Below are 57153 nucleotides of genomic sequence, written 5' to 3'. Positions count from 1 at the left end.
TGAACTGGTCGAGTCGCGCTCAATCAAACATTATGAGCTTGTCGACAGTTAGCTTACGGCGATTTTCCATCTAGTTCGCGATTCCCGATTGACAGCTTTGGCTTTAAGAGCGGGCGCGTTTCAGAGGGGCTTCGGTCGTTTGGGCATCCCGATAGCCTATCGAGAGCGAACATTGACCAGACCTGCAGGATCGCTCAAATTTTCTGAGCCATTTGAAAAGGGCTGGCCTATACCAGCCCCTTTTCTTTGTTTCAGTTAACCAATCTACTCGGCCGCTTTCGCCATTGGATTATTAGGATGCGTCGTCCAGTTGGCATAGCCAGGCTGCACTTCATCTCCGGTACGCGGATCGACCTCACCGGCTGCCATCGGCTCCATCGAGATACACCCGTCCACCGGGCAGACATCCACGCACAGATTACAGGCGACGCATTCGTCATCCATGACCTCAAAAACCCGATCTTCGGACATTGAAATCGCCTGATGGCTGGTGTCTTCACACGCAGCATAGCAGCGACCGCATTTGATGCACTGATCCTGGTCGATCTTGGCCTTGGCAACGTAGTTCAGGTTCAGATACTGCCAGTCGGTCACATTCGGCACAGCAAGACCTACGACTTGCGATACGTCTGTATAGCCCTTTTCATCCATCCACTTGGACAGTCCGGCAGTCAGTTCGTCGATAATCTTGAACCCATAGGTCATTGCGGCGGTACACACCTGCACGGTACCACATCCCAACGCCATGAATTCAGCCGCATCGCGCCACGTGGTCACGCCACCGATACCGGATATCGGCAGGCCTTGCGTGGCTTGGGCACGGGCAATTTCGGACACCATCGACAGGGCAATCGGCTTTACCGCCGGGCCACAATACCCGCCGTGGCTGCCCTTGCCATCAATCGACGGCTCGGGGCTGAATGTGTCCAGATTGACGCTGGTGATCGAGTTGATCGTGTTGATCAACGACACCGCGTCCGCGCCGCCATTTCTAGCCGCCTCAGCTGGCTTGCGGATATCGGTGATGTTCGGCGTCAACTTTACGATAACTGGGCGGTCGTAGTACTGCTTACACCAGCGGGTCACCATTTCGATATATTCCGGCACCTGCCCCACGGCCGAGCCCATACCGCGCTCGCTCATCCCATGCGGGCACCCGAAGTTCAACTCGATCCCGTCTGCGCCAGTTTCTGCCACACGCGGCAAGATGGCTTTCCATGCCTCTTCTTCGCACGGCACCATGATCGAAGCGATCAGCGCACGGTCCGGGTAATCTGCCTTGACCCGCGCCATTTCTTCAAGGTTCACCTCAAGCGGGCGATCGGTGATCAGTTCGATGTTGTTCAGGCCCAAAAGCCGACGATCAGCGCCATAAATCGCGCCGTAGCGCGGCCCGTTGACGTTTACGACCGGAGGTCCCTCGGCCCCGAGCGTTTTCCACACAACTCCGCCCCATCCGGCCTCAAAAGCACGGCGGACGTTATATTCCTTATCCGTCGGTGGCGCCGAGGCCAACCAGTAAGGGTTGGGGCTGGAAATACCCAGAAAGTTTGTTGTCAGATCGGCCATAGCTTCTCCCTTCCCGGCTCAGCCGGATTTCTTGAATATCATTTCGGTCGGGCGAATGCGCCCAGCCTTGAGGTTCATGACGTAGTTTTGAAACTTTTCGGGCGCCGTCTCGCCCATCATAAGGTGGATGCCCAATGGGGGCGGGCCGCTCTCGGCGATGCGCGCGAAAACTTCTTCGAAAAAAGCAAGCGCGAACTCGGTCCGGTCTGTCTCGGCTACCAGCTCAAGACCCGCCGAGGCCGCCGCGTTCTTGTAAACCTCTGGTGAATCTACAAAAGAGGTCTCGGCAACGGTTGACCAGGGCAGAGGAAAGGCCAGCGGTTCGTCCACGTCCCCTCCCATCACATCAAACAGGGCAAAGGAACCATCCCAGGCCAGAGCGCGCGACACTTCTGCAAAAAGACCCGCCTTGTCTTCGATGTTCATCCCAACGTGCATCATAACGGCAAGATCAAAACCCGCATCCGGCACGGGCAAATCCAGTGCGCTACCCACCAGAAAACTTGTTTTGTCGGAATGCCCGACAAGTTCACTCAAAGCAGTGGCCGTTTCGACAAATTCAGGCGTCAGGTCGACCCCGGTCACTGTCGAGTCATAGCGATCCACGATGTAGCGCGACGTCCCGCCGATGCCGCTCCCGACATCCAGCACACGGGTCGCATGGGTCGGCGAAAGCTGGGCAAACAGGTTGTCCGTTGCCAGAACCCCGCCTGTGTGGAACTCATCACCAGCCTTGAGATCTGCAACCGTGGCCGCGTTTGGGTCAATGCCACTTGCCTTTAGTGCCTCACGCATACGCTCCGTGAGGGCACCGGTTGTGTAGTGTTGCGCAACAGCTTTTTCGATCTGGGACATGAGAATACCTCAGCAGCGAATGGGATGGGGTGAATGCCCCATCCTATCACGAAACAAGCGTTGCGTGGATGTCCATCGCCGCATCGCGGCCTTCGGCCACGGCGGTTACGGTCAGGTCTTCGCCACCAGCTGCGCAATCGCCCCCGGCCCAGACGCCATCCATCGAGGTACGCCCAGCGCCCGTCACAGCGATCTTGTTGCCGTCCAGCGTCAATCCATCCGGTGCGCCATCCAGCGTCTGGCCAATCGCCTTGAGGACCTGATCGGCGGGCACGCGGATGATTTCTCCGGTCCCCGACAGCTGGCCGTCATGGCTGGATGTGTACTCCAGCTCGATCTCTGCCGCTGCTCCGTTTCCATGAACGGCAACGGGTTGCACATTGGTCATGATCTTGACGCCGTGGGATGAGGCGAGGTCCTGTTCATATCGGCTGGCCCCCATCGCATCGCGGCCACGCCGATAAGCGATGGTGACATGCTCAGCCCCCAGCAGTTTTGATTTCACTGCGGCGTCAACGGCCGTCATTCCGCCACCGATCACCACGACGTTGCGACCAACGGGCAAATGCGCCAGATCAGAAGCCTGGCGCACATCCGAGATGAAATCGACGGCAAAGCGCACGCCATCCAGATCAGCCCCTTGTGCGAGCAGGGCGTTCACGCCGGCCAAACCGATGGACAAAAAGACAGCGTCGTAATTTTCGACCAGACCGTCCAGCGAGATACCCTCACCCAGAACCGAGCCGGTCTCGATCGTGATACCGCCGATCTTTAGCAGCCAGTCCACCTCGGCCTGTGCAAAGTCATTGGTCGACTTATAGGCAGCGATGCCATATTCGTTCAGACCGCCCGGCTTGGGTTTGCCCTCGTGGATCACCACGTCATGCCCAAACATCGCCAGGCGGTGCGCGCAGGCCAGACCAGCAGGCCCTGCCCCGATCACAGCAACAGTCTTGCCAGTTGACGCGGCGCGTTCAAACGGGTGATCCCCGGAAACCATCACGCTGTCCGTCGCATACCGCTGAAGGCGGCCAATCTCGACCGGGGCACCCTCGGCCGTTTCACGTACGCAGGCCTCTTCGCACAAAGTCTCGGTCGGACAGACACGGGCGCACATGCCGCCCAGAATGTTCTGCGCCAGAATGGTTTCACCCGCCGCCTCAGGTTGCCCTGCCTGAATCTGACGCATGAACAACGGAATATCGATATCCGTCGGACAGGCCGTCACACATGGCGCGTCATAACAGAAATAGCACCGATCTGCGGCCACTGCGGCCTCATGCGTGGCCAATGGCGGGTGCAAGTCCGTGAAATTCGATGTCAGCTCATCGCTGGAAAGCCGCCCGGAGACAATGCCGGGGGCAATCTGGCCCTGTGCCATCGCTCTACTCCCTGTAGATATGTTCGTTATGTTCTCAGCTTGCCACAATCTGATTTTTTATCAATTGGTAAAATTTATAAAATCATAAAAAAATCAAAAAACCGGAATATTCCGCCCGTTTTACTGAGGAAATCGCCTGTTTTATTGGCATTCGATACTCCTGTTGCGCCCAAAGACCGATTGCGCAGGGCACACTGCAGCCACGAATGCCGGTTTTTCCGGCATCTGGTTTTGACGGAGCCAGCTGCGTAATGTAGGTCAAACTCAACCCGAGCAGCGCCGGTCAACGGCCAGATACCTGAAAGTCATTCGATGCAGGCCACCCACCCGAAGTTCAACATCGTCATCATCGGGCAAAACAACCGGCTACAGTATGAGGCACTGCTGTTTGCCGCCTCTCTGCGTCATAGCTCACCGAATTTCGCGGGTCGGCTGTTTGTGGCGGTCCCGCAGCCCGGCCAGCGCTGGCCGCAAGACCCAAGCATCCGGAACGAGGACGTTCTGAAAGCGTTGCGCCAACTGGATGCGGAAATCCTGCCATTCGACAACCATGTCTTCGGCAACAGCTATCCCCACGGCAACAAGATCGAGGCATTGCTGGCGCTGCCAGAAGGCGAGCCTTTTGTGTTCTTTGACAGCGATACGCTGATCACCGGAGATCTGACCTCGGTACCGTTTGATTTTGACCGACCTGGTGCCTCACAAAAGGTCGAAGGGACGTGGCCCAAACCCACCCTGTATGGCCCTGGTATCGATGGTATCTGGAGCGCCCTCTATCACCGGTTCGAACTGGACTTCGAAAGCTCATTGGATACCAGCCAGCCCGAGAATTACTGGCGGCGGTATTTGTACTTCAACGCGGGCTATTTCTATTATTCCTGCCCGCGCAAGTTCGGCGCGCGTTATCTGGACTTTGCCCGCACGATCCGGGATGGGAATATCCCCGAACTGGCCGGGCAGAACCTTGACCCATGGCTGGATCAGGCCGCGCTGCCGTTGGTTGTCCATTCCTTCGGTGGCGGGCGGGATACCCTGCCCCCGGGCCTGCTGGATGGATCGGTCAGCTGCCACTATCGTCTGTTCCCCCTGCTCTATGCCCGCGAAAGCGACCATGTGATTGAGGTGCTTGAAACCGTCGTGGCCCCCAACCGGGTCAAGAAGGTTCTCAAGGGATATGACCCGATCAAAAAGCTGGTTTTGCAGCGTAAGGGCCACAAGATCCGGGACCTGTTCGACCGTGATAACCTGCCCCAGCGCGAACAGGTCATTCGCAATACAATCAAGAACAAGGGCCTGTGGATGCGCTGACAGGATTGTTGTGCGCGCGCGCTCAATCGCCTAGAGATTCAGCAACAAACATTCCAACAGGAGATTTTAGCGATGTCTGACGGCCCTACCTACGGTTTTGACACACTTCAGATTCACGCGGGCGCACGGCCCGATCCGGCAACGGGCGCGCGTCAGACTCCGATTTATCAAACGACAGCTTATGTGTTTCGCGATGCCGATCACGCGGCGGCGCTGTTCAACTTGCAAGAAGTTGGCTTCATCTATTCCCGCCTGACCAACCCTACTGTGGCCGTATTGCAAGAACGTATCGCCACACTGGAAGGCGGAGTGGGCGCGGTCTGCTGTTCTTCTGGTCATGCAGCACAGATCATGGCGCTGTTTCCGCTTATGGGACCGGGCTGCAACGTGGTGTCCTCGACGCGCCTTTATGGCGGCACGGTCACGCAATTCAGCCAGACGATCAAACGCTTTGGCTGGTCGGCCAAGTTTGTCGACACCGATGATCTGGACGCCGTAAAAAATGCCATCGACGAAAACACCCGGGCGATATTCTGTGAATCAATTGCCAATCCGGGTGGGTATGTGACCGACATTCAGGCCATGGCGGATATCGCTGACGCAGCAGGTATCCCCCTGATCGTCGACAACACCTCGGCCACACCTTACCTATGCCGCCCCATCGAACAGGGCGCGACGCTGGTTGTGCATTCGACGACCAAGTACCTGACCGGCAACGGCACGGTCACCGGCGGCTGTATCGTGGATTCGGGCAAGTTCGACTGGTCGGCGAATGACAAGTTCCCCTCACTCAGCGAACCGGAACAAGCCTATCACGGACTGAAGTTCCACGAGACCTTTGGCCCGCTGGCTTTTACCTTTCACGGCATTGCCATCGGTCTGCGCGATCTGGGCATGACCATGAACCCGCAAGCCGCGCATTACACGCTGATGGGGGTTGAAACCCTATCCCTGCGGATGGAGCGCCACGTGGAGAATGCCCAAAAGATCGCTGCCTGGCTCGAAGCTGACGACCGTGTGGATTACGTGACCTATGCGGGCCTGCCCTCCTCGCCCTATCATGACCGGGTGAATGCACACTATAAGAAAGGTGCCGGCGCATTGTTCACCTTTGCGGTCAAGGGCGGCTACGACGCTTGTGTCAAACTGGTGAACGCGCTTGAGATTTTCAGCCATGTCGCCAACCTTGGCGATGCGCGGTCGCTGATCATTCACTCAGCCTCGACCACCCACCGTCAGTTGACGCCTGAACAGCAAGAGGCCGCAGGTGCAGGCCCCGGCGTAGTCCGCGTTTCCATCGGCATCGAAGACGCAGACGACCTGATCGCCGATCTGGATCAGGCGCTGGCCAAGGCAACGGCCTGAGTCATGAGCGGCCACGATACCAACGAACTGGGTCAACCCATCGGTCTGTCGGTTTCGGGCGAATTCCCGCGTCCCACGCCGCCCTATACACCGATGGAAGGTCAGTATTGTTCCGTCGTGCCGCTGGACGTGAACCGGCATGCGCCCGGACTTTACCGGGCGTTTGCCAACGACGCGGATGGGCACAACTGGACCTATCTGCCCTACGGTCCCTTCGACAGGGAGCAGGATTTCGAGGATTGGACCCGCGCCACATGCATGGATGCCGATCCGATGTTCCACACGGTCTTAGGCGAAGACGAAACGCCGATTGGCATGGCTTCATTTTTGCGGATCGAACCCGCGGCAGGTGTGATCGAGGTCGGCCACATTCACTTTTCACCCCTGCTGCAGCGTAGCCCGAAATCGACCGAGACCATGTATCTGATGATGCGCCGCGTCTTCGACGAGTTGGGCTATCGCCGCTATGAGTGGAAATGCGACGCCCTGAACGCCGCTTCCTGCCGTTCAGCTGAACGATTGGGTTTTACATTCGAAGGCATCTTCCGGCAGGCCACCCACTACAAAGGTCGGAACCGGGATACGGCCTGGTATTCGATCCTCGACAGTGAATGGTCGCGGATCAAGGCCGCGTTTGAGGCTTGGCTATCACCTGACAATTTTGACCAGACGGGCCAACAGCGACAACCGCTGCAGGCCCGCAGTCAAGGCAAAGGATCACTCGGCCATCCCGAATTCCATCGACACGTTGACCGAGACTGAAATCTCACCCCCCGCGACAGGCACACCGCCCCCTTCGGCCATGGCCATCGCACGCATCTGCGGTGCGGGGTTGATTCCTCCGACCCGCTCGCTGATCTGCTGAACCTGACCCAGAGTTACATTGGCCGCCTGTGCCAGTTGTTCCGCCTTTGCAGTTGCTTCGGCAACAGCTTTGGCTCGCGCCTGCGCCTGCAGCGGTGCGGGGTCCTGCACACCAAAGCTGAGCCCACCGAAATCATTCGCACCGTCCTGAATGACCCCATCCATGATCGTGCCCAACTGTGTCAGGTCACGGACACGGACCTGCACATTGTTCGATGCCACAAAGCCGGAAATCTCGGGCCGTTCACCACTTTGATTGTTGCGCCCGGACCAAACCGGCGACAACGACAGATCGCGGGTTTGAACGTCGCGGGATTCGACGCCCATATCCTCAAGCCGTTTCAGAATCTGCGCCACCGCATCAGATGTCGCCTGCATCGCATTTGACGCCTGCGGATCCTCGTTGGTGACACCCAATGTGATGGTTGCCATATCCGGTGCAGCCTGAACGGTGCCGGTTGCATCTACCAAGATGCGACGTTCTTCCGCATGGGCCATACCTGCAGCTGTCACGGCCAGCATTGCGGCCAGAAAAGCGATTTTCTTCAAGGTCTTCCCTCCAATATCTTCTGTACTAAGATGGGGCCGCCAGGGTTTATCAGACAAGGGGAAGCGCTGGCTTTTTCTTTCCCTCGGCGAGATCCTGCTTTAATGTCAGCCTGCGGACGAAAAGTCGTTTGCATCGATGCTGACAATTATGGTTCCTCGGGAATATGAAACCCGCCTTTGCGCTGTCTTTTTCTGCAACCGGAATATCTGTGCACCACCAATCCGATGAGGATTGGTTTTGCATTGGTAAGGTTGCATTGGACGCGCCGGACCTGAATGCGCAACTTCACGCCCTGCGGGAAAAAGCATTTGCTTTGGAAAACAACCTACGGTGCAAGGTCATAATCCCGACCGAGCAGGTGCGTTTTTTGTCGGTGGAAACTGACAATCAGCCCTTGGGAGAAGACGCAAAGGAAAAGCTGGCCGAGGCTACGCCATATACGGTCGAGGACTTGGTTTTTGACACCGCGACCGTCGGCCCCACCACCTATGTCGCCGCCGTGACGCAACAAACACTGGATGAGGCACGCGACTTTGCAACCGAACACGGTTTCATACCGGTTCATTTCACTACAGATACCGACGCCAGTTCTTTCCCTTCTGAACCATTGTTTGGGGCTTCAGAAACTGTACCCTTTGCGACCGAGGCCAAAGATGAGGTTCAATCGGACGCAGCAGAACCAAATGTACATCCCATCGCCGCAGAAGCAGCCCCGGATGTATTCCGATCTGCGCCGGCGGCCTCCGCCCCCACCAAAATACCCACTGAGGTATTTACAAAAAAGTACGTTGTACCAGCCACGGCAGCGCTGGGGATAGCGGCAGTGTTGGGCGCATGGGCGCTGATCGGATCAAACGAGACACAAACAGCCGAACCGGAAACGGCACAGGTAGAAGACGCCCTGCCCGCACCCACCCCTCAGGCCAGTGTCGAAACCGAGAACCCGACCACGCCCGGAGTGCCACCTGCCGAAACGGCTGAGCTTGATACGGACGCCACCCTTTCTGAACAGGACGCACCTGCCCAAAACGAGAATATTCAACCCGATCTTTCGCCCACGGACACAGCTATTCTCGAGGCCTTAAACATCGCCCCGACAATCGTGGAAGAGGTTGCCCGCGACCCTGTGATCCAAGCAACGTCAGCCCAACCCGGCCTTGAGATCATCGCGCCCGATCCCCTGTTACCCCCGGCTTTCCCCCCCCAGGATGAGCCGTATCTGGCTTCGGTCGACAACTCCAACCTGTCGACTGACGCCGTTGCCCTGCCCGCGGCACAAAGCTTTGACACAGATGAACCCTTTGAACAGGTTGTACTGCCCAGCACCGCCGGCGCCCAGTTCGAGCTTGATGATCGCGGCCTGGTCACACCCAGCGCCGAGGGGACGCTGAACCCGGACGGTATTGTCGTCTATCTCGGGCGCCCTTCGAAGACACCACCCGAGCCACCTGTCCGGTTCGAAGAAGAACCCATCCTTGAGGAAACTCCTGACAGGTTGGCCGGGCTGCGCCCAAAGCCCCGCCCCAGCGATCTGATCGAACAGTTCGAACGTCAGCAGTTGGGCGGACGAACGCGTGAAGAACTGGCGGGGCGGCGCCCCAAACTGCGCCCTGCCTCACTGCAACAACAGCCGCAGATTGACTATACCCCCACTGCACTGGCGGTGGTGCGCGTGCCGCGACCAAAATCCCGCCCGGCAGGTCTTGCACCACCTACCGGGACGCAAACCGCCAATCTGGGGTCAACGGCGGCCATCGGTCAGGTCGAGGCCGGGTCATTCCAACCCAAAGCCGTTGCCCCCAAGATTCCGTCCGCGGCCTCGGTCGCGCGTCAGGCGACAATCGACAACGCGTTAAACTTGCGCAAACTGAACCTGATCGGGGTTTATGGAACACCCGCCAACCGCCGCGCGCTGGTTCGGCTGCCTAGCGGTCGTTATAAGAAGCTGAAGGTCGGTGACAGGGTGGACGGCGGCAAGGTCATCGCAATTGGTGACAGCGAATTGCGCTATCAGAAAAAAGGCAGGAACCTGACGCTGAAGATGCCGCGCAGCTAACGCGGACGCGAACGCCCGCATTTTGCTTTAACACACGAACTCAAGCCGCTGAAATCTCGCCGCTTTCGATCTGTTCGCGTTCGATAGATTCGAATAGGGCCTGAAAGTTTCCCTCGCCAAACCCATCATCGCCCTTTCGCTGAATGAACTCGAAAAAGATCGGGCCGATCACGGTTTTCGAGAAGATTTGCAGCAAGATTCTGGTCTCGCCGCCATCCAGAACACCTTCGCCGTCAATCAGAATGCCGTGCTTCATCATACGGTCCAACGGCTCGTCATGGTCGGCAACCCGTTCCTTGGACATCTCGTAATAGGATTTGTTCGGGCCAGGCATGAATTTCAAACCCTTCTCGGCAATCGCGTCGGTCGAGGCATAGATATCTTCGCTGCCCACTGCGATATGCTGGATCCCCTCACCTTTATACTTGTTGAGATAGGACACGATCTGCCCGGTTTCGCCCCGATCTTCGTTGATCGGAATGCGAATGCGTCCACAAGGCGACGTCAGGGCGCGGCTGAAAAGGCCGGTAAATTTGCCCTGAATGTCAAAAAATCGGATTTCGCGGAAGTTGAACAGAGTTTCGTAGAATTCGAACCACTTATCCATATTCCCGCGATAGACGTTGTGCGTCAGATGATCGAGGTAATAGAAACCATCGCCACGCGGCTTGGACTGTGTGGTCCAGGTGAACTCTTGGTTATAAGGCGAAGTGTCGTGGTACTGATCGATGAAATAGATCAGCGAGCCACCGATCCCCTTGATCGCCGGAACATTCATGACCTTGTCCGCCGCATCATAGGGTTCTGCACCTTTGGCCACAGCGTGTTCATAAGCTTTTTGCGCGTCCACAACGCGCCAGCCCATCGCAGAAGCACAGGGGCCATGTTCTGCAGCAAAGCGGGCCGCAAAACTTTCAGAGTCAGCGTTGAGGATATAGGTCACGTCACCTTGCTGCCACAGCTCGACCGTAGGCTTGTCCTTGTGGTGGCCAACTTTTTCATAACCCATTCTGGCAAACAGGTCGCGCAACTCCTGCGGATCGGGGTGGGCGAACTCTACAAATTCAAACCCGTCCGTACCGACCGGATTTTCTTTGTTGATCACAGATTTCGGGGCGTTGTGGGGGAAAGGACCCATGGTGCGTCTCCTTAAAACAGGAATTTCTTTGCTGATTCCAAAATATGCCTTAACTGGCGCTGTTTCTGCGCATAGTTTTCGTGTAAACTAGGCAAGAGTGCGCAAATTCCGCATGTTTGCGCAAAATTTTGGAGATTCTCCGCATATGTTGGATTCCACCGATATGCGCTTGTTATCCGCTTTGCAGGTGGATGCCCATCTGACTGCACATCAACTGGGTGAGATGCTGAACCTGTCGCCCAGTCAGGCCGGGCGGCGGCGGCAACGGCTAGAGGCCGAAGGATACATCACCGGATACGCGGCGCGACTGGACCCGCTGAAACTTGGGCTGCATGTTCAGGGATTCATTCAAGTACATCTGGGCACCCACGGCCCCGAACAATCGCAGAGCTTTGCTCGCATGGTGGACACGCGGCCTGAGATCACCAGCGCCTGGACGATGACAGGTGAGGCAGATTACCTGCTGCATGTCTTTTGCGACGATCTTGCCGCGCTCAACCGCTTGCTTCACCAGGTGATCCTGCCGCATCCTGCCGTGGCGCGGGTTCAAAGCCAAATCGTGATGGACCAGCTCAAACGCGACGCCCCGTTGCCCACCTGACCCGACTGAAAGGACCGACATGGACGACTTCCTCTATCAGGCTTCGATCTATCTGGCAGCTGCCGTGATCGCAGTGCCGTTATCGGCGCGTCTGGGATTGGGGTCGGTGTTGGGATATCTGGCCGCCGGGATCGTCATCGGACCCATATTCGGGCTGGTTGGTGCGGAAACAGAAAGCCTGCAGCATGTGGCCGAGTTCGGCGTAGTTATGATGCTGTTCCTGATCGGACTGGAACTTGAGCCGCGCGCGCTTTGGGACATGCGCGACAGGCTTTTGGGGCTGGGTGGCCTGCAGGTCGGTCTGTCAACTGCCGCCATTGCTGCTGTTGCTATTTATGCGAACCACCCATGGTCAGTGGCTTTGGCCGTTGGTCTGACCCTGTCGCTATCCTCAACGGCGATTGTGCTACAGACCCTGTCCGAAAAAGGGTTGATGCAGACGAACGGAGGCCGCGCCACGTTTTCCGTGCTGCTGACGCAGGATATCGCAGTGATCCCCATTCTGGCCTTGCTGCCGCTGTTGGCGCTGCCAGCCATGCCCCATATCGAAAGCGACGGATCGATTGACCGCGGCGCGAAGGACTTGCACGACACGGCGCATCACAGCTTATCTCTGGTCGAGGGCCTGCCCGGTTGGGCCGTCACGCTGGTCACCCTTGGTGCCATCGCGTTTGTGATCCTTGCCGGCGTCTACCTGACGCGCCCCCTGTTCCGTTTCATCCACGCCACCCGCCTGCGCGAGATGTATACTGCGCTGGCCCTGATGATCGTCGTTGGGATATCCTTCCTGATGACCCTTGTTGGTCTGTCCCCCGCCCTGGGCGCTTTCCTGGCAGGCGTTGTTCTGGCCAGCTCGGAATTTCGGCACGAAATGGAAAGCGACCTTGAGCCCTTTAAGGGTTTGTTCCTAGGCCTGTTCTTCATCACCGTTGGTGCCGGAATTGACGTCGCCTATTTCTTCAACGACCCGCTTGAACTGATCGGACTGGCGCTGCTGGTCATTCTGACAAAGGGGGCCATCCTGTATTTGGTCGGGCGCGCCTTCAAGCTGCGCGGGCGCGATCACTGGCTATTCACGCTGGGTCTGGCGCAGGCGGGTGAGTTCGGATTTGTCCTGCTGGCCTTTTCCACGCAGCAGAACGTAATCCCACCTGATTTGTCGCAGAAACTGCTGATGATTATCGCACTGACCATGCTGATCACTCCGCTGTTGTTCATCATCTACGACCTTCTGTCCCGTCGGATCAGGGAGAATACCCCGCAGGTCGAACCTGACGAGATCGACGAAAAAGGCCCGGTGATCATCGCGGGCATTGGACGTTTTGGTCAGATCGTGAACCGGTTGGTGCGGGCCAGTGGGTTCAAGACCATCGTTCTGGATCATGATATCGAGACCATTCAACTTATGCGCCGCTTTGGCGTCAAAGGCTTCTTGGGCGATCCGACACGGCCCGAGTTGTTGCGTGCAGCGGGGCTTGATAAAGCCGCCGTTCTGGTTGCTGCAATGGACGACCGCAAGACTGTGACCCGTCTGGTCAGCTTTGCACGTCGCCAACGCCCGGATCTGCACATCATCGCGCGCGCGCATGACCGCACCCATGTGTATGAACTGTACCAGGCGGGCGCGAATGATATCGTGCGCGAGATGTTTGACAGCTCACTGCGCGCCGGTCGCTATGTGCTCGAGAATATCGGCCTCAGCGAATATGAGGCCGCACAAGCCGAGCAGACCTTTTATCACCACGACCGAGCCTCGATCCGGGATCTGGCCGAGCTTTGGATTCCCGGCATGCCGACGGCGGAAAACAAGAAATACATCGAGCGCGCCCAGCAATTCGAGAAAGACCTGGAAACCGAACTGCTGGAACTGGCTGAGAAACACGCTCAGAAATCGGCCTGATCCTTTTTGGCGGATCAAGCCGTCCGGTTCAGCCGCCGGACACGCCGGCTTCAGCAAAGGTTGCCATACCTGAATGACAGGCAACCGCGCTTTTGAGGATATTGATCGCCAGCGCACCGCCTGACCCTTCGCCCAGGCGCAGCCCAAGGTTCAACAGTGGCTGTTTGCCCAGCTTCTCTAATACCGCACCGTGTGCGCCCTCGGCACTTTGATGGCCAGCTACGGCGTGATCCAAAGCCTCGGCAGACACATCGGCCAGACAGGCCGCCGCAGCCGAGCAGATGAAGCCATCCAAAATGACCGGAATACACAGAACACGGGCTGCTGCGATCGCTCCAGCCATGGCCGCAATCTCACGCCCGCCCAGACGGCGTAGGATCTCCAGCCCGTCACCCGATGCACCGTGCAAGGCAACGCCCTCGGCCACCACGCGGGTTTTGTTCGCCAACCCGGCGTCATCCACACCGGTGCCACGCCCTGTCCAATCCGAGGCTTCTCCCCCGAACAGAGCGCACGCGATTGCAGCAGCCGGGGTTGTGTTGCCGATCCCCATCTCTCCGACGACTAGCAGGTCGGACTTGGGGTCAACAGCTGTCCAACCGGTGCGCAAGGCGTACAACAGGTCTTCCTCGGACATCGCCGGGCCTGCGGTGAAATCCGCCGTTGGCCGGTCCAATTCCAACGCATGCACATCCATGGTGGCCCCTGCGGCCTTGGCCAATTGGTTGATTGCCGCACCGCCATGTTCAAAGTTCATGACCATCTGCACGGTCACATCTGGTGGAAAAGCCGACACACCCTGCGCCGTCACCCCGTGATTTCCTGCAAACACGATAACCTGCGGTGCCAAGATTTGCGGGCGGGCATCGCCACGCCAACCGGCATACCAGATCGCCAATTCCTCAAGCCGCCCCAGCGCGCCGGGCGGTTTGGTCAGCTGTCCGTTCCGGTCAGCCGCGCCCTGCAATGCGGCATCATTCGAACCCGGCGCCTGACTCAGGGCATCGCGGAGTGTTTTCAGGTCATTAAGTTCAGGCAGCATCCAAAGCCTCGTTGCATCAGAGTGGTCCTGTGTGTTTAACCGAAGCGTCCGATCCAACAAGACCCCGAAAGGCGCGGGAGTGCATAAAAACGACACCAAGCTGTTTTCCGTGTGGGATATACCACTGGCGCTGGTCTTGCTGACCCGCCTACCGCTGCCGCGGCTGCCGGAAAACACCTTTGCACGGCAGGCCAGCGCCGCCTGGGCGTTTCCCGTGGTCGGTTTGATTGTAGGGCTGCTGGCTTGCGCGGTTGGTTGGGCCACGATGGCTTTGAATTTACCCGCTATGGTCAGCGCTGTTTTCCTGGTTGCGGTTCTGATCATAACCACCGGTGCGATGCACGAAGATGGTTTGGCCGATACCGTAGACGGACTTTGGGGAGGGTTCACCCCGGAGCGCCGATTAGAAATCATGAAGGACAGCCATATTGGCGCCTATGGTGTTCTGGCTCTGATCTTCACGCAGTTGATACGCGTTGCTTTGATTGCAACCCTGTTAACGGCAAGCGACTATGCCGCGATCCTTGCGGCCTGCATCTTGTCCCGCGCGATTATGCCGGTTCTGATGAATGCCCTGCCAAATGCGCGCAATAGTGGTCTGAGCCACTCGGTCGGAGGGCCGCGAGGTGTGACGGTTGCGGCAGGTTTTGGATTGGCTTTGCTAGGCGCGGTACTTTTGATGGGCGCAGCGGCCATTCCGCCAACTCTCGTCGCTGCGCTGGTTGTTGCGGTGATCGCCGGGGTCGCAAAGGCCAAAATCGGTGGTCAGACCGGTGATATCCTAGGGGCTTCGCAGCAATTGGCAGAACTGACATTCATGACCGCGGTCGTTGCCGCGCTTTAGGCCGTACCACCGGTTTCGATACGCAGCGTTTCGCCGCAGTGCTTGCAATGTACCGCGTCAGGATCATGCCGATAAAGGCCACAGCTGGGGCACTTGTGGCGCACTTTCTGCGGCATGAAAACAGCTTGCGCCAGACGTACGAACAGCGCCACACCCACAACCATTATGAAGACTGAGAACAACTTGCCCGCCGGTGTCGCCAAGGTGATGTCGCCAAACCCCGTCGTCGTCAGCGTGGCCATGGTGAAATAGAGCGCATCAATGTATGCATGCGGGCTGCTATCAGGAATGAAGAACACCAGAACCGCCGTTGAGGTCGCGAATACGAATACAAGCAGATTGATCGCCGCGATGACGGCATCCTCATGCGTTCGGAAAAACTGACTGTCGCGCCGCAAATCCCGCAGCAAGTGATAGGAATGGATCAGGCGCAGGGCGCGCAATATTCGCACGAAAGCCAAGTTTCCGGGCAAGAACGGCTCAAGCAGCAGCGAGGCGATCACGACGATATCGGCCAGTGTGTAAACCTTGCACAGAAGTTTCCAGCGGTCTTTCGAAATCCATAACCGGGCCAAAAAATCCAGCAAGATGAGAAACCCGACGCACAGACTGGCAAGCGTGATCCCCGGCCCATGCGGCACATTCGCCGTGGACACGAAGAACACGATCGACGCGGCGTCAAACAGGATCAAGCCATAGCGAAACCAAACCGAAATCGGGTCATGCGCGATGTACAGAAACTTAACGGTTTGCTTTATCCTGGTCATGTATCCGCCTCTGACTACAGGAAAATTAGCGGCAAAAGCGGATTTCACCAAGACAAGACACAAAAAAAGGCCGCCCCCTTTTCAGGAGCGGCCCCAATTTCAGAATTGCCAGATATCAGGCGGCAGCAGCGCGCGAGGTCAGCACCTCATCAACTTGCTTGGCGGCCGAAACCTCACCGGCGCCGGACACAGCGGCCACTTCGCGGGTCAGACGCTCTAGCGCGGCTTCGTACAGTTGACGCTCGGAATAGCTCTGCTCGCGCTGATCGTCTGTGCGGTGCAAGTCGCGCACCACTTCGGCAATCGAAATCAGATCGCCCGAGTTGATTTTTTGTTCATATTCTTGCGCCCGGCGCGACCACATGGCGCGTTTCACCTTGGCCTTGCCCTTGAGCGTCTTCATCGCCTGGCTGATCACATCAGGTGAACTGAGGGACCGCAGGCCGGATTCGGTGACTTTGTTGGTCGGCACCCGCAGGGTCATCTTGTCTTTTTCAAAGGAGATGACGAACAGCTCAAGCGAATATCCCGCGACTTCCTGCTCTTCGATCGAGATAATCTGACCCACGCCATGCGCAGGGTAGACAACATAGTCATTCGGGCGGAACTCAAGCTTTTTCGACTTAGACATACAGGTTCATCCTTGGTTATAGAGTAAGATGCGGACAACAAAACAGCCTAGCCGGTGCCATTTCGGCCCCGTCAGGTGGCTTGTTTGTCAAAAAATCAGAACTCCAAAGCACACATACTTACGGAGTACATCCCCATCTCATTCATCATTCAGCTTTCGATTATATCACAAAATTACGACATCTGAAAGGGCACGCCCAGAAATGGCCGTGAAACCTTATAAGTTTCAAAGCGTTGCAACTTGTTCCTACACCTGAACCGACAAGTTCAGAGAGCGAATCGCTTAGCCGCCTTCGCCGGGCGCTTCCGAGAAATACTTCTCCATCTTACCCTCTTCGCCGTCGCGCTCTTCGGCCTCGGGCAGCGGGTCTTTCTTGGTCACGATCACCGGCCATTGTTCCGAATATTTCCGGTTGAATTCCACCCACTGGTCCATCCCCGGCTCAGTGTCAGGGCGAATGGCGTCAGCGGGGCACTCGGGCTCACACACGCCGCAGTCAATGCATTCATCGGGATGAATGACCAAAGTGTTCTCACCTTCGTAGAAACAATCCACCGGGCATACTTCGACGCAGTCGGTGTATTTGCAGCCAATGCAGTTTTCGGTGACAACATAGGTCATAGTGGGAATCCCGTTTGCGGTTTGGGCGTTTAGCTAATCCAGTATTATACTGTCTTCAAGGGCGGATCAGCCCCTAGTGGTACGAGAAAGATCAAGCGCGCGCCGATCTTTCTTGGTTGGACGACCTTTTCCTTCGAATCCGGGGTTTCCGGGCGGCGCGTCCTTCTTTTCGGTCATATCGAAGTACAGTGTTTGCGCTTCGGGTGCAGGGCCACGGCGTTCGCCCAGCTTTTCCACGCGAACGACGCGTACAACTCGCCCTTGCGGGAAGGTCAGAACATCACCGGGTTCTACAGCTTGCGCTGGTTTCAGAACCCGGTTTCCGTTCAACCGAACATGGCCGCCGCTGACCTGTTTGGTGGCCAGGCTGCGGGTCTTGAAGAACCGCGCCTGCCAAAGCCATTTGTCGATCCGCAGCTTGGCCTCAGCCATCGGCGTTTAGTTACCGTCTTTCAAACCCATGAGCGCAGCTGCAAACGGGTTATCGGGGTCGATCGCCTTTTCTTTCTTGGGCGGTCGGGAGGAGAAGGTCTTGGCCCCTTGCGGCTTGCCACCCTTCTTGCCCTGCGGTTTGCCGCGACCATCCTGCGGTTTACCGCGCGGCTTGCCTTTGCCCTGCCCCTGCCTCTGTTCACGACGCGGGCCACGGTTGGCCTGACGCTGACGACCCCAAGTGAACGTATAGAACACCTCGACCTCGGGTTCATCCGTTGCCGGAGCCTCGGCTGCCGCCTCGGTGCTGTCGGTGGCCTCGGCTGGCGCCTCGGCGGGGGTGACGACCTCTTCGGTTGCCGCTTCTGGTGCCAGGGTTTCTTCAACAGCGGGTTGCTCGGTCGCTTCTACCGCCGGTTGTTCGACCGGGGTTGGTTTGACCTTTTCACGCTCGCCGCGTTCAGCCTTATAGCCAAGCCCTTGCATCAGGTCTGCGAACTGTTCCAGCGTCATACCGGTGATCGACAGCATGTCGGGCTTGGCTTCAAACCCGCCACGGCTGTCTTCGGCGCGCAACATGTCGGCCAGACGTTCCAGCATGTCGATCCGGATCGAGCGCTCGCCCGCATCGCGGTAGCCACACATGGTGTCGTACCCTTCGGGTGCATTCTTCGCGACCGGTACGGTGACAAGACCCGGAGGCGGTGCTTCGGGGAATTCCTGCAGCCCATTGGCCAGAGCCCACAAAACCAGACGCAGACGCGTCGGCGCAGGTTTCAGCAGCAGCGGCATGAAGATGGTGAACTGACCGAACCGGATGCCGTGCTTGCGTAGCGCGCCGCGGGCGTCCTGATCCAGATCCTTGACCTCTTGCGCGACGCCTGCACGCGGCAGCACGCCCAGTGCCTCTACCATGCGGAAGGCGAAGCCTTTGGCCACTCCGGACAGTTCCTCGTCGCGCGACAGGTTCAGCAACGGCTCGAACAACGCGGCCACTTTACGGTCGATGAAATGCTGCAGACGGCGCTGCACTTTCTGCTCAACCTCTGGGCCTGCGGCCTCATCCACAAACACCTCGACCATCGGCTTGAGCGGTTCAGCCCCGGCAACCAGTTTGCCAACGGCATATTCGCCCCACATCAGGCCGCCCTGATCGGTAAAATCAATTTCGGTATCGGGCGCATTGTAGAAGCGATCGGCGCGCAGATGGAATTGCGGCGCGAGTGCTTGCAAAGAGGCCGATTTCAAAGCTTTCGCCTCGGTTCCTTGCGCGCTTTTGTCCGGGATAAACCGGAACCCTTCCAGACGACCGACGAATTCGCCTTCGACGGTCACTTCACCCTTGTCATTTACTTCGGCCAAAAGGGCCTCCTTCTGTTTGAGCCGGCGCAGCAACACTGACGTGCGCCGGTCCACAAATCTTTGAGTCAAACGATCATGCAATGCGTCTGACAGACTGTCTTCTACAGTGCGTGTTTCGTCACGCCAATGTGATTCGTCATGCACCCAACCGTTTCGCTGCGCAACATATGTCCAGGTGCGAATATATGCCAACCTTTTAGACAAAGCATCGATATCTCCGTCGGTTCTGTCGATCCGGCGGATTTGCCGCGCCATGAAATCATCTGGGATCGAACCGCGTTCATGCAAGTGGCCATAGATCACTTCGAGCAGGCTGGCGTGTTCCGCGTGGCTGATGCCGCGAAAATCGGGGATTCGGCACACATCCCACAACAAACGGATCGATTGACCATCACTGGCGCGGGCGGCAACCTCGGTCACTTGCGAGAGCGATTTCAGCACATTCAGATCGTCTGCAGGCCGCGCCTTGACCAGGTGTTCGTCATTCGGGCTGACCTCAAGCGAGTCGATCAGTGCGTCAATCGAGCCAAATCGCAAAGCAGCATTCCGCCAGTTCAGCTTTTTCATCGGCGTAAAGCGGCTGTCCATGATCGCCTGCGCCACGCCGTCTTCCAGCGGTGGGGCCTCACCGGTCACGCCAAAAGTGCCGTCCGACATGCCGCGCCCGGCCCGACCTGCGATCTGCGCCAGTTCGTTCGGGGCTAGAGGGCGCATTCTGCGTCCGTCAAATTTGCTCAGGGACGAGAACGCCACATGGTTCACATCCAGGTTCAGCCCCATCCCGATGGCGTCGGTGGCGACCAGATAGTCGACCTCGCCATTCTGATACAGATCGACTTGCGCGTTCCGTGTGCGCGGGCTGAGGGCGCCCATGACCACGGCCGCACCTCCCTTTTGGCGACGCAAAAGCTCGGCAATCGCATAGACACTTTCAACCGAGAACCCGACAATTGCGCTGCGCGATGGCATGCGGCTGATTTTTTTGGATCCTGCATAGACCAGTTGCGACATCCGCTCGCGCCGGACAAACTGTGCCTCAGGGACCAAAGCCGCGATGGAACCGCGCATGGTGTCCGAGCCGAGAAACAGCGTCTCGTTCGTGCCGCGTGCGCGCAGCAGGCGGTCAGTGAAGACATGACCGCGTTCGGGATCGGCACATAGCTGGATTTCATCGATGGCCACGAAATCTGCGCCCATGCCTTCCGGCATCGCCTCGACCGTGCAGACCCAATATTGGGCGCGGGGCGGCACGATCCGTTCTTCGCCCGTGACCAGTGCCACGACAGACGGGCCGCGAATGGCGACGATCTTGTCATAAACCTCTCGCGCCAGCAGACGCAGCGGCAGACCGATTACTCCGGTCCGATAGCCCAGCATCCGCTCGATCGCGTAATGGGTTTTACCTGTGTTGGTCGGGCCAAGTACGGCCACAATTCGGGATGACCCGCTCACCTTTGCCCCCTGCCCCGGTTCTTTAGAGGGCCGAACCCTCGACCTGAGGCTTCAGTCGATTCACCGCATTGGTTACTTCTTCGTGATGAGGATGTATAGCCAGCGCGCGCTCATACGCATCCAGTGCCTTGTCGGGCTGTTCGATGATCTCAAAAATCAGGCCAAGCCCGAAAATGGCCTCGTAATTGTTTGGGTTCAGCGTCAGCGCATGTTCCAGATCAGCCGCGGCCATGCCAAAGCGATCCATCCCAAAAAACGCCGAAGCACGCAGGTGCCACCCTTCGGCAAAGCCGGGCGCATGGTCGGTCAGGGCCGTAAGGTGTTCAACCGCGGTCAACACATCCCCGTCATCCAGCGCCTCGCGCCCGCGTTCCAGCAACAAATCCGCCGAGGCTGATCCCGATTGCGACCACAGAGCTTTGAGTTGACGGTCGATAGCAATCGCCTGTTCCGGCGTGGAAAGCGCCAATTGCTGTAGCAAGGCGTCCTCGTCCCGCGAATCCGCCTGTTGTGCCACCGAACTGGTGGAAAACATGACCGTGACAAAAAGTGCCGTGACGGTACGTTTGAGATTGTTGATTGCAATGCCCATAACAATGTTCAGTGTAGCGTTGCGACCGGGGATGTCCATTCACGGCGCAGAAACAATATGAGGAACACCATGAGCGACATTCTTGAAAAAGCCGCAGCCGCGCTGAACGAAAAGCTGTCCGGCGGCGATTTCGACGCATCGGCCAAATTTGCCATCGCCGATCTGGGCGCTATCGTACTGGACGCGGACGGCGCACGTGTCAGCGATGACGACGCAGATGTCACCCTAAGCGCAGATGCGGATACGTTCGAACAAATCCTCAGCGGCGACCTGAACCCCACCGGTGCGTTCATGTCGGGCAAGCTGAGCGTGGATGGAGACATGGGTATTGCCATGAAACTCGCCTCGGTGCTGGCCTGATGAAGTTCTCGCCGGCCCCTTTCTTTGAAGACGTGGCCGGCGGACCTGCCGGTGGTGCGGCCCATTGGGTGACGACTGCGGACGATACGCGTATCCGTGTGGGTCACTGGTACCCCGAAGGTGCAACAAACGGCACGGTGATGATGTTCCCCGGCCGGACGGAATACATCGAAAAATACGGCAACACGGCGGTTGAATTTATCGACCGTGGGTTTGCCTTTCTGGCCGTCGACTGGCGCGGTCAGGGGTTGGCAGACCGTTTGCTGGACGATCCCCGGGTCGGCCATGTCGATCAGTTCACCGACTATCAACAAGACGTGCATGCCGCCTTGGAACTTGCCGTCCAACTTGATTTGCCCAAACCCTGGTACGTGATCGGCCATTCGATGGGCGGCGCAATTGGTCTGCGCGCGGTGCTGGAGCGAGACCTTTTTGCAGCCTGCGCCTTTACCGGCCCGATGTGGGGGATCTTTTTCACTCCGATCATGAAACCGCTCAGCCGGTTGACGGCCTATTGGGGGCCACGAATTGGGCTGGGTGAGAAAACGCCTCCGACCACGTCGCTGGAAAGTTACGTCGTCTCACAACCCTTCGAAGGCAACATGCTGACGCGCGATGCGGCGATGTATCAAATGATGAAAGACCAGCTTGAGGCGCACCCGGAACTGGCCCTTGGCGCGCCTTCGACCATTTGGCTGCGCGAAGCGCTGGACGAATGCGCCTGGCTGATGGAACAAACCGCGCCCTCCACACCTGCCCTGACCTTCCTTGGCAGTCACGAGCAAATCGTTGACCGCAAAGCGATCCGGGCGCGGATGGCCAACTGGCCCAGCGGCACACTGGTTGAAATTCCCGATGGCGAACATGAGGTACTGATGGAGGCGCCTGACGTGCGCGGGCCCGTCTTTGATCAACTGACGGGGCATTTTTTGGCCGCCCACTCGGACACACCGACCTCGGCTGCTCTTTCCAGCTAAACAAAACCTCACGCAAAGGCGGCTTGTGATCCGGGCCGCCCGCGCCTAGATGTTTGCCAAAGCAGATATTCCGAGGTGATCCATGCGCGACCTTCCCTTTCCCGTCCGTGACGCAAACGCAGCCGGAGGCGCCGGCGATCTTGGCAACCTGCCGGAATGGAATCTGACTGACCTCTACAGCTCGGAAGAAGCGCCGGAGCTGGACCGCGATCTGGATTGGCTTGAAGGTGAGTGCGCGTCCTTCGCCGCCGACTACGAAGGCAAGCTGGCCGATTTGGATGCCGAAAGCCTGCTGAACTGCGTGCAGCGCAACGAAAAGATCAACGCCATCGCGGGCCGCATCATGTCCTTTGCCGGTCTGCGCTATTACCAACTGACCACAGATGCTGAGCGCGCCAAATTCCTTTCGGATATGCAGGAGAAAATCACCATTTACACCACGCCGCTGGTGTTCTTCACGCTTGAGATCAACCGCATCGACGATGACGCGCTGAAAACAAGTTTTGATGCAAACGCCGATCTGGCCCGTTACGAGCCCGTGTTCCGCCGCATTCGCGCGATGAAGCCCTATCAGCTGTCTGATGAGCTAGAAAAATTCCTGCACGATCTGGGCGTTGTAGGTGACGCTTGGGAACGTCTGTTCGACGAAACCATCGCCGGGCTGACATTCACTGTTGATGGTGAAGAACTGAACATCGAAGGCACCCTGAACCTGCTGACTGAACAGGACCGCTCCAAGCGTGAGGCGGCGGCGCGGGAACTGGCGGCTGTGTTTCAGGACAACGTCAAAACCTTCGCCCGCGTTCACAACACGCAGGCCAAGGAAAAGGAAATCGTCGACCGTTGGCGCAAAATGCCCACGGCACAAACCGGTCGCCACCTTTCAAACGATGTGGAACCCGAGGTGGTCGAGGCCCTGCGCGAGGCCGTCGTGGCTGCATACCCCAAGCTCAGCCACCGTTACTATGAACTAAAGCGCAAATGGCTGGGTCTGGATGTGATGCAGGTCTGGGACCGCAACGCGCCCCTTCCGATGGAAGACACCCGCATCGTCGGCTGGGACGAAGCCGAAAAGACGGTGATGGACGCCTATAACGCGTTTGATCCACGTATGGGTGAGATTGCAGCGCCATTCTTCAGCAAGGGCTGGATCGATGCCGCCGTGAAACCCGGTAAGGCACCGGGTGCGTTTGCGCACCCAACCGTCACGGAAGTCCACCCCTATGTCATGCTCAACTATCTGGGCAAGCCGCGCGACGTGATGACCCTTGCGCATGAACTGGGCCATGGCGTGCATCAGGTTCTGGCCGCAGATCAGGGTGAGATGCTGTCATCCACCCCGCTGACCCTGGCCGAAACCGCCAGCGTATTCGGCGAGATGCTGACTTTCCGCAAAATGCTGGATCAGGCCGAAACGCCCGAGCAGCGCAAGGTGCTGTTGGCCGGTAAGGTAGAGGATATGATCAACACGGTTGTCCGTCAGATCGCCTTTTATGATTTTGAATGCAAACTGCACGCGGCACGGCGTGAAGGCGAACTGACCCCGGATGACATCAACGCCCTGTGGATGAGTGTTCAGGCCGAAAGCCTTGGCCCCGCATTCGAATTCATGGACGGGTACGAAACCTTCTGGGCCTATATCCCGCATTTCGTACACTCACCCTTCTATGTCTACGCCTATGCGTTTGGGGATGGGTTGGTGAACGCGCTCTATTCCGTTTACGAAAGCGGGTCGGAAGAGTTCGAAGACAAGTATTTCGAAATGCTGCGCGCTGGTGGGTCCAAACACCACAAAGAACTGCTTGCCCCGTTCGGACTGGACGCCAGCGATCCGAAATTCTGGGACAAGGGCTTGTCGATGATTTCGGGCTTCATCGACGAATTGGAAGCGATGGAAAACTGATCACTTCTGATTTTTGGTCGTCAGGAACACGGCGGCTACGATCAACACCGCCCCAAGGGCTGCAATCGGCGTGATTGCGGCCCCGAGAAACAGCGCCGAGTTGATGAAAGTGAACACGACCGAGGCGGCGAACATCAAGGTCGCTGTCAGCGTCGACACCCGCGCGGCGGCCTCGTACCACAAGTAATAGGCCAGCGCGGTCGGAAGCACCCCCAGCAGGAGCAGGAAGACCACGTCATTGGCCGTCGGAACTTGCAACGAAAACACGGCCAGCGGCAGCAACAAAACGCCAGAGCATAGGAATATCCCGAAGAGGAAATTCAGACGCTCTGCGGTTGATTCCGAATTGCGCATCGCGCGGCTGCTTGAGATCAGAAATACCGCCCAGCTGAGGCCCGCACCGATTTCAAGCAGATCGCCGAACAAGGGGTCTCCGCCCCCTTGGAAATCCTGATAAACTGTTAGAAAAACGCCCAGAATTGCCAACGCTGTGGCCAGAACATCGGTGCGTGTGACGGGGGTGTCGGCAAAGAAGTACAAAAACACCAGCACGAAGAATGGCGCCGTATTTTCAAGCACCATCGCATTGGCCGCACCGGTATATTCCAAGCCGATATGGAACAGGATGTAGTTGACGACCGTCGACAGAACCGCCAGCCGAAAGTTCCAGTCGCTCAGACGGATCGACACGGCAACCCGCATCACGCGCAGCATGCAATAGATGGCCATTGCGGCAATGAACAGGCGCGTCACCGCAATTTGCAGCCCGCCCAGATCGCTGGTCAGATAGCGCACGATGACGCTGTGTGTGCCCCAAAGGAAGGCGGCCAGAAACCCAAGCACCAGACCATTTTGAAAAAGCTTGGTGTCGGGCATCCCTCGGATCCGCTTACTTCAACTGACTGTCTTTAGAGCCACGCCGATTGATCCCAGAACGCGCTTTGAAAGCCCCATCCCGTTCCTGCTGGCAATCCAGACACAATTTGACGCCCGGCAAGGCCAAACGCCGTTTCTCGGGGATCGGTTCCTCGCATTCGGCGCAATTGGTCAGGCTTTCGCCCACTGGCTGCTTTTGCGCTTGCATCCGGGCAAGCTCATCCGAAATGGATGCTTCGATCTGTTCACTCACTGCGCCGTCACGCGCCCAACCGCCTGCCATGGCGTCCTCCTGATCAGGTGCACGCCAGATTAGCCGAGCCGGACGCGACGTGGCAAGTCAGAGGGAAACCGCCCCTTCCAGCACGCGATCAATCATCTCCTGCGTCCCGCGTGAGAATTCAAGCGGACATGGGTATTTGACACCTTCGCGCACGGATCGGCAAAACGCCTCGACCTGCAGCTTGTAATGGTCATCCCCGGGAAAGCGCGTGACCTGAACCTCAAGCCCCGGACGGTGCAATTCCACGCGCGCCTCACCAAAGACGCGTGCGTTGAACGGAGCAGTCAGGCGAATAACCCCACCTTCGCCGTGAAACACCATCTCTTGATGCGGATGCATGCGGATCGAGACATAGGCGGAATAGGTAAAATCCGGAAATTGTGCGCGAATTTCCGTGAAGGTGTCGATCCCGTCCTGCCAACGAATGGCCGACTCCACCCGTACCGGCTCCTGCCCCGTCGCAAATCGCGCGCCGCCGATCACATAAACACCGATGTCGCGCAGCCCGCCACCGCCGGTCTCGGCACGATTGCGGATGTTTCCGGTATCCGCGCGATTGTCGAAACTGAAGGCACCGGTCACATGCACCAATTTGCCGATGGCCCCATCGGAAATCAACTTTCGCACCAATTGCCACTGCGGATGATGGACGATCATGTAAGCCTCGGCCGCCAGCAGCCCGGTCTTATCCCGTTTTTTGATCAGAGTGTCGAACTCGGCCCCGGTCATGGCCATCGGCTTTTCACACAGTACATGCTTACCCGCTTCTAGTGCCTTCAGACTCCATTTCACATGCAGGTGGTTGGGCAAGGGAATATAAACGGCCTCAATCTGAGGGTCCGCAAGCAACGCGTCATAACTGTCATAAACCACCAAGTCAGAACAAAAGGCCCGAAACGGTTCAGCCTTGGCAGCGTCTGACGTGGCCAGCCCGGCCAGACGCGCGCCGTGGGCCGCATGAATTGCTGGTGCCATGAATTGCCGCGCGAACTTGGCAGCACCCAGAACGCCCCATTGAACTGGTTTATGCATAATTTCCTCCGACAAGCGTAATCAGGAGCGAATCCATTCGTTATCGCTAACAGCCTCATTTCCTGACCTTCTAGCAACCATCCGACGTTAAGTCAGGCTTTTATCTGCATGGAACCTTCGTAGTCTGCCCCCAATGGTTGAAAGGGAGTGAGAATGAAACGGGTCCTCAAGTGGATTGGCGGTCTGCTGTTGCTTGCAGTTGTGGTCGGTGCCGTCGTGTTTTTCGGATTTCTTCCGTCTTATATTGAAGCCGAGCGGAACAACGTGATCGCCCATGCCCCTTATGAGGTGTCCGACGATGCCGCCGCATTGCACGAAACCCTGATCGTCGGCGACTTACACGCGGACCCCCTGTTGTGGAGCCGTGATCTGACCGAACGCGGTACACGTGGGCAGGTAGATATCCCACGACTGATCGAGGGGAACGTCGCGCTACAGGTCTTTACTGCCGTCACCAAATCCCCTGCCGGTCAGAACTATGACGCGAACTCGGCTGAGTCTTTTGATAACATTACCCTTTTGGCCATCGGACAGTTGTGGCCATTGCGCACGTGGGACAGCCTAAAGGAACGCGCCGTCTATCAGGCGGAAAAGCTACATCAGTTCGAAGCGGCCTCGGACGGGCAGCTGAAAGTCGTCAAGACAAGGGCTGACCTGGACGCCGTGCTGGCTGCCCGTGCGGCAGGCCAACCCGTTGTCGGAGGCATCCTGGGCATTGAAGGCGCGCATGCGCTAGAGGGCGATCTGAACAATCTGGACGCTCTGTTCGACGCCGGCCACCGAGTGTTTGGAATGCACCACTTTTTTGACAACGAACTGGGCGGATCATTGCATGGGGTGGGCAACGCTGGCCTGACAGAGTTCGGCCGTCAGCTTGTGGCAGACCTGACGCAACGGCCCGTAGTGATCGATTTGGCCCATTCCAGCCCTCAGGTCGCGCGTGACGTGATCGATATAACTGATGTTCCCCTGATCGTCAGCCACAGCGGCTTGCACGGATTCTGCCCGGTCAAACGCAATTATCCCGACGATCTGATGCAACAGATTGCCGCCACCGGCGGTGTAATCGGCATGGGCTATTGGGCGGACGTTACCTGCGGGGACATCACCCCGACCGGCATCGCCAAGATGATAAAGGCAGCCATCCAGACCGTTGGTGAAGACCATGTCTCGTTGGGGTCAGACTATGATGGCTCAGTAGAAACCGCATTTGACACATCGGAATTGGCGGCCCTGACCTCGGCATTGTTGGATCAGGGATTGACCGAAGCTCAGGTTCGGAAAGTGATGGGTGAGAATATGGTGAGAGTTTTCCAGCAACAATTGAACTAGTTGCACCTTGTGATTCAAATTGTTGAAATTTAAATGAGATTCGGTGCCGCCAAACCAATTCTTATCCGGGCTCTCAATTGATAAATCCGAATTTCGTGATCCGTTTTCCAACTCTCCCCGTAACAACTTTATCGCCGGGGAGAGAAACCTGACCTGTCAGCATTACTCCCGACCAAAGGCGCGCAACCGGGTGGGAGATAAACCGATATGCCAGCTAATACAGAACTACCTTCGATTACCGGAAAAGTCCTGGAACTAAGCGGGGACCCGGGATCCTTCGACCATAACGCTCATGATTTCGACATCCTTCGCGAGGCTGTTCTTGCAGCAGGTCTGGACGGAGCTTTGGCCGACCCCAACGCCGATCTGACCGTTTTTGCGCCGAAAGATGCGGCATTCATCGGATTGGCTCAGGCTTTGGGCTTTGAAGGGTCGGACGAAGCCGGAGCGATCAATCACATCGTGAAAGCTCTGACCCTTTTAGGCGGAGGCGATCCGATTCCTCTGCTGACCGAGATTCTAACCTATCACGTCGTCGATGGGTCATTCACGAAACAAGAGGTCGTCAGTTTGGGTGACGGTGCGGCCATCGAAACGCTGCAGGGTGGTGAAGTGGAACTGAACCTTTCCAGCATGCCACCCAGCCTGGTCGACGCGGACCCGGGAATCGACGATCCAGGTCTTGTCGGATTCGACGTTCCCGCCTCGAACGGGATCATCCACGTTTTGGATGGGGTTCTGCTGCCGGTATCCGTGACCGGCATCCTTGGCCAGAAGAATACAGATTTCATTCTGGGAGATGACTCGGACGAATTCCACTTCACCGGTCGTGGCAAGGATTTTGTGCATGGTGGTGGCGGAAATGACGTCATCGGCGCCGGTCGCGGTAAGGATATTGTTCTAGGTGGTGATGGCAATGACACCATTTTCGGCGGTCGTGGCATGGACATTCTGCGCGGCGATGATGGGAACGACAAAATCTTTGGCGGTCGCGGCAAAGACCTGATCGATGGCGGCGCTGACGATGACTTTTTGGTCGGCGGCCGTGGGCGTGACACCTTTTTCTTCGAAGAAGGCGACGGAGAAGATACCATCCTCGACTTCGAGATCGGCAAGGACAAGATCGACCTCAGCGGCTACGACGGTATCGACAGCTTCGAGGATATCGAAGACCACATCGAAAGCGGGTTCTTCCGCACCACAATCGAGTTGGGAGATGGCGACAGCATTGACCTGCTTGGCGTTGGAAACAGTCAACTGTCGGAAAGCGATTTTATCTTCGCGTAAACGAAAAAGCCCGCCATCTAAGGCGGGCTTTCTTTGCTTGGGTCCGTCTCAGACGTTGCCCAGCATCCCTTTTTCACGCGCCAATTCGCGCATTTTCTTTTGGAGCTTCTCAAACGCACGAACCTCGATCTGACGAATACGCTCGCGGCTGACATTGTACTGCGTACTCAGGTCCTCCAGCGTGACGGGCTGATCCATCAAGCGGCGCTGAGTCAGGATGTCCTTTTCCCGATCATTCAGGACTTCCAGAGCAGCCGCCAGAAGCTCGCGCCGGGCGTCCAGCTCGTCGCGGGCTTCGTAATCGCCAGCCTGATCGGCATCCTCATCCTCAAGCCAATCCTGCCACTGCATGGTGCCTTCGCCTTCGGACCCAACAGTCGCGTTCAACGAAGCGTCGCCACCGGACATACGGCGGTTCATGCTGATGACTTCTTCTTCGGTCACGCCCAGATCATTGGCGATCTGCTTGACGTTCTCGGGACGCAGGTCGCCTTCTTCCAGCGCACCAATGCGTGCCTTGGCCTTGCGCAGGTTGAAGAACAGCTTTTTCTGCGCGCTGGTCGTGCCCAGTTTCACCATGGACCACGACCGCAGGACGTACTCTTGGATCGAGGCGCGAATCCACCACATGGCATAAGTCGCCAACCGGAAACCTTTTTCCGGGTCGAACTTTTTGACAGCCTGCATCAGGCCCACGTTGGCCTCGGAAATCACCTCGGCCTGCGGCAAACCATAACCGCGATAGCCCATGGCAATCTTAGCTGCCAATCGCAGATGCGATGTGACCATTTTATGAGCCGCTTCAGTATCTTGCTCTTCGACCCAACGCTTCGCCAGCATGTACTCTTCTTCCGGCTCCAGCAGCGGAAACTTGCGAATTTCCTGCATATAGCGGTTCAGGCCGCCTTCTGGCGTCGGCGCGGGGAGATTTGCGTAATTTGCCATGATTCATGTCCCTCCGACAAATGTTTAATTCGTTAACATGGGATATGGGAGGTCGTCCCAATCCGTTCAAGAGGTACCGTTAACAGTTTGGAATTAACGATAGATAAAGGAAACCAAAGAAAGTCTTAATCACGTAACTTTGCGCATTATGTCAGCGGTGCGCGAAGCTGTTCAATCAGTTTCTGCATATCTTCGGGCAATTCGGCCTCAAACCGCAGGTTTTCACCAGTTACCGGGTGTTCAAAACCCAACACAGCGGCGTGGAGTGCCTGCCGCGGAAAGGCTCTCACGGCCTCGGCTGTGGTCGCGCTGAACGCCTTGGCGGCCAGTTTTCGCTTGCCGCCGTAAACCGGATCGCCCACCAAACCGTGCCCGGCATGGGCCATGTGTACGCGGATCTGGTGCGTGCGCCCGGTCTCCAACCAGCATTCGATCAAAGCCAACCCTGCTGGTGATCCAAAAACCTCAACCAGACGTGCCCGCGTCACCGCATGACGCCCGCCATGAAACAGCACCGCCTGCCTTTGCCGGTCGGTCTTGTGCCGTGCCAGTTGCGTGGTCAGGCGCATGATGTTTCCGGGCTCGAAGCTGACGCCTTTGACACCGCGCAAACGAGGGTCATTCGCGTCCGGCACGCCGTAGCAAATCGCGCGATAGTAGCGCTCGACCGTGTGCGCCTCGAACTGCGCGGCCAGACCGTGATGGGCCGCATCGGATTTCGCCACCACCAGCAGGCCGCTGGTTTCCTTGTCGATGCGATGCACGATTCCGGGACGCTTGACCCCGCCTACCCCAGACAGGTCGTCACCGCAGTGATGCAGCAACGCATTGACTAATGTACCGCTCGGAGACCCCGGCGCAGGATGCACAACCATGCCCGCCGGTTTGTTGATAACGATCAGGTCTGCGTCCTCAAAGACAATCTCCAACGGGATATCTTCGGGACCAATATGGCTGTCCTCTGCCTCATTCACGGTAATCGCCACGGATGCGCCCTCGGCCACTTTGGCTTTTGGATCGCGCGCCTCGATGCCGTCGATCAGAACAGCGCCCTGATCAATCAGTCGGGCCAACCGCGTGCGCGAGAGGTTTTCATCGGCTGGCACATCCCGCGAAAGCGCCTTATCAAGACGAGGCGGCGGATCGGCCGCAATCTGAAATTCAATCTGGCGGGTGCCCATGACTGTCCCTTCCGAACCCCAAGAACCGCAGGAAACACCGCAGCTTCGCCTGCTGCGGAGAATGGTCATGTTGTTGACCGCGGTGATGATTGGCGGGGTTCTAGTGACATTCGCGCTGATTGTCATCCGACTATCGGACAGAACCCCCACCCTGCCCGATCAGATCGAGCTTCCAGACGGCGCCAAAGCACAGGCAGTGACAATCGGCAGCAACTGGTATGCGGTGGTGACCGATGACAACCGTATTTTGATCTTTGACAAAACAACCGGTCGCCAGCGTCAGGAAATCACCATCGAACGATAGGGTTCAATCCTCTAGCGCCATGCGAAAGACGATCTCGGACGCGCGGCGCAGGGCGTCATATTCCTCGGGCGTGTCGCGTCGGAATTTCTGGTCTTCTTCGTTTAGTTCAACCGGCTCAAACAGCCTTGGCCGGTCGGGAAAGAACTCTTGCTGGAATGTGACGTCTTGCTTGGTCAAATACTCATCCAGCCAGGCCCGCTCGTCCGGCTCCAGCACATCATAGCGCCGGATCATGACCGGATCACTGACCACGCGCCGACGCAGCTGGCGACTTTCCTTGCGCCCCATGGAACGTGAGACAATGCCAAATGCTTCGCTGGCCACACGCGACTGAGATTGGTTAGCGGGCCGTTTAGCCGCCGTGTCGTCCGGCAAAGGCACGCCTATGCGCGACATGAAATCATCCACGATATGGCCTTGGACCATCTGCGCGCGATCATACATCATCGGGACAATGGTAACGCCTGGAAAAGCCTGCCGGATTTGGTCCAGTTTCGCCGAAAAGGTGAAGATGCCAGGGTCATTCTTGATTTTCGCCAGCCTGTCCCGGACATATTCCGACGCGCTGGTGCCCATACGGCCATTCTTAGCGCGCTGCTTGTAGTCGGCTTCAAAGAAATCCGAGTAGCGGCGGCAATAGTAGGTGATCCTTAAGTCGCGAGAGGGGATTTCCGCGAAAACCTGTGCCAACTTGTTCAAATCACAGGAATAGAACATCTCTGAAGACACTAGGCAGGTCTGATCGCTGTGCGCCTCATACTCGGTTGCCATCAACGCGCGGAACGGGTCCATCGACTCATTGGTCTGATTGATGCGAAAGGCGATGATGTTGTGGCTGATCGCCAGACGTCCGCTCCCTTCCAACCGACGACGGCCCGCCTCAAGATAATGCAAGCCGACATCAGCCAGTGGGGCCTTGTTCTGACGCACATATGCCTGCAACGCAGTCGTGCCGGTCTTGGGCATACCTATATGCAGCCAGAGCATCACAGGCCTCCTGTTTCAAAGAGAATTTCGCTCATTCCCTGTGACTGGCGGCAAAGTCGGCCGTCATCTGCTGCATAAGGTCCTGCATCTCGGGCAGTGCGCGGAGGTCGGAAATCTTCTGCCTGTGCAGATCGCAGGACAAATGATGTAGCCGGGCCGTTTCAGGATCTGACAGCAACTCGTAAAAATGTTCGCGCTTGCGATCCAGGATGACATCGATCGAGCCATCTTCCTCGGCATTTTGGTTCATCATGTTCCAATAGTCCATGCCAAGGCTTTCCCCCAGATGGTGGGCCCGCCCGCGCATTTTCTTGACCAGGTAGCTTTCACAGGACTTCAGCGCATAGTGATTGACCTGCACCAGGTCATACCCAATAGAATCCCGCGCCGAGCGCCAGCTAGCGCTATAATACCGGTCCGGCATCAATTGTCCCGATCCATTGTACCAGTGGCAGTCATCCATGGTCTCGACCGTCGGGCTGTGCGGCCGGTGTACGCCCAATCTGTCCCATAGCTCGCGCTGGAACATGGTTTTGAAACCCCATGCCTGCGGCGGGCGGTATTTTATTTCTTCTGCTGCCCGCCGAAACTGATCCGACAAAAAACGATCTTCGTAACGGACGACGCCCGCATTCCCAAACAACCGCCATGTCATCGAGATCATCTTGGCGTCCGGAACAGCATCCGTTAACGCCCGCAGGGTGTTATCCCCTGTTTTGATGTTGATGTGTTCATCGGCGTCAATCACGATCACCCAATCCTGTGGGCGCGCGACCTCCATCTTAAGGAATTTTCTGTAGGCGCGCTTTTGGGGGCTGGTCTGACGGCGCGAATTATTGTCGACATGGGTCAGAATGCCCCTGTCATCCAACCGCGTCAGCAACTCATCGGTGCCATCGGTGCAGTCATTGGTCATCACCACTATTTGGTCGATGCCAATAGCCCGGTTATGGGCCACCCATTCCAGCACAAAGGGGCCCTCATTCTTCATGGGGGTTACGCTGACATAACGGGGGTCCTGATCGCTCATGAATAACTGCCCTGTAAGTTCCTTGATGACCCGAACCTTCTAAATTATTCGGTCGGATTTTGAAGGTAAACTAGGTGCTTTTCCATTCGCCATAAAGGGAAAATCCAGCGCATTCATTCACCTGCTCGTTTGAGTTGATTGGAAAAGCGTTTGAGGGTCGGGCAAAGCTCGTGTGCTCGCTTAAGGTATCTGCGGGCCTTTTTCTTTTTACCCTGTTGCAGGAGTATCCTTCCGGCTTCTCCTTGAATCGTGGCAGTATTGTCATCTTGATCCGCCGCCTGGATTATCTGGTTTTGCCCCTGCTCAACCGCACCGTTCCTTTCCAGATATTTCCCCATAGCAAAAATCAAAAACGGGTTATCCGGATCACATGCCAGGGCATCAGCCATCGCCAAACGACTTTGCGTGAAATCGCCGTCCAACTCATAAAGCTCTGCAAGACGCTTAAAATAGAAAGCACTGTCAGGGAAAGAGAATATGGTCTGTCGCGCCTGATCAATAGCCTTGTGCAAAGGCAGTTCACCTACACGAACTTCCAGAATTGATCGAAGGCTTTGATAGCCTGGCTCTTCCACTGAAAGTCGGGATTCCGGAGGGAGATGCGGGGATCTCGTCAACCCGTCACATAACATGGTAAGACGCTCCTGGTTAGACACAAGCCGACGCGCACGTTGATCAATCGCCAGCATCGACCAATCCAGCAGAATCAAATCCAGGTTACAGGGCAATCGCCCCAACACCTTTCGTTGTGCGATATGCGAATTGTAGTTGAACCAAGGACGCCGGATGGCTTTTAAAACTCTCCAATCCAGCGGGGGAAGAGCGCGACAGGCAATTTGATCTCGGTAGATCAACCTCGAACCAAAAACTATAACGTCAGGCCTCATGGGTTTAGCCCAAAATGCACGACTATAAGTTAGCGCGGCGGTCCAACGTTTTTTTTGCCCCCCAAGAATCCCGGCGTATAATGCTGTTGCGACGGCGTGATCCTCGGCCCAAATACCGGGATTTTCCAGTGCCTGCTCAGTTAATTCAAGCGCCTCTGATCTTTGCTTCAAGTAAAAGCAGTTCAGAGCTTGTAGTAATGGCAGAAAAGCGTTGTCTGCACCGGCCTCTAGCAAGGGCTCCACCAAGTTTTTTGCTTCTTCAGCACGATCCCCCGAATCCAACCCATGAAGAACAAATGAAGCCTTTGCATAAATGTGCGCCGCTTCGGACGGGTTCAAAAACCCCTCAGGTCCATTGCGAAGCCGGTCTATCATCTTCTCGTTGGCCGTTTTTACCTCTTCCTCGGTTAACACCTCGCGAAAAACCTTACGCTGTTGTCCTGATATTCGCGCGGCGGCCATCGAAAACGCCGATATAAACGGCGCTATCACCTGCTCTGCCCGCGACATAGTGTAGAGTTCCAAAAAGTCACGCTGCGACCGCGTCATTGCAGACAGGTCAGCGATATCAGAAATTCGCATCAAATGCGGAAACTTGCTTTTGAATCGCGAAATCAACTCAGGCTGATCGGAAAACATGATGGCTGTTTGCCCGGCGGTTTTCTCCAGATGCGCCTCGTACAGTTCCTCGGGTTCGATCTTGGCGGGCCAGGTTGTGTGTTTCCACGGCGAACCGTTCAGAATGTCGCCCCGTCGGATGTGATAGGCCGTCACCCCCTGCCCCGACAGCTTTTCATCCGCCCGGTCCATGATGGCGCGGATTTCGTCCGTAAAGCCGATCTGATGGATGAAATCCCGATACCGAGGGCGGATCGCTTCGATATCCTCCCAGGGAAAGGCCAGCACTTCGAACCCTTCCTCAACCACAACCGACCGGCCCGAATTGAGATGCGCGATCAGGCGGTCTGGGGTTTTGTCCCCCTGAAAGGTCCAGATTGGCAAAGCCTTGTCGCTGAGTTTTTCAAACGCCTTTGCACTGAGGAATTGCGCATCCATCCAATCCTGGGCAAACAGTTCCTGCGGATGATCCAGCTCGGGTGCATCCGATCCTTTCGGAAACCAATTGACCTTGTAAGTGGTGTCAAAATCCTCGGCCAGACGAATGCAGGTCAGCATCATCAGCAGGCGCGCGCCCATGCGGTCTTTGCGCTGGCCGATGAACACTCCTTTCGCAGGCGTCATTGGGACTTCTCTGCCTCAACCAATGCGGCGCGACGCAGTATGCGGAACTTATGGCGCGCCTGACCCACCAACTTTGGGTGACGTTCGCCTGCCTGCGCCTCAATCGCGCGCATCACCATCGGCAACCGGCGCCGTGCGCGCATCATCTGATAGAAATCACCTGCCTCAAGCGATCCGTCCATAGCCTTCTGCATGACGGGCTTGAGGATACCCAGCTTGCGCAACATAGGGGCTGCAAAATGGTTCGAAAACCATGTCTTAAGCAGCATGACATTTTCCCCCTTCAGCCGAGTGACCTGCTGCCGGTCAAGGTCGAAAAACGGGTCATAGAAGACATAGGCCTTACCCGCCTGCTTCACCGTCTGCGCGGCGTCACCATATGGCAGATCCCAATCCTGCACCCGCCCGAAACGATACCGCGTTTCCCACGGGACCAATCGTTCATCCAGTGACGTCTGAGGGTTAAATGCGATCACATTTGCGCCCGGGACCAATTCAGAAAAGGTCAGCGCCCCGAAGCCGCCCATCGAGGCCCCGGCAAAGACGACCTGGTCGAACTGATCGAAAAACCCTTCGGCTGCGCGATTCTGGAAATACGTGATGATCTCTGGATCTCGATACCAGGCCTTGGTGCGCGCGAATATCCCCATATGCGACCAGCCCTCATCACGAAAGAACTTCCAACCCCAGGGTTCACGCGCAAAGGACAGGTCGTTCGCATTGGCGATATTGTCAAAACTGACAACCAGTTGCGAGGCAGAGCGTTGATGAAACAGCACCGAATGGCGTTCCAGCTTTTGCAGGAAACCGGCCCCATCTCCACCAGGATAGAGTTCGACAAACCACGGCGGTGCAGGGTCGGTCAGAATACGTTCATACCCCGTCTTGCGGTCGGGGTGATCGGGTTTCAACTGCTCTTTCGAAAGGTCGTCTGCCATGATCTTCAGATAAGATTATCCGCCAGCCAAACCCGAAAATCCACCCAGTCAGGCCGCATTTTTATCTCGGCGACCTTGGCACGGTGCCAGTCACAGGCCTTTGCGTGCAGCGCGCCCAACGTTTCGTCCGCCTTCAGCTCTGCCAACAATGGCGCCGCGCGTCGTGCTATGGGCTGAATGGATTGGTCAGCTTCTTTGTTGGCATTCATGTCCTGCCAGTAGGATTGCCCCTGATCCACTTTGATATGGTTGGTCCTCCCCCGGTCTCGCTTGATCAGAAATCCGTCCAGCGATCGAACCGAGTAATGATGCAGGCGGCCAAGTGAATGATCGAACCCACGCCAAGCGCGCCAGCCCACCTTTTCGGCCGGAAACAGCTTGCCCCCGGCGTCAGACCAGGCAATCTCACTTTCCTTGCCTTCTTCCATACCCTTTGGGCGATGCGGGCCAAACCGGGTGAATTTGCCATTGTTGCGAAACAGGGTTTTAAGTCCAAACGCCCGGCTCGAATGGTATGGAAACTCCTGATCTCCCATCGCGAAGGTTTCGGTAACGGGCCTGTCTTCAAAGCTGATATTGCCGGAACTGCCAAACAGTTTCCACGCGAATGAAATCGCATCCACCTGCTGACCTGCACGGTTTTCGACCTCGGTGATCAACGCGTCAAAGCTGTTGTCGCCGTGGCGAATGTTCCAAAACTCATCCACATCCAGGCATAACAGCCAGTCCGCTTCCTTGACCTTAGGCTGACGCCGCGCCCGACGCAGCATCTGATGCTGTGGATTGCCCCCCTCTTTCACCTCGTTCGAGACATGGGTGGCCAACCCCAACTCCTGCAGTCGGCGGGCAATATCGTCGGTGCCATCGTCGCAATCGTTGGTGAAGATCACAAAGTGATCGACCCCCAATGTTTTATGAAACGCGACCCATTCCAGCATATAGGGGCCTTCGTTCTTCATCGTGGTGAATACGGTAATGGCCTGAGACATTAATACTTCCCGACTTGCGTTGACCTTCGTCATACACAACCCAGAAGGCGCGGGCGAGACAGGAATTGGAGTAATCAGCAATCCGGCACAAACTGGTGCAACTCTACCCCGATCCAAAGGGCCGATCGCCATGAATTAAGAAGAGAATGGTGCGGTCGAGATGCATTGAAGACTTGAACACGAGTACTTCTGACCGTTTCTGGCCGCTTCAAAAAGTCGTCTAACTTACTGAAAAATATAAAAATATGGTTTCATTTCGCCTCAGAGTGGTTCACTGTGTCTCACACTAAAAGGTGGACCATAGGGTGGACCAAATTCCAGCACTCAACAAGCTATCATCATTGCAAGTGAAGAACACTCAAACCGGCTAGTGCTTGGATGGCGAGAACCTCTGGCTGCCAAAAACGACGGTGATGCTGGCAAGTAGTGCTTCGGGTTCATGTCCACAGGCTTCGCAGAGGGATGGGTTTGGGTGCTCTGTCAGCCATAGCTCTAAAGATTCACGCCAAGAAGTAGAGAAATGGCGACCCGTAGCCCGTAAAGGCAAAGACCCCATCAAAGAACAAGAACGGATACGCCGGGAAGCTGCTTAGACCGATCACGCTTTGACCGTGGTCGCGAAAGAAACCTTCAGGAAATTAGAGAGAGGCGAATACGCCAGATCTCGCATCAGATCAAATTTCGAGAAGAAGCTTACGGGTTCTTTCTCCGAGTTGTTGCCGCCGGGTAGGCACTGAGAACGGACAAAGTAGGCCAAAAGCACAAAGGTTGAACGTCTGATGAACGAGCGCGCGGATCGATTTAAACCAGCAAAATGAAAAACTCAGGGCGTTCTAATGTATTTTTTACACCAACAGCCTAGTCTCAGTCACCATCCATACATGCAGTTTTTCAACCAATATTCGCCGCTCGACCTTCCGACATTTCAGCCATTTCGACGGCCTTGTCTATCAAGAACAACGCCTCCATCTTGGTTTTGGCTTTAAGCATAACTTCTTCGCTAACTTGGAAGCCAATTGGCCGACCTGAAGTGGTGTCACCGGAAATTTCTTTCAATGCCTCCGGAAGCGGAGCTCCCAACTGGTCCACGCTCAAATTAACTTGATTGTCGTAGATCACCAAGAACACGCCATTTCCCCAATAGGTCGCCACTTTACGCCCTTCCTGACTAGCTGACAGAACCGCTGTACCAGCTAAAGTCATGGCACTACGGAATTCACTGACCGTGCTCGTCTCATAGATTTGTTCGGCGCCTATACATTTCACCGCCACAAGCTTTGCAGCCATGGAGTGCATCGTTGAAAGCTGAATTACGTAGTTCTCAAATTCAGCTAACCCAATGAAACCGGGCAAATCTCCGAAACATTGCGGATCACTTAAGCGAACGTCCGGACTATTGCCAAAACACAACTCAAAATCCGCTTCAGCTTCCAGCACTTCGATTGCGGCTCTGCGTTCCGCTGCCATTCTATAGGCGTCAGACAACCTCTGCTTCAGATCAGAGAACTCAAAAGGCTTTGTAACGTAGTCCGTCGCCCCAACTCCGAATGCTTCGTCGATGTACTCTTTTTGCACCATGGCGGTCACCATGATAATAGGCGTGTAAGTGTACTCTGGTAATTTTCGCACTTCTTCGCAAAGAGTTATGCCGTTCATTTGCGGCATCTGCACATCCAGTAGCAAGCAGTCGAACGCTTCGTTAGGTCGTGACAGTATTTCAATGGCCTCTCGCCCACTTCTGGCGGTGACGACGTCCTTATAACCGAACGCGTCTAGAACTCTATCTAGCAACTCCAGGATGCTAGGATCGTCGTCTACAGCAAGAATACGCATAACTTTTCACCAACCTTTTACACCTCACCAAACGTTGGGCATTGCAGACTTCAGGCAACGGTTGGCTCGCGCATGATACACTCAGGGTTTTCTCATCCTCTCTTACGAAGACGGCAAAACGGTGACACAAGGTGGGCTTCCTTATGTCTGTGCATTATGTCTGTGCATTTTTTTTAACTTGCGCAATTCTTCCCGTGCGAGAGCGCATACTGAAAAGCAAATCCCTCCAATTCTTGATGCCATTTTAACTTTGCTCCTCTCAGCCGTCACGACTGCCTCGAAATACTATTGGATAGCGAAACCGCGCCTGATCCATTGAGAATTTGAAAGGAATACATAAGAGAAGCTGTATTTTTTCAAAATGTTGCCAGACATGGGGAAAAAAGTGGAACCTGCGGGAGAAAATAGAAGCCAAGAACTTTCTAAAGTTTTTGGTCAATTAGCGAAGGTAACCAAAGGAAGGGAGGAGATTTAGACACACCTATCCATCTATTCGGGCAACTACCGCATAGGGTTGTGGACTTGCTGAGTTGAATCTTGCCATAAGTGTGTCAGAAATATGAGTAAAATATGGACCAACCACTCAGGTATAAGCAGACATACCCGGTCCCGGAGGAGCTTCCGGAACTGACACCTGCTAACGGCACTTCAGGCGCACCAAATACTTTGGCGCGACTAGAAATATATGCTGCCAATAGCAGTCCGCCAATGCCACGTGGCAACATTGGCCATATTCGCGCGACTACACTTAATTTTCGCAATATTTCCGAGCATGGCACCCTTCTGACAAAATACCTTGAAACCAGAAAATCAATTTTCATTGACCAGTTAAAGTGGCAAGTTGGCGAAGCTGACGGGATGGAATTTGACCAATACGACACGCCAGCCTGTCGATGGGTTGTGTTGCATGAATTCGGTGAGGTCTTAGGAGGTGTGCGACTTCTGCCCACGACTGCAGAGTGCGGGGTATACAGTTATATGCTGCGCGACGCGCAAAGAGGTATCCTTAAAGGAATACCAACTGACGTTCTATTTATTGACGCCCCGGTAAAGCGCTCTGTTTGGGAAGCATCCCGTTTCTTCGTGGCAAAGGATGTTGCATCGTCACGCAGGCTTCCGGTTCAACAGGAGTTGTTTCACCAGATGACTACTGTCGCGATGGAAGGTGGTGCGACCAGCATCCTGGGCATCGTCCCCTCAGTCTGGGCACGGTGGTCACGGCGACTGGGCATCAATGCCTCGCCTGTCGGCGCAAAGTTTTCCATCGATGGCACCATCAGTCAGTCGGTTTTATTCAACATCCACAAGTAAATGGAACACCTCACCCACTAGATTGTCTTATTTACTCTTGGACGCCCGACTCATATTTCATTGCAACTAAGGTTGATTTTAAGACTATTGGGAAAACTCGGCTGTATTGCTTTTTCGTGGGGTTTCCAGAGTCGATGCTTAGACTTCCAACCGTTGTTCAATTCCGTAGTTTTGCGATCGTAGACTGCCCTTTAGCGCCAACAGATTGCCGAAAAAATAACGTTAAGAGAAAGCGACGCTAGTTCACAACAATAACTGGCAATTCGTTATTGAGGCCGTTGGCGCCAAATAAAGGTCAAGAAAAAGCCCCTTTCTACGAAGACTTTCTCCATTTTTGCCGCTGTTTCGGCCCACTCTCCTCATAAGTTTATCCCGTTATGAGGATATCGACGGTTCACCAGTTATGAGACATTCCACATTTGGCAGTGATCGGTTCCAAAGAAATTTAGAGCATCGAGCGCAAAGAAAGACCGCACTTACTGTACTGGCGGTTGATGATGATCCTGACATTTTGAAATTGCTCCAGTCAGCACTTCCTGAACTCGAAAACTGCAATGTGGCTGCTGCCAGTTCAGCTGATGAAGCGCTTGGGATGATAGAAGCAGCAGATTCCCCGTTCGACTGTCTGCTTGTTGACATTCAGATGCCTGGAACCTCAGGGATAGAGTTGCTTTCACAAATCCGAAACCTGCCGGAAAATCTGGAAACACCTGTCATAATGCTGACTGCACTGGATGACAGGCACAACATCGAGAAGGCATTTTTAGAAGGCGCGTTTGATTATGTAACTAAACCCTTCGACTTCTTTGAATTGCGCAGCCGTATGAACGCTGCTCATCTTCTGATGATGGAAAGAAGGAAAACCCAATCCTCATCGGCGTCGATAGAAAATCTTCGCAGTGAATTGGATTTCAACCAGAAATTCAATTTCAAGGATCCTTTGTCTATCGACGAGCAGGAACAATGCTTGGGGTATGTCGAATTCGATAACTATGTCGAGCAGCTTTCACGGAGGCGTCGATTTGACACCTGGGTCACCGCAATCAAATTTCGTGACGCCGAGTATCACTTTGATCTGAAGAATTTTGGTGATTTTCGGCGATCTGTTTCCGACATTGGATTCTGCATTGAAAGAACAACACAGGCTGCTGGAGGAATCTATTCCTATCGCGGGAGTGGCGCATTTCTCGTTGTTACACATGGGCGGGAACGCACCCAGAATATTCCGACCGAAGCTTTCCTAAACCAAGAACTAAGGACTGTTCTCAGCAACCGCTGCGCATCTGTCCATCTTAAAGTGGTGAAAGGTACACCGGTATCGCTTCGTTCTTTTACGAAGGTTGGAGCATTCGCCTCTTTGGACATGGCTATCAAAAAAGTGAATCATCGTGAGGCCAATCTCAGAAAGGGTCTGGTTACAACCTCTTCCACATTTTCAGAGCCCACACCGCATCGCAAAGAAATGGTCAACGATAGATTGTTTGATGTAGTCTTGCGTGAGCTGTACGGCGATAACACTTACCTCACTCGCCGGCAGTAAGCTAATTCTATCGCCGGGCCTGACGTCGATCAAAGGTCAGGCACTGGAGTTTAGATATCAACTTTATTCGCGAACCCGTTCGGCATTGAGGATGAGTGGGCCACTGGTACGCATGGTGAATGTCAAAACTGGTTCCGGTAATTCAGACTCTGTAATCGAAAAATTTATTCGACGGAGCACCGAAGCCATAAGTACCATGATTTCAGTTTCAGCGTACTGAGCACCAATGCAGATTCTGGGACCATCTCCAAATGGAATGTACTGACCTCGAGGTAGTGTAGATCCCAAGAACCGTTCCGGTCGATAGTGGTCAGGAGCATCCCATAGTTTTTCGTTTCTGTGCAAAGAGTAAACTGGGAAGAACAGCGCGTCACCATTTGCAATCTTTACCCCTTTGATTTCAAGGTCGGCAGTTGCGTCTCTAGCAAAGAACGCGGCTGAAGGGTAAAGCCGCAGCGTCTCTTTTACATGGGCGCGCAGGAGTGGCATTGCCTCCAGGTCAGAAAACTCCATTGGACCTTTGGGGCGAACCGACCGAATTTCTTGTCTAACCTTAGCTTGCATATCTTGGTGCAACGCCAGCAGATAATACCCCCAGGCCAGAGCGTTGGCGGAAGTTTCATGACCAGCGACGACAAAGGTTAAAAGGTTGTCAACGGTTGTCGCTTCATCCTCGAAATCTGTTTTCAACGCCTCAATCATGAAATCGAGGAAATCCTGTGGCTCGCTGCGGCATTCGGAGCGACGCTGATCAATAACCTGTCTGGCAAGGTTCCGCATATTAGTCACCGGGGCCAGGCTGCGTAGCCAATTCTTGCGCGGCACCCACTTTGGCAAACCCATTAAATCGAAAAGAGACAAATCAGAAATGTACTCAAAATACTTGATCAGCCCCACGCGTATTTGCTCTGAACTGACTTTCTTGTTACCCGAAAAAATCACCCTGGAAATATTTGTCAACGTTGATGCAGGCGCAATTTGTGCAACATCCACGGGGCCTTCGTGTTCCGCCAATGAATCTGCAATCTCGACACCAGTCTCTGCAAAATGCCGAGCCAGAACCGGGAGGTTCCTGGCGGCGAATAGTGGAGAATACCTACGGCGCTGCTGACGCCATTTTTCCCCTTCAGAGAGTATCAACCCGTTGCCTACAGCCGATCCAATAATGTCTTTAGTGAACTTGGCTTTGGGAAACGAACGGCCCTGCCCGACAAGTAACTCGGTTATTATTTCAGGATCGCAGATATAGTGTATGTTTAAAGGCCCACGAACATAAGTTTCACGCAGAGTTTCGGCCGGGATGACTTCAAACATGTTTCGACCAGCGGACCTTGCAAACTGAAGCAGTGTCACCGGCTTTTTTGCAAGCCTAGCCGAAACAGGAGCGACAGCGCCCTGCCCCAACTTCGTAAATTCAACTGCAGTCAAACCCCAACCCTTTTAGATTTTCTCCTTCTTTATGGCACATTAAGATAAAAAAAATTGCACTTAGCAACGAGATCGTCAATTCTGGGCGCCCCACACTGCATTTGCGCAACAAAAATTTTTCAACCTCTCACATCAGAATCTTGCGTGAAACGCCAACAATCACGGTGGCCTTCAAAGGATTAGCGCCAAACTGTGAACCCAATTCAGACCAACTAAGTCCTCATTATGCCGCTAATGGTACTGTCCAAGCGCGAAAAACGAAGACATCTAGATGACAGCCATCGACGCCAATCTGCCGGACCGGGATTCTGGTGAAACGGAAAACCGGCTTCTGCAAAACATAATAGATTATACTGCCATGAGCTTTGCGCTTCTGTGGCAGCGGCAGGCTATTTATCTGGCTACGACCATTTTGACTGCGTTCTTCTTCGATCCCGTTAACGCCATGCTGTTCTATGGGACAATCCTCATATGCGAAGCGCAAGATTTATTGCTGGCCAAACGCGTACCGCGCTTAAAGCCAGATCAGCACAAAGCAATTAGTATGATGGTTGCTTGGATTCTGTTGAACACGATCCTCAGCTCAACTGCAATCTGCCTGTATGCTGTTTCAGTTGCTTTCGCACAACCCGCAGGCGGTCACTTTACTCCAATGTTCTTCTTGTTTGCTGCGGCGTTGTTTGCTGCAATGAACAACCATCAGTTTCTGTGGGCAATGATTGTCCGTCTGACCATGTACGGCGTATCGTTCATGTTGATTGTCGTAAAAGATATCTGGACCGAACGCCCCGAGCTTTCATCTGAACTCTGGCTGCACTTCTTCACCGTTATCTTTGTAATGTACTTTCTGATTGACTGTTCGATGGTGTTTCTGAAGCTCTACCGCAGGAATTTGGAACAACTCGAAAAGCTCAAAGCAGAGCACGAAAGAACAAAAGCGGCCTACATTGCGAAAACTCAGTTCATATCGACAGTTAGCCATGAACTGCGTACGCCTCTCACTTCGATCAAGGGATCACTTGACCTAATCAACACAGGCGCATTGGGTGAAGCTCCAGAATCAATGCAAAGCCTCATTCATTTAGCAGGTAAAAACTGCGAACGGCTCGCATCCCTAATCAATGATGTGCTGGACATTCAAAAAATGGAAGCGGGCGAGATGAACTACCGTGAAGGAACTGTTGATGTACATGCGCTGATTCAGGAAGCGATTGCATGTAACATGGGATACACCAGTGCTCACAACGTAGAAATTGTAGAAGACTTAAGGGGAAACAATGATCTGTACGTTAAAGGTGATGCCTCCCGCCTTCTTCAGGTGTTGGCCAACATTATCTCCAACGCAGCTAAATTCTCCCTTGATGGAGGCGAAATAACCGTCGGATGCGAGAAAGTCGGCGGGAATATTCGCCTCTTCGTCAAAGACCATGGCATCGGGATACCTGAGGGGTTCCATGACAAAGTTTTCGATCGCTTTTCCCAGATAGACTCCTCCGATGAACGTCACGCAGGCGGTACCGGACTCGGGATGCACATTTCAAAGGAAATTGTTGAGCATTTTGGCGGTACAATAGACTACAGAAGCAAACTTGGTGAAGGCACAGAGTTCTTTGTTATGTTTCCCGCGATAAGCGGGCACGAGGTAGGTTCCGCCGGAGCCGAGCACACCTCACTAACCTGCGCCGTGCAATCCAAGCAACTTTAGCCGAATCCCACTAAGCAGGTCACCATGCTTTTTCGAAGGAATCCCATGGTTTCAGAGCGGATTATTCGCAGTTAAGTTAACGCCAAAACTACATGACCTCATGACAAGCTTGAAACCGCCTGCGGTAAAATGAGGGAGCCTGCATATTGCCAATGCAACTCCAAAAAAAGAAAATGCTGTTCCGGTCATGAGATCGGAACAGCAAACTCGTTACCAGGTACATTTCCGAAGATGCAGTAGATTCACAACTTTCGGCAAATAGGCCTACTACTTGCAGGCCGCGATATTTCAACGAACATCATAAGGGATGAGCTGTCCAAGCACCGAGAAATTCTCGTGTTTTGTTCGTTTTAGTTGTTCTAACTGATGTAAACCGGAAACAAAAAAGCCAATGACCGCCGGACTGTCAACATATTCAGCTTCTTCATCGATTGGGCGCACTCTATTTGAACTAATTTACTCAAGTTTTGACGCCCAACTCTGATTGTAAGGTCGTCACAGTTCTTAAGCCCGTATTGCACGTTTATCTCTATATTCGCGGCTAATCAGCCTTCACAGGTACGGCAGCTAATTTCATTGACGCACTCATACAGCCTTTTAACCAGCAGTGGAGATTCATCCTCGATAAACAGTAATTGGTGGAAGCCATTTATGCACTTGATCGGTTGTCGGGCACTCTACTCGACGATCGGAGGCATCAGCGCACGCGTGCAGAAGCAGCGAAAGCGACTACGTTGCGCCGATGACCAAATCACAAGCCTTTAGGTGGACCAAGATCGTTCACGCCAACATGATAAATTGAAATTACACAACGAGATGAATTATTTGGTGCGGTCGAGAAGACTCGAACTTCCACGGGTGTTACCCCACAGCGACCTCAACGCTGCGCGTCTACCAATTCCGCCACGACCGCACTGCCAGTGACTTGGTAGTGGGGCGTATAGACGCAGATGATCAGGATGTGAAGAGACAAAAACACGCCAGTTTGAATTCCCCGCCTGCATTCATATCTGTATCTTCAACGTATCCTTCATCTTCCGCTCAGGAGTCTGAACATGACTGCCGCAGATTCCCGCCCCATCCTTCAGATCGACATCATTTCAGACGTCGTCTGCCCCTGGTGTATCGTCGGATTTCAACAGCTTGATCTGGCTCTGAAGCAGGAAAATGTTCTGGCGCGCCTTAGATGGCATCCGTTTGAACTGAACCCCAATATGCCGCCCGATGGTCAGAACCTACGCGAGCATATCATGGAGAAATACGGCTCGACCGCTGAACAGAGTCAACTGAATCGGGATCGGCTGACGCAGTTGGGGGCCGAGCTGGGGTTTGCGTTCAATTTCAATGAAGACAGCCGAATGGTGAACACCTTTGCGGCCCACCAACTGTTGGACTGGGCCGAAGCTCAGGGCCGCCAGCATCCGCTGAAACTTGCTCTGTTCAAGGCGTATTTCACCGACCAGAAGGATGTGTCGAAGATTGATGTGTTGCTTGAAGCAGTTGCAGAGGCCGGTCTGCCCGTTGATGCGGCGCGATCTACGCTGGAATCCGGTGCGCATGTCGCCGCAGTACGTAAGAAGCAAGAGTTCTGGACCAGCCGGGGTATTTCCGGTGTCCCGTCAATGGTGTTCGGCGGCAAATATCTGGTGACCGGAGCGCAGGGCACGGACACCTATGCCCAGATTCTGCAAAGGTGCCTGGCCGAGGCCGCCTGACCCCTTCCCCTTGCCGCACCTGCGCGATATGGAACCGCCATGGAATGGAAGATCACCGACGGGTTAACCGATTACACTGAAGCCGTCGCTTTTATGGAGGCGCGCGTCGCGGCCATCGCTGCGGGCGAGGCGGACGAGTGTGTCTGGCTGCTGGAACACCCGCCGCTCTATACGGCAGGCACCTCGGCCCGGTCCGAGGATCTGACGGATCCAGATCGCTTTCCCGTCTACGAAGCCAAGCGTGGTGGAGAGTATACTTATCACGGCCCCGGTCAGCGCGTGGCTTATGTCATGCTGGACCTGAACAAACGCGGCAAGGATGTGCGGGGCTTTGTCAAAAAGCTTGAGACTTGGGTGATCGCAGCCTTGGCCGAGTTCAACGTTAAAGGCGAAATTCGCGACGGCCGTGTCGGCGTGTGGGTGCAACGTGATGACAAGCCGCTTACGGTGACCGGCCAGCCAGCCGAAGACAAGATCGCAGCCATTGGATTGCGCCTGCGCAAATGGGTCAGCTTTCACGGTATCTCAATCAATGTTGAACCTGATCTTGAGCATTTTTCCGGCATCGTCCCCTGTGGAATCAGCGAGCATGGTGTGACGTCTCTGGTCGATCTAGGCTTGCCTGTAACGATGGCCGACGTGGACGCTGCCTTGCAAAAAACCTTTGCGGATAGTTTCGAAACGGCCATCGCATAGCCTGAATTCGAATCGCTAAATGCGGCAAGGCGAATTGACAATTCCCCCTCAGAATTCCCTTTGTTTCCGAACCCGTATGCAATCTGCCATTTAGCCCGTTAATTTTGAGTTTATTTGGCGGAAAGCTCACTCAGAACGATACAAATTGCGCGTTAACGGGTAGTCTAACTTTACCGTTCTAGAGTGAGTGGTGTGTTAAACCGGTGATCCCGGAAGACCTGGGTGTCGGAAAAAGTGTTTGTTTACGAGTCTGCCGTTCCGACCCCAAAATCGGAACGGCAATTCCTTTTTAGGACCCTTGCAAATTGTCATGTCCAAACCGAGGCAATGCTGCATGCGTTTTGCCCGCGCGCTCCAACTCCAATGTGACATGCCCGATTGCGAACCGCGACCTCAGGGTTTCTTTCACCAACAATCTTATGGTTTCCGCGTCTGTCCAGCTTTGGGCGTCGATCTCAAGATGCGCGGTCAGGGCTGGTTCCTGCTCCTGCATGCTCCAAAGGTGGATATGGTGGACACCGGCCACTCCTTCAGCGGCTTCGATCGCGGTGGCCACATCCTCGGGCGACAGATTGGGCGGCGCGCCCAGCATCAGCACCCGGATCGTTTCTCCGATCTCAGATTTCACGTGCCACAGGATGTAGACCGAGATCAGGATCGTCACCGCAGGGTCGACCCAGGTCCAGCCAAACAGTATGACGGCCGCACCTGCGACGATGACGGCAACCGATCCAAGGGCGTCAGCGACATTGTGGATAAAGGCCGCACGGATGTTCATGCTGCCCTTTGACATCGAATAGGTCAGCGCAGCGGTGATAAGGTCGACGATTAGAGCTAGCGCTGCGATCCAAACAACCATCCACCCGTTGACAGGCTCGGGCTGGAAAAACCGCATGACACCTTCGTACAGCAGATACACCGACAACACGATCAGTGTGGTGTAATTGACCAGCGCCGCGACCACCTCGGCGCGACCATACCCAAAGCTCATACGCGGATCGGCGGGTCGACGGGCAATCTTACGCGCGAAAAAAGCGATGATCAGCGCGATAGCGTCCGAAAAATTGTGCAATGCGTCTGCAATCAGTGCCAGAGACCCGGAAAGGATGCCGCCGATGACTTGCGCCAGGGTCAGCAGCATGTTCACCCCTATCGCCCCTGCGACGCGCATATCGCCTGCGTCCGGGTCGATATGGTGATGGTTATGTCCCTCGTGGCCGTGATGATGTGCCATGGTGCCGGTGTTCCTTGTTTTGGCTGCACGGCACATGTAATTCCTCTAGTCACTAGAGGTTCAAGAGAGGAAAGCCGAAAAATGTACTCGATCGGAGAGCTTTCCCGGCGAACCGGCGTCAAAGTGCCCACAATCCGGTTCTACGAAGACAAAGGGTTGCTGCCAAAGCCGGAAAGAACGGCTGGAAATCAGCGCCGGTATGACACTGCCGTACTAAATCGGTTGCAGTTCATTCGCCACGGGCGAGACCTTGGCCTGCCTTTGAGCGATATTGAGGCACTGTTATCCTTGGAAGGCGCGCATGGCGATGATTTGAACCGGGCACATGAAATCGCCGAACGTCAATTGGCGGATGTACGCGAGCGTATCGCCCAATTGGTCAGGCTTGAGGCGGAACTGACCCGTATCGCCTCGGCTTGTGACGGTGGGCACGACCATGTTTGCGCCGTGCTCCACACGTTCGGCGACCACAGCGCGTGCCTTGGGCCGCACGACGGCAAGGGGTGATCAGACCAGCGCTGCTTTGATCTTGTCCGCATGCTGGGCAATCAGGTCGAAGTCACCCATCTTGCCCGGAGGCCGCATGGCAACACCTTCCTGACGCGGTAGGATGTGGACATGCAGGTGAAACACCTCTTGTCCGCCTGCGGCCTCGTTAAATTGCTGAACGGTGACTCCGTCTGCGTCAAACGCCTTGACCACAGCGTTCGCCAGCTTCTGCACGGTTGCAGTCACGGCAGCCAGTTGCGCAGGTGATGCGTCCAGCAGGTTCCGGCAGGGTGTTTTGGGGATCACCAACAGATGCCCGTCGGACCGCGGCATGATATCCATAAAGGCCAGCGTTTCGTCATCCTCGTACACGCGGGTCGCGGGAATTTCCCCGCGCAGGATCTTGGCAAAGATGTTGTCGGGATCGTAAGCGGCCATATCTTGTCTCCGGTTTCGGGAATTGGGGATAGTACTGCGACCCACACAACCGGGGGTCAAGGCGGAACTCTGCCACGCCGCACGAATGGGCAGAAGCGGACCCTTGAAATTTTGACAGCCATCGCCAGATAGGGCCTGACTGAGACCAAGAATTCGCGGGATTTCCTCCTGCCCGCGACAATTATTCTTGATCCAGATCAAACTCGGCCATTGAAGGTGCCCCCTTCGCCCTCTAAAACCAGCAGGAATCCCGTGCGCCAGAGAGGTCTGGCTGCGCGGTGCAGTTGCAACAGGAGGCACCTAAATGGCAGACGCAGCCATTCATGGTCACGAGCATGAAGATAATCGCGGATTCTTTACCCGCTGGTTCATGTCGACCAACCACAAGGACATCGGGATTCTGTACCTGATCGTCTCGGCACTTGCCGGTCTGATCTCGGTTCTGATGACCGTTTACATGCGGCTCGAGCTGATGCACCCCGGTGTGCAGTTCATGTGCCTGGAAGGCTTCATGGCCGACCCGTGTACCCCGAACGGACACCTGTGGAACGTGATGATCACCTACCATGGTGTTCTGATGATGTTCTTCGTTGTCATCCCGGCTCTTTTCGGCGGATTTGGCAACTATTTCATGCCGTTGCAGATCGGCGCGCCGGATATGGCGTTCCCGCGGATGAACAACCTGTCCTTCTGGCTGTACGTCGCCGGTACTTCGCTGGGCGTGGCTTCGTTGCTAAGCCCCGGTGGGAACGACCAGCTTGGTTCGGGTGTCGGATGGGTTCTATACCCGCCGCTGTCCACGACCGAGGGCGGCATGTCCATGGACCTTGCGATCTTCGCCGTACACGTATCGGGCGCCTCCTCGATCCTCGGCGCGATCAACATGATCACCACCTTCCTGAATATGCGTGCCCCTGGCATGACGTTGTTTAAAGTGCCGCTATTCAGCTGGTCGATCTTCGTCACTTCGTGGCTGATTCTTCTGTCCCTGCCGGTTCTGGCCGGCGCGATCACCATGTTGCTGATGGACCGCAACTTTGGCTTCACCTTCTTTGACCCGGCAGGTGGCGGTGACCCGATCCTGTATCAGCACATCCTGTGGTTCTTTGGCCATCCGGAAGTGTACATCGTGATCCTGCCCGGCTTCGGCATCATCAGCCACGTGATTGCGACCTTCGCACGCAAGCCGATCTTCGGTTACCTGCCAATGGTCTGGGCGATTATCGCAATTGGCGTTCTGGGCTTCGTCGTATGGGCGCACCACATGTACACCGTTGGCATGTCGCTGCGTCAGCAGGCGTACTTCATGTTGGCCACAATGGTCATCGCGGTGCCGACAGGCGTCAAGGTCTTCTCGTGGATTGCCACAATGTGGGGCGGTTCCATCGAGTTCAAGACGCCGATGCTGTTTGCCTTCGGCTTCCTGTTCCTGTTCACCGTTGGTGGTGTGACCGGCGTTGTACTGTCGCAGGCAGGTATCGACCGTGCCTATCACGACACCTACTATGTCGTTGCGCACTTCCACTATGTGATGTCGCTGGGTGCTGTTTTTGCAATCTTTGCCGGTGTCTACTTCTACTTCTCAAAGATGACTGGTCGTCAGTACTCAGAGTTCTGGGGCAAGGTTCACTTCTGGCTGTTCTTCATCGGCGCCAACCTGACCTTCTTCCCACAGCACTTCCTGGGCCGTCAGGGCATGCCCCGCCGCTACATCGACTATCCTGAGGCTTTCGCCCAGTGGAACTTTGTATCGTCGATCGGTGCGTTCATTTCCTTCGCTTCGTTCCTGCTGTTCTTCGGCATCGTGATCTATGCCCTGCTGCGTGGCGCGAAAGAGACCCGTCCGAACCCATGGAACGAATATGCGGACACGCTGGAATGGACCCTGCCCTCGCCGCCGCCTGAGCATACGTTCGAGCAGCTGCCAAAGCAGGAAGACTGGGACAAAGGCCACGCGCACTGATCCCGCAGTCCGATAAACCCATTAAAGCCCCGCCTTGAGCGGGGCTTTTTTTGTGTCCGGTCTCTGCACCCTGTCCGGCACGTGCATAGACACATCCAGCACCATGGGAATAGTATTCAAAAACAGGAATTCTGGGCGCCCCGGCGGAAGACACGCAAACCATGATACTTCATGATGGCATTTCGATCAGAAAACTGCTCAAAGGTTCGGTCGGTTTTATCGGTATCGTTCTGGCCTGGATTTTACTGGTTCAGGTGGTCGATGAACTGACGCCGATTGATCTGATTTCGAATCCCAGCCCACCAGTAGCGATGTTGGGTTTGGCAGTGGCGTTTTTTCTGGGCTTCAAGAACACTTCCACCTATGGGCGCTGGACCGAAGCCCGCGGGGTTTGGGGTGATATCGCCAATACAAGCCGGGACTGGGGCAATACGATCAGTACCCTGGTCCAACCAAATGGCTCAGTGATTGAAGAAGACCTGCGCGATGAACTGATCGAGCGGCACATCGCCTGGATAAACATGCTGGCCTATCAGCTGCGTCAACCTGCAATTACCGGTCGCAAACGCAGGCCATGGATGTTCGGCCACAAGCCCGTATCAGGCCACGAAGACCTGCATCAAAATCCCGAAAGCTGGCGGAACAGTCAACTTGAGGCGGATTTGCCGCTGTTGGAGGACAAGACCAATCGCGCGGCCTGTCTTATCAACCTGCAGGCCCGTCGTTTGTCAGATATGGCGCAACAGGGAAAGATAGACCCCTTCTGGCATGTCGCGCTGATGGATCGCTTATCCCGGTTTACGACGGCGCAAGGTCAGTGCGAGCGGATCAAAAACACTCCATTCCCGCGTCAGGTTGCCGAGGTCGGCCGCCTGTTCAGCTGGATATTCATTTTCATGTTGCCTCTGGCCTTCAACGACGAACGTTCCATCATGGTGGGCACCGATGCCTCGATGATAAGAACAGTGCTGTTCGACTGGATGACCTTTGCCCCTGTCGGCGCGCTGGTTTGCTGGATCTTCTTTGTGACCGAGCGCGTCAGTGCCTCGATGGAGGATCCGTTCGAAGGGGATGTCACCGACGTGCCAATCTCGGCGCTGTGCCGAACAATCGAGATCGATATGCGTCAGATGACCGGCTGCGGTGTTGCGCCCCAACCCGCGCAACCTGTCGAAAAAGCCCTGTTTTGAACAACGTGCCACCACGCTGGTGAACCGCGTGTTTCAGGCAAAATTCGAAAATCCGACCATTTTAGGGTATGATAGGCGAAGGAACTCTGAGATCGGAGTGATTACATGCCCGAAATTGATTTTTGGTATTCCATTGGCAGCACCTACAGCTTCCTGACGATCATGCGGCTGGATGATTGGTGCGACGAACATGACGTTGCCGTAACTTGGCGGCCCTTCAACGTACGCACGGTCATGGCGGATCAGAAGAATATTCCCTTTGCAGGTAAACCGGTGAAGTCCGCATATATGTGGCGCGACATCGAACGTCGGGCCGCAAAATATCACATCCACGCCAAGCTGCCCGTACCCTACCCGATCTCGGACCTGGCGCTTGCCAATCAGGTTGCCTTGCTGGGCATGGGCGATGGCTGGGGCAAGAATTTCACGCTGGCCCTGTATCGCATCTGGTTCGAAGAAAACATCGAAGCCGGCAGCGAAACCGCGATCTCAGAAGCGCTGCACAGATGCCAGCAGGACCCGCGCCTGGTACTGTCCCGCGCTCGCAGCCCTGATACCGTGGCCGCACTTGAAGCGGAAACCGAACGGGCCGCCAAACTGGGTGTTTTCGGCGCCCCCAGCCTTGTCGTCCGCGGCGAGGTTTTCTGGGGAGATGACCGACTGGACGACGCGCTATCCTGGGTGCGTGTTGGCCACGTTGCGTAATCATTTCCCTTCGAAACGCCACAGCATTGCGCTACATATCAGCCATGCCCTACCGATGGACAAAAACGTCTGAAACTGAACAGGAATTGCGCCTCTGGCCGCATAATTCACTGCCTCCACGCGGGGCGATGATCGTGATTCTGTCCGTGTTTCTGTTTGGACTGATCCCCCTGTTGGCAGTGCTTGGGTCGATCATCCTTTGGGGGCTTTTGCCTTTCCTGCTGATAACTGTTCTGGGACTGTGGCTGGCGATCCAGACCAACTATCGCGCACGCAGCGTGTTCGAGATTCTAACTCTGACCGGCACACGGGCGCACCTCGTCCACCATGACCCGCGCAGCGGCCAGCAGGAATGGACCTGCAACCGTTATTGGGCCCGCCCCGAAATGCATAAACGCGGTGGGCCTGTCCCGAATTACGTGACGCTGACCGGAGATGGGCGCGAAGTTGAAATCGGGTCATTTCTGTCCGAGGAAGAACGCATCGCGCTATACGACGACCTGATACAAAAACTGCGCGAACCGGTCGCGCAGTAAAAGCCGTTTCAGACTGAAAGACGGATCAGCAACCGCCGCCTGTTGCCGCGCAAAGTTGATCTTTGACCATCGGCCCGACTTTGCCAAAATCCATCTGGCCGGTGTACCGGGTCTTAAGTTCTCCCATCACTTTGCCCATGTCGCGGATCGAACCCGCACCTGTCGCAGTGATTGCCGTTTGAATGGCCTTGGAAACCTCGTCATCGTCCAATTGCTTGGGCAGAAACTCCTCGATGACTTCAACCTCACGCAACTCGCGCTCGGCCAAATCCAGCCGTCCGCCTTCTTCATAGGCGCGCGCGCTTTCCTTGCGCTGTTTGGTCATTTTACCAAGAATTTCAAGGACCTCGGTATCGCCGCAGCCCTTGGCCTCTTCGTTTTCTGCAGCCCGCGAGGCAATATCGCGGTCCTTGATCGCGGCATTGATCAAGCGCAGCGTCGACAGACGCTCGGCATTCTTGTCTTTCATTGCTTGCTTCAGGGCTGAGTTCACCCGTGATCGCATATCCATATGTTCTGTCCATCCCCATGGAAAAGGAACCCTGACCATATCGAAACAAAAAGCGTGATACAACAGGGGGTGAATAACGCTAAGTAATTGATTTTCCACAATAGCCCAAATTTTGAACAGACTTGACCCAGCGCCACAACCCCCTTAGGTATGCGCCGATTTACCCAGCAGGAGAGTCGCCCCATGGCCCAGAACGCCCCGTCCAAGCCCACCGCATGTCTGGCTTTGGCCGACGGAACATTGTTCTACGGGATGGGCTTTGGTGCCACCGGCCAAACCGTGGCCGAGTTGTGCTTTAACACTGCCATGACCGGATATCAGGAGATCATGACCGATCCCTCTTATGCCGGGCAAATCGTGACCTTCACTTTCCCCCATATCGGCAATGTCGGTGTAAACCCCGAGGATGACGAAACCGGAGACCCAGTTGCTGCCGGGATGGTGGTCAAATGGGACCCGACCGATGCGTCCAACTGGCGCGCAACCGAAGAGTTAAAGACCTGGCTGGCCAGCCGTGGCCGCATCGCAATCGGCGGTGTGGACACCCGCCGCCTGACGCGCGCCATCCGGCAGCAAGGCGCGCCGCATGTGGCGTTGGCCCATCACCCCGAGGGCAATTTCGACATCGCTGCGCTGATTGCCGCTGCGCGGGGTTTTGCTGGGCTTGAAGGCATGGATTTGGCCAAAGAGGTCACCTGCGCCCAAAGCTATCGCTGGGATGAGATGCGTTGGGCCTGGCCCGACGGATACACCCGTCAGGAAGCCCCCGTGCACAAGGTTGTCGCCATCGATTACGGTGCCAAGCGCAACATCTTGCGTTGCCTGGCGTCGGCTGGATGCGATGTAACCGTATTGCCCGCCACCGCGACAGCGGCCGAGGTACTGGCCCACAATCCTGACGGAGTGTTCCTCTCCAACGGCCCCGGCGACCCGGCCGCAACGGGCGAATACGCCGTGCCGATGATCAAAGAGGTTCTGGACACCACCGAACTGCCGGTCTTTGGCATCTGCCTTGGCCACCAAATGCTGGCGCTGGCGCTTGGCGGTCAGACCGTCAAGATGAACCACGGCCACCACGGCGCCAACCACCCGGTCAAGGATATGGACACTGGCAAGGTCGAGATCACCTCGATGAACCACGGCTTTGCGGTGGATGCGCAATCCTTGCCCGACGGCGTGGTGGAAACGCACCGCTCGCTGTTTGACGGGTCAAACTGCGGTATCCGCATGACCGACCGTCCGGTTTATTCGGTACAGCACCACCCCGAGGCCTCGCCCGGCCCACAGGACAGTTATTATCTGTTTGAACGCTTTGCTGAGGCAATGGCAGCCCAGAAAGCACAGGCATAATAGCCAGTTCGATCATAGTTAACCTGGTGTTAACCTAAATTGCGCAACCCTGACGTCTGGTAACCGCGTCAGGGTTGTTTCATTATGGTCGAATTAAACCTGCAGCATTTCGCGCGTGCCGCACCGATCCCTGCGCAAGACCGTAAGCCATTGGGGGCGTGTCTGATTGATCGAGGTCTGATCACCCGGTCACAACTGGACGAGGCGTTGTTTCTGCAATCCTGGCAACAGGCACCACTGGGCGAAATTCTGGTGGCCGAAGATTGGGTCACCCGTCAGGATATTCTCTGCGCGCTGTCCGAACAAAACGGTCTACAGATAGCCGATATCAACAGTTCGCCCCCGCCCCTGGAACTGTGTCAATTTAAACCAGTTGAATTCTGGCTGAAACATAACGTCATTCCCTGGCGCCGCCTGGGTCCAATCCTGCTTGTGGCAACTGCGCGACCCGATCTGTTCCCCGCCGTGCGCAGCGGGTTTGAGGATTCCGGTTACACCGTCATGCCGGTACTCGCCGGTGCCGATCAGATCGACAACACCATCGCGCGCATTTACGCCTCTCCGCTTGCCCAATCGGCCGAGACGCGCGTGGAGCTGGATCAAAGCTGCCGATCATGGACCCCGAA

At 55.6% G+C, this 57153-nt stretch carries 53 protein-coding genes and 1 tRNA gene (2 of these 54 running past the window's edge); 26 read left to right on the top strand and 28 right to left on the bottom strand.

Annotated elements, in window-relative coordinates:
- Nucleotides 1–52 carry the final stretch of an antibiotic biosynthesis monooxygenase family protein gene (locus ACR0DL_RS03105; protein ID WP_170374894.1) on the top strand. The gene continues 245 nt to the left of window position 1, outside the view, so only the last 52 of its 297 coding nucleotides appear in the window; its start codon lies beyond the left edge, outside the window; the stop codon is at nt 50–52.
- Nucleotides 53–264: 212 nt separating this feature from the next.
- Here the strand turns inward: ACR0DL_RS03105 and preA are convergent, their stop codons facing one another.
- Genes preA through ACR0DL_RS03090 form a run of 3 tightly spaced genes read right to left on the bottom strand, consistent with a single transcriptional unit; the run spans nt 265 to nt 3805 of the window.
- Nucleotides 265–1569, bottom strand: coding sequence for an NAD-dependent dihydropyrimidine dehydrogenase subunit PreA (gene preA / locus ACR0DL_RS03100; RefSeq protein WP_170357979.1), 1305 nt, complete (start codon nt 1567–1569; stop codon nt 265–267).
- An 18-nt stretch (nt 1570–1587) separates the two neighbouring features.
- Nucleotides 1588–2424 (bottom strand): methyltransferase domain-containing protein, encoded by an 837-nt coding sequence (locus ACR0DL_RS03095; protein WP_480687533.1) that lies wholly within the window; start codon nt 2422–2424, stop codon nt 1588–1590.
- A gap of 46 nt (nt 2425–2470) precedes the next feature.
- Nucleotides 2471–3805 (bottom strand): NAD(P)-dependent oxidoreductase, encoded by a 1335-nt coding sequence (locus ACR0DL_RS03090; protein ID WP_480687531.1) that lies wholly within the window; start codon nt 3803–3805, stop codon nt 2471–2473.
- Between the two features lie 312 nt (nt 3806–4117).
- Here ACR0DL_RS03090 and ACR0DL_RS03085 point away from each other — a divergent pair, with 312 nt between their 5' ends.
- From ACR0DL_RS03085 to ACR0DL_RS03075, 3 genes are all read left to right on the top strand, one after another.
- Nucleotides 4118–5113, top strand: coding sequence for a hypothetical protein (locus ACR0DL_RS03085; RefSeq protein WP_480687529.1), 996 nt, complete (start codon nt 4118–4120; stop codon nt 5111–5113).
- 72 nt (nt 5114–5185) lie between these two features.
- Nucleotides 5186–6478: an O-acetylhomoserine aminocarboxypropyltransferase/cysteine synthase family protein gene (locus ACR0DL_RS03080; protein WP_480687527.1), complete on the top strand. Its 1293-nt coding sequence runs from the start codon at nt 5186–5188 to the stop codon at nt 6476–6478.
- Nucleotides 6479–6481: 3 nt separating this feature from the next.
- Entirely contained in the window at nt 6482–7240 is a 759-nt protein-coding gene (locus tag ACR0DL_RS03075) for a GNAT family N-acetyltransferase (RefSeq protein WP_480687525.1), read from the top strand.
- Here the strand turns inward: ACR0DL_RS03075 and ACR0DL_RS03070 are convergent.
- Nucleotides 7196–7891: an SIMPL domain-containing protein gene (locus ACR0DL_RS03070; protein WP_170374886.1), complete on the bottom strand. Its 696-nt coding sequence runs from the start codon at nt 7889–7891 to the stop codon at nt 7196–7198. The genes ACR0DL_RS03075 and ACR0DL_RS03070 overlap by 45 nt on opposite strands.
- Before the next feature lie 209 nt (nt 7892–8100).
- Between ACR0DL_RS03070 and ACR0DL_RS03065 the strand changes: the two genes are divergently transcribed.
- Nucleotides 8101–9948: a hypothetical protein gene (locus tag ACR0DL_RS03065; RefSeq protein ID WP_480687523.1), complete on the top strand. Its 1848-nt coding sequence runs from the start codon at nt 8101–8103 to the stop codon at nt 9946–9948.
- A 40-nt stretch (nt 9949–9988) separates the two neighbouring features.
- Here ACR0DL_RS03065 and hppD read toward each other — a convergent pair whose 3' ends face one another.
- On the bottom strand, nt 9989–11086 hold the full coding sequence (gene hppD, locus ACR0DL_RS03060; protein WP_170548368.1) for a 4-hydroxyphenylpyruvate dioxygenase: 1098 nt from the start codon (nt 11084–11086) through the stop codon (nt 9989–9991).
- Nucleotides 11087–11231: 145 nt separating this feature from the next.
- Between hppD and ACR0DL_RS03055 the strand changes: the two genes are divergently transcribed.
- Together ACR0DL_RS03055 and ACR0DL_RS03050 are read left to right on the top strand one after the other, a co-directional pair.
- Nucleotides 11232–11687 (top strand): Lrp/AsnC family transcriptional regulator, encoded by a 456-nt coding sequence (locus tag ACR0DL_RS03055; RefSeq protein ID WP_170548365.1) that lies wholly within the window; start codon nt 11232–11234, stop codon nt 11685–11687.
- A gap of 19 nt (nt 11688–11706) precedes the next feature.
- Nucleotides 11707–13587: a monovalent cation:proton antiporter-2 (CPA2) family protein gene (locus tag ACR0DL_RS03050; protein ID WP_170348386.1), complete on the top strand. Its 1881-nt coding sequence runs from the start codon at nt 11707–11709 to the stop codon at nt 13585–13587.
- A gap of 28 nt (nt 13588–13615) precedes the next feature.
- Here ACR0DL_RS03050 and cobT read toward each other — a convergent pair whose 3' ends face one another.
- On the bottom strand, nt 13616–14629 hold the full coding sequence (cobT, locus tag ACR0DL_RS03045) for a nicotinate-nucleotide--dimethylbenzimidazole phosphoribosyltransferase (RefSeq protein ID WP_480687520.1): 1014 nt from the start codon (nt 14627–14629) through the stop codon (nt 13616–13618).
- A gap of 79 nt (nt 14630–14708) precedes the next feature.
- Here cobT and cobS point away from each other — a divergent pair, with 79 nt between their 5' ends.
- Entirely contained in the window at nt 14709–15473 is a 765-nt protein-coding gene (cobS, locus tag ACR0DL_RS03040; RefSeq protein WP_480687517.1) for an adenosylcobinamide-GDP ribazoletransferase, read from the top strand.
- On the opposite strand, the gene ACR0DL_RS03035 is transcribed toward cobS, so the two are convergent.
- The 6 genes from ACR0DL_RS03035 to ACR0DL_RS03010 form a co-directional block, all read right to left on the bottom strand.
- The gene (locus tag ACR0DL_RS03035) at nt 15470–16240 is read right to left on the bottom strand and encodes a potassium channel family protein (protein ID WP_226688576.1); all 771 of its coding nucleotides are present in this window, start codon (nt 16238–16240) and stop codon (nt 15470–15472) included. The genes cobS and ACR0DL_RS03035 overlap by 4 nt on opposite strands.
- A gap of 115 nt (nt 16241–16355) precedes the next feature.
- Complete coding sequence (locus ACR0DL_RS03030) at nt 16356–16871, bottom strand: CarD family transcriptional regulator (RefSeq protein WP_170348382.1); 516 nt, start codon at nt 16869–16871, stop codon at nt 16356–16358.
- Nucleotides 16872–17153: 282 nt separating this feature from the next.
- Nucleotides 17154–17492, bottom strand: coding sequence for a ferredoxin FdxA (gene fdxA, locus ACR0DL_RS03025; protein WP_170348381.1), 339 nt, complete (start codon nt 17490–17492; stop codon nt 17154–17156).
- Nucleotides 17493–17558: 66 nt separating this feature from the next.
- Nucleotides 17559–17924: an RNA-binding S4 domain-containing protein gene (locus ACR0DL_RS03020; RefSeq protein WP_170374875.1), complete on the bottom strand. Its 366-nt coding sequence runs from the start codon at nt 17922–17924 to the stop codon at nt 17559–17561.
- Nucleotides 17925–17930: 6 nt separating this feature from the next.
- Entirely contained in the window at nt 17931–20738 is a 2808-nt protein-coding gene (locus tag ACR0DL_RS03015; RefSeq protein ID WP_480687515.1) for a helicase-related protein, read from the bottom strand.
- 22 nt (nt 20739–20760) lie between these two features.
- Nucleotides 20761–21369 carry a tetratricopeptide repeat protein gene (locus ACR0DL_RS03010; protein ID WP_170548351.1) on the bottom strand — a complete coding sequence of 203 codons (609 nt, stop codon included), beginning with the start codon at nt 21367–21369 and terminating at the stop codon, nt 20761–20763.
- Nucleotides 21370–21399: 30 nt separating this feature from the next.
- Between ACR0DL_RS03010 and ACR0DL_RS03005 the strand changes: the two genes are divergently transcribed.
- The 3 genes from ACR0DL_RS03005 (at nt 21400) to ACR0DL_RS02995 (ending at nt 24570) form a co-directional block, all read left to right on the top strand.
- Complete coding sequence (locus tag ACR0DL_RS03005) at nt 21400–21690, top strand: SCP2 sterol-binding domain-containing protein (protein WP_058280950.1); 291 nt, start codon at nt 21400–21402, stop codon at nt 21688–21690.
- Nucleotides 21690–22667: an alpha/beta fold hydrolase gene (locus ACR0DL_RS03000; protein ID WP_480687513.1), complete on the top strand. Its 978-nt coding sequence runs from the start codon at nt 21690–21692 to the stop codon at nt 22665–22667. Before ACR0DL_RS03005 ends, ACR0DL_RS03000 begins: the two co-directional genes overlap by 1 nt.
- An 82-nt stretch (nt 22668–22749) precedes the next feature.
- Entirely contained in the window at nt 22750–24570 is a 1821-nt protein-coding gene (locus ACR0DL_RS02995) for a M3 family oligoendopeptidase (RefSeq protein WP_480687511.1), read from the top strand.
- Here the strand turns inward: ACR0DL_RS02995 and ACR0DL_RS02990 are convergent, their stop codons facing one another.
- Genes ACR0DL_RS02990 through ACR0DL_RS02980 form a run of 3 tightly spaced genes read right to left on the bottom strand, consistent with a single transcriptional unit; the run spans nt 24571 to nt 26761 of the window.
- On the bottom strand, nt 24571–25446 hold the full coding sequence (locus ACR0DL_RS02990; protein ID WP_170577449.1) for a DMT family transporter: 876 nt from the start codon (nt 25444–25446) through the stop codon (nt 24571–24573).
- A 13-nt stretch (nt 25447–25459) separates the two neighbouring features.
- The gene (locus ACR0DL_RS02985; protein ID WP_480687508.1) at nt 25460–25729 is read right to left on the bottom strand and encodes a DksA/TraR family C4-type zinc finger protein; all 270 of its coding nucleotides are present in this window, start codon (nt 25727–25729) and stop codon (nt 25460–25462) included.
- A gap of 57 nt (nt 25730–25786) precedes the next feature.
- Nucleotides 25787–26761 carry a Gfo/Idh/MocA family protein gene (locus ACR0DL_RS02980; RefSeq protein ID WP_480687506.1) on the bottom strand — a complete coding sequence of 325 codons (975 nt, stop codon included), beginning with the start codon at nt 26759–26761 and terminating at the stop codon, nt 25787–25789.
- A 153-nt stretch (nt 26762–26914) separates the two neighbouring features.
- Between ACR0DL_RS02980 and ACR0DL_RS02975 the strand changes: the two genes are divergently transcribed.
- Nucleotides 26915–28093 (top strand): dipeptidase, encoded by a 1179-nt coding sequence (locus ACR0DL_RS02975; protein WP_480687504.1) that lies wholly within the window; start codon nt 26915–26917, stop codon nt 28091–28093.
- 207 nt (nt 28094–28300) lie between these two features.
- Complete coding sequence (locus tag ACR0DL_RS02970) at nt 28301–29380, top strand: fasciclin domain-containing protein (protein WP_480687502.1); 1080 nt, start codon at nt 28301–28303, stop codon at nt 29378–29380.
- 48 nt (nt 29381–29428) lie between these two features.
- Here the strand turns inward: ACR0DL_RS02970 and rpoH are convergent, their stop codons facing one another.
- Nucleotides 29429–30325, bottom strand: coding sequence for an RNA polymerase sigma factor RpoH (gene rpoH / locus ACR0DL_RS02965; RefSeq protein ID WP_170348370.1), 897 nt, complete (start codon nt 30323–30325; stop codon nt 29429–29431).
- A gap of 146 nt (nt 30326–30471) precedes the next feature.
- Nucleotides 30472–31506 carry an RluA family pseudouridine synthase gene (locus ACR0DL_RS02960; RefSeq protein WP_170357934.1) on the bottom strand — a complete coding sequence of 345 codons (1035 nt, stop codon included), beginning with the start codon at nt 31504–31506 and terminating at the stop codon, nt 30472–30474.
- Here ACR0DL_RS02960 and ACR0DL_RS02955 point away from each other — a divergent pair.
- A complete protein-coding gene (locus ACR0DL_RS02955) occupies nt 31505–31810 on the top strand; it encodes a DUF6476 family protein (RefSeq protein ID WP_170348368.1) in 306 nt (101 codons plus the stop codon). The two genes, ACR0DL_RS02960 and ACR0DL_RS02955, sit on opposite strands and share 2 nt — an antisense overlap.
- Before the next feature lie 3 nt (nt 31811–31813).
- On the opposite strand, the gene ACR0DL_RS02950 is transcribed toward ACR0DL_RS02955, so the two are convergent.
- The 6 genes from ACR0DL_RS02950 to ACR0DL_RS02925 all read right to left on the bottom strand — a co-directional run bounded on the left by ACR0DL_RS02950 (nt 31814) and on the right by ACR0DL_RS02925 (nt 39716).
- Nucleotides 31814–32797: a hypothetical protein gene (locus tag ACR0DL_RS02950; protein ID WP_170409435.1), complete on the bottom strand. Its 984-nt coding sequence runs from the start codon at nt 32795–32797 to the stop codon at nt 31814–31816.
- A gap of 31 nt (nt 32798–32828) precedes the next feature.
- Nucleotides 32829–33827 (bottom strand): glycosyltransferase family 2 protein, encoded by a 999-nt coding sequence (locus ACR0DL_RS02945; RefSeq protein ID WP_480687499.1) that lies wholly within the window; start codon nt 33825–33827, stop codon nt 32829–32831.
- Nucleotides 33828–33940: 113 nt separating this feature from the next.
- On the bottom strand, nt 33941–35770 hold the full coding sequence (locus ACR0DL_RS02940) for a hypothetical protein (protein WP_480687497.1): 1830 nt from the start codon (nt 35768–35770) through the stop codon (nt 33941–33943).
- Nucleotides 35771–35952: 182 nt separating this feature from the next.
- Entirely contained in the window at nt 35953–36894 is a 942-nt protein-coding gene (locus tag ACR0DL_RS02935; RefSeq protein ID WP_170348364.1) for a hypothetical protein, read from the bottom strand.
- Between the two features lie 5 nt (nt 36895–36899).
- Nucleotides 36900–37883 carry a glycosyltransferase family 2 protein gene (locus ACR0DL_RS02930; protein WP_480687495.1) on the bottom strand — a complete coding sequence of 328 codons (984 nt, stop codon included), beginning with the start codon at nt 37881–37883 and terminating at the stop codon, nt 36900–36902.
- An 891-nt stretch (nt 37884–38774) separates the two neighbouring features.
- On the bottom strand, nt 38775–39716 hold the full coding sequence (locus tag ACR0DL_RS02925) for a response regulator (protein WP_480687493.1): 942 nt from the start codon (nt 39714–39716) through the stop codon (nt 38775–38777).
- 570 nt (nt 39717–40286) lie between these two features.
- On the opposite strand from ACR0DL_RS02925, the gene ACR0DL_RS02920 reads away from it, so the two are divergent.
- Together ACR0DL_RS02920 and ACR0DL_RS02915 are read left to right on the top strand one after the other, a co-directional pair.
- Entirely contained in the window at nt 40287–41027 is a 741-nt protein-coding gene (locus ACR0DL_RS02920) for an acyl-homoserine-lactone synthase (RefSeq protein WP_480687491.1), read from the top strand.
- A 403-nt stretch (nt 41028–41430) separates the two neighbouring features.
- Complete coding sequence (locus tag ACR0DL_RS02915) at nt 41431–42567, top strand: response regulator (protein ID WP_480687489.1); 1137 nt, start codon at nt 41431–41433, stop codon at nt 42565–42567.
- Between the two features lie 63 nt (nt 42568–42630).
- Here ACR0DL_RS02915 and ACR0DL_RS02910 read toward each other — a convergent pair whose 3' ends face one another.
- Nucleotides 42631–43881: a cytochrome P450 gene (locus tag ACR0DL_RS02910; protein ID WP_254438696.1), complete on the bottom strand. Its 1251-nt coding sequence runs from the start codon at nt 43879–43881 to the stop codon at nt 42631–42633.
- Between the two features lie 385 nt (nt 43882–44266).
- On the opposite strand from ACR0DL_RS02910, the gene ACR0DL_RS02905 reads away from it, so the two are divergent.
- Nucleotides 44267–45700, top strand: coding sequence for a sensor histidine kinase (locus ACR0DL_RS02905; protein WP_480687487.1), 1434 nt, complete (start codon nt 44267–44269; stop codon nt 45698–45700).
- An 826-nt stretch (nt 45701–46526) separates the two neighbouring features.
- Here the strand turns inward: ACR0DL_RS02905 and ACR0DL_RS02900 are convergent.
- Nucleotides 46527–46613: transfer RNA gene (locus ACR0DL_RS02900), tRNA-Leu, on the bottom strand.
- 142 nt (nt 46614–46755) lie between these two features.
- Between ACR0DL_RS02900 and ACR0DL_RS02895 the strand changes: the two genes are divergently transcribed.
- The gene (locus tag ACR0DL_RS02895; protein ID WP_480687485.1) at nt 46756–47415 is read left to right on the top strand and encodes a DsbA family oxidoreductase; all 660 of its coding nucleotides are present in this window, start codon (nt 46756–46758) and stop codon (nt 47413–47415) included.
- A 39-nt stretch (nt 47416–47454) separates the two neighbouring features.
- Nucleotides 47455–48111 (top strand): lipoyl(octanoyl) transferase LipB, encoded by a 657-nt coding sequence (gene lipB / locus ACR0DL_RS02890; protein ID WP_170374827.1) that lies wholly within the window; start codon nt 47455–47457, stop codon nt 48109–48111.
- 289 nt (nt 48112–48400) lie between these two features.
- Here the strand turns inward: lipB and ACR0DL_RS02885 are convergent, their stop codons facing one another.
- The gene (locus tag ACR0DL_RS02885; RefSeq protein ID WP_480687483.1) at nt 48401–49345 is read right to left on the bottom strand and encodes a cation diffusion facilitator family transporter; all 945 of its coding nucleotides are present in this window, start codon (nt 49343–49345) and stop codon (nt 48401–48403) included.
- Between the two features lie 81 nt (nt 49346–49426).
- Between ACR0DL_RS02885 and ACR0DL_RS02880 the strand changes: the two genes are divergently transcribed.
- A complete protein-coding gene (locus tag ACR0DL_RS02880; protein ID WP_170348355.1) occupies nt 49427–49852 on the top strand; it encodes a MerR family transcriptional regulator in 426 nt (141 codons plus the stop codon).
- Here the strand turns inward: ACR0DL_RS02880 and ACR0DL_RS02875 are convergent, their stop codons facing one another.
- A complete protein-coding gene (locus ACR0DL_RS02875; RefSeq protein ID WP_170348354.1) occupies nt 49853–50272 on the bottom strand; it encodes an HIT family protein in 420 nt (139 codons plus the stop codon). It abuts the gene before it with no gap.
- Nucleotides 50273–50576: 304 nt separating this feature from the next.
- Here ACR0DL_RS02875 and ctaD point away from each other — a divergent pair, with 304 nt between their 5' ends.
- The 4 genes from ctaD to ACR0DL_RS02855 all read left to right on the top strand — a co-directional run bounded on the left by ctaD (nt 50577) and on the right by ACR0DL_RS02855 (nt 54666).
- Nucleotides 50577–52235 carry a cytochrome c oxidase subunit I gene (ctaD, locus tag ACR0DL_RS02870; protein ID WP_170348353.1) on the top strand — a complete coding sequence of 553 codons (1659 nt, stop codon included), beginning with the start codon at nt 50577–50579 and terminating at the stop codon, nt 52233–52235.
- Between the two features lie 161 nt (nt 52236–52396).
- Nucleotides 52397–53425: a bestrophin family protein gene (locus tag ACR0DL_RS02865; protein WP_170532854.1), complete on the top strand. Its 1029-nt coding sequence runs from the start codon at nt 52397–52399 to the stop codon at nt 53423–53425.
- A gap of 105 nt (nt 53426–53530) precedes the next feature.
- Nucleotides 53531–54130 carry a 2-hydroxychromene-2-carboxylate isomerase gene (locus ACR0DL_RS02860; RefSeq protein WP_170348351.1) on the top strand — a complete coding sequence of 200 codons (600 nt, stop codon included), beginning with the start codon at nt 53531–53533 and terminating at the stop codon, nt 54128–54130.
- A 44-nt stretch (nt 54131–54174) separates the two neighbouring features.
- Complete coding sequence (locus ACR0DL_RS02855; protein WP_170374822.1) at nt 54175–54666, top strand: DUF2244 domain-containing protein; 492 nt, start codon at nt 54175–54177, stop codon at nt 54664–54666.
- Between the two features lie 25 nt (nt 54667–54691).
- Here the strand turns inward: ACR0DL_RS02855 and ACR0DL_RS02850 are convergent, their stop codons facing one another.
- Entirely contained in the window at nt 54692–55177 is a 486-nt protein-coding gene (locus tag ACR0DL_RS02850; protein WP_170348349.1) for a GatB/YqeY domain-containing protein, read from the bottom strand.
- Between the two features lie 183 nt (nt 55178–55360).
- Here ACR0DL_RS02850 and carA point away from each other — a divergent pair, with 183 nt between their 5' ends.
- Nucleotides 55361–56527 carry a glutamine-hydrolyzing carbamoyl-phosphate synthase small subunit gene (carA, locus tag ACR0DL_RS02845; protein WP_480687481.1) on the top strand — a complete coding sequence of 389 codons (1167 nt, stop codon included), beginning with the start codon at nt 55361–55363 and terminating at the stop codon, nt 56525–56527.
- Between the two features lie 84 nt (nt 56528–56611).
- On the top strand, nt 56612–57153 hold the 5' end (the start) of the coding sequence (locus ACR0DL_RS02840) for a glycosyltransferase (RefSeq protein WP_480687479.1). It continues 1336 nt past the right edge of the window; 542 of the gene's 1878 nt are visible here — the first part of the coding sequence; its start codon is at nt 56612–56614; the stop codon falls past the right edge of the window.

The sequence above is a fragment of the Ruegeria sp. BB5 genome, from assembly GCF_056539405.1.
This window is presented reverse-complemented; position numbering and strand designations above follow the sequence as displayed.

Coding starts and splice junctions, on each gene's coding strand:
- ACR0DL_RS02945 (WP_480687499.1), bottom strand. CDS start 33,827: ATGAGCGATCAGGACCCCCGTTATGTCAGCGTAACCCCCATGAAGAAT.
- ACR0DL_RS02850 (WP_170348349.1), bottom strand. CDS start 55,177: ATGGATATGCGATCACGGGTGAACTCAGCCCTGAAGCAAGCAATGAAA.
- ACR0DL_RS02875 (WP_170348354.1), bottom strand. CDS start 50,272: ATGGCCGCTTACGATCCCGACAACATCTTTGCCAAGATCCTGCGCGGG.
- ACR0DL_RS02915 (WP_480687489.1), top strand. CDS start 41,431: ATGAGACATTCCACATTTGGCAGTGATCGGTTCCAAAGAAATTTAGAG.
- fdxA (WP_170348381.1), bottom strand. CDS start 17,492: ATGACCTATGTTGTCACCGAAAACTGCATTGGCTGCAAATACACCGAC.
- ACR0DL_RS02960 (WP_170357934.1), bottom strand. CDS start 31,506: ATGGGCACCCGCCAGATTGAATTTCAGATTGCGGCCGATCCGCCGCCT.
- ACR0DL_RS02920 (WP_480687491.1), top strand. CDS start 40,287: ATGGACCAACCACTCAGGTATAAGCAGACATACCCGGTCCCGGAGGAG.
- ACR0DL_RS03005 (WP_058280950.1), top strand. CDS start 21,400: ATGAGCGACATTCTTGAAAAAGCCGCAGCCGCGCTGAACGAAAAGCTG.
- ACR0DL_RS02880 (WP_170348355.1), top strand. CDS start 49,427: ATGTACTCGATCGGAGAGCTTTCCCGGCGAACCGGCGTCAAAGTGCCC.
- ACR0DL_RS02910 (WP_254438696.1), bottom strand. CDS start 43,881: ATGTTTGAAGTCATCCCGGCCGAAACTCTGCGTGAAACTTATGTTCGT.
- ACR0DL_RS02885 (WP_480687483.1), bottom strand. CDS start 49,345: ATGGCACATCATCACGGCCACGAGGGACATAACCATCACCATATCGAC.
- ACR0DL_RS03085 (WP_480687529.1), top strand. CDS start 4,118: ATGCAGGCCACCCACCCGAAGTTCAACATCGTCATCATCGGGCAAAAC.
- ACR0DL_RS02860 (WP_170348351.1), top strand. CDS start 53,531: ATGCCCGAAATTGATTTTTGGTATTCCATTGGCAGCACCTACAGCTTC.
- ACR0DL_RS02990 (WP_170577449.1), bottom strand. CDS start 25,446: ATGCCCGACACCAAGCTTTTTCAAAATGGTCTGGTGCTTGGGTTTCTG.
- carA (WP_480687481.1), top strand. CDS start 55,361: ATGGCCCAGAACGCCCCGTCCAAGCCCACCGCATGTCTGGCTTTGGCC.
- ACR0DL_RS03095 (WP_480687533.1), bottom strand. CDS start 2,424: ATGTCCCAGATCGAAAAAGCTGTTGCGCAACACTACACAACCGGTGCC.
- ACR0DL_RS02995 (WP_480687511.1), top strand. CDS start 22,750: ATGCGCGACCTTCCCTTTCCCGTCCGTGACGCAAACGCAGCCGGAGGC.
- ACR0DL_RS02895 (WP_480687485.1), top strand. CDS start 46,756: ATGACTGCCGCAGATTCCCGCCCCATCCTTCAGATCGACATCATTTCA.
- ACR0DL_RS02905 (WP_480687487.1), top strand. CDS start 44,267: ATGACAGCCATCGACGCCAATCTGCCGGACCGGGATTCTGGTGAAACG.
- ACR0DL_RS03035 (WP_226688576.1), bottom strand. CDS start 16,240: ATGACCAGGATAAAGCAAACCGTTAAGTTTCTGTACATCGCGCATGAC.
- ACR0DL_RS03055 (WP_170548365.1), top strand. CDS start 11,232: ATGTTGGATTCCACCGATATGCGCTTGTTATCCGCTTTGCAGGTGGAT.
- rpoH (WP_170348370.1), bottom strand. CDS start 30,325: ATGGCAAATTACGCAAATCTCCCCGCGCCGACGCCAGAAGGCGGCCTG.
- ACR0DL_RS03000 (WP_480687513.1), top strand. CDS start 21,690: ATGAAGTTCTCGCCGGCCCCTTTCTTTGAAGACGTGGCCGGCGGACCT.
- ctaD (WP_170348353.1), top strand. CDS start 50,577: ATGGCAGACGCAGCCATTCATGGTCACGAGCATGAAGATAATCGCGGA.
- ACR0DL_RS03090 (WP_480687531.1), bottom strand. CDS start 3,805: ATGGCACAGGGCCAGATTGCCCCCGGCATTGTCTCCGGGCGGCTTTCC.
- preA (WP_170357979.1), bottom strand. CDS start 1,569: ATGGCCGATCTGACAACAAACTTTCTGGGTATTTCCAGCCCCAACCCT.
- ACR0DL_RS02985 (WP_480687508.1), bottom strand. CDS start 25,729: ATGGCAGGCGGTTGGGCGCGTGACGGCGCAGTGAGTGAACAGATCGAA.
- ACR0DL_RS02940 (WP_480687497.1), bottom strand. CDS start 35,770: ATGGATGCGCAATTCCTCAGTGCAAAGGCGTTTGAAAAACTCAGCGAC.
- ACR0DL_RS02935 (WP_170348364.1), bottom strand. CDS start 36,894: ATGGCAGACGACCTTTCGAAAGAGCAGTTGAAACCCGATCACCCCGAC.
- ACR0DL_RS03075 (WP_480687525.1), top strand. CDS start 6,482: ATGAGCGGCCACGATACCAACGAACTGGGTCAACCCATCGGTCTGTCG.
- lipB (WP_170374827.1), top strand. CDS start 47,455: ATGGAATGGAAGATCACCGACGGGTTAACCGATTACACTGAAGCCGTC.
- ACR0DL_RS02930 (WP_480687495.1), bottom strand. CDS start 37,883: ATGTCTCAGGCCATTACCGTATTCACCACGATGAAGAACGAAGGCCCC.
- ACR0DL_RS03080 (WP_480687527.1), top strand. CDS start 5,186: ATGTCTGACGGCCCTACCTACGGTTTTGACACACTTCAGATTCACGCG.
- ACR0DL_RS02855 (WP_170374822.1), top strand. CDS start 54,175: ATGCCCTACCGATGGACAAAAACGTCTGAAACTGAACAGGAATTGCGC.
- hppD (WP_170548368.1), bottom strand. CDS start 11,086: ATGGGTCCTTTCCCCCACAACGCCCCGAAATCTGTGATCAACAAAGAA.
- ACR0DL_RS03010 (WP_170548351.1), bottom strand. CDS start 21,369: ATGGACATCCCCGGTCGCAACGCTACACTGAACATTGTTATGGGCATT.
- ACR0DL_RS02955 (WP_170348368.1), top strand. CDS start 31,505: ATGACTGTCCCTTCCGAACCCCAAGAACCGCAGGAAACACCGCAGCTT.
- ACR0DL_RS02980 (WP_480687506.1), bottom strand. CDS start 26,761: ATGCATAAACCAGTTCAATGGGGCGTTCTGGGTGCTGCCAAGTTCGCG.
- ACR0DL_RS03030 (WP_170348382.1), bottom strand. CDS start 16,871: ATGTCTAAGTCGAAAAAGCTTGAGTTCCGCCCGAATGACTATGTTGTC.
- ACR0DL_RS02925 (WP_480687493.1), bottom strand. CDS start 39,716: ATGCGTATTCTTGCTGTAGACGACGATCCTAGCATCCTGGAGTTGCTA.
- ACR0DL_RS02970 (WP_480687502.1), top strand. CDS start 28,301: ATGCCAGCTAATACAGAACTACCTTCGATTACCGGAAAAGTCCTGGAA.
- ACR0DL_RS02950 (WP_170409435.1), bottom strand. CDS start 32,797: ATGCTCTGGCTGCATATAGGTATGCCCAAGACCGGCACGACTGCGTTG.
- ACR0DL_RS03050 (WP_170348386.1), top strand. CDS start 11,707: ATGGACGACTTCCTCTATCAGGCTTCGATCTATCTGGCAGCTGCCGTG.
- cobT (WP_480687520.1), bottom strand. CDS start 14,629: ATGCTGCCTGAACTTAATGACCTGAAAACACTCCGCGATGCCCTGAGT.
- ACR0DL_RS03020 (WP_170374875.1), bottom strand. CDS start 17,924: ATGGCTGAGGCCAAGCTGCGGATCGACAAATGGCTTTGGCAGGCGCGG.
- ACR0DL_RS02865 (WP_170532854.1), top strand. CDS start 52,397: ATGATACTTCATGATGGCATTTCGATCAGAAAACTGCTCAAAGGTTCG.
- ACR0DL_RS02975 (WP_480687504.1), top strand. CDS start 26,915: ATGAAACGGGTCCTCAAGTGGATTGGCGGTCTGCTGTTGCTTGCAGTT.